The sequence below is a fragment of the Bradyrhizobium sp. AUGA SZCCT0182 genome, from assembly GCF_018130185.1.
GTDB lineage: Bacteria > Pseudomonadota > Alphaproteobacteria > Rhizobiales > Xanthobacteraceae > Bradyrhizobium.
On sequence record NZ_JAFCLY010000008.1, the window covers coordinates 113978 to 166846 of the forward strand.

Annotated in this window: 64 protein-coding genes (2 of these 64 only partly in view); 28 read left to right on the forward strand and 36 right to left on the reverse strand. The window is 62.2% G+C overall.

What is annotated here, in order from left to right:
* Window positions 1–93, forward strand: partial view of a hypothetical protein gene (locus tag JQ611_RS11575; RefSeq protein ID WP_212465497.1) — the final stretch only. Its footprint begins 252 nt before the window's first position; only the last 93 of its 345 coding nucleotides appear in the window; its start codon lies off the left edge, out of view; its stop codon occupies window positions 91–93.
* Window positions 94–639: 546 nt separating this feature from the next.
* Here the strand turns inward: JQ611_RS11575 and JQ611_RS11580 are convergent.
* Both JQ611_RS11580 and JQ611_RS11585 read right to left on the reverse strand, forming a co-directional pair.
* A complete protein-coding gene (locus JQ611_RS11580) occupies window positions 640–1041 on the reverse strand; it encodes a hypothetical protein (RefSeq protein ID WP_212465498.1) in 402 nt (133 codons plus the stop codon).
* Between the two features lie 613 nt (window positions 1042–1654).
* Entirely contained in the window at window positions 1655–1828 is a 174-nt protein-coding gene (locus tag JQ611_RS11585) for a hypothetical protein (RefSeq protein WP_212262841.1), read from the reverse strand.
* Between the two features lie 304 nt (window positions 1829–2132).
* Between JQ611_RS11585 and JQ611_RS11590 the strand changes: the two genes are divergently transcribed.
* Window positions 2133–2450 carry an antibiotic biosynthesis monooxygenase gene (locus JQ611_RS11590; RefSeq protein WP_212465499.1) on the forward strand — a complete coding sequence of 106 codons (318 nt, stop codon included), beginning with the start codon at window positions 2133–2135 and terminating at the stop codon, window positions 2448–2450.
* Between the two features lie 164 nt (window positions 2451–2614).
* Window positions 2615–2812: a hypothetical protein gene (locus tag JQ611_RS11595; RefSeq protein ID WP_212262839.1), complete on the forward strand. Its 198-nt coding sequence runs from the start codon at window positions 2615–2617 to the stop codon at window positions 2810–2812.
* 465 nt (window positions 2813–3277) lie between these two features.
* Here the strand turns inward: JQ611_RS11595 and JQ611_RS11600 are convergent, their stop codons facing one another.
* The 9 genes from JQ611_RS11600 to phnG are packed head-to-tail and all read right to left on the reverse strand — an operon-like array spanning window position 3278 to window position 10205.
* Complete coding sequence (locus JQ611_RS11600) at window positions 3278–3889, reverse strand: pyridoxamine 5'-phosphate oxidase family protein (protein WP_212465500.1); 612 nt, start codon at window positions 3887–3889, stop codon at window positions 3278–3280.
* Window positions 3890–3903: 14 nt separating this feature from the next.
* Window positions 3904–4494 (reverse strand): phosphonate metabolism protein/1,5-bisphosphokinase (PRPP-forming) PhnN, encoded by a 591-nt coding sequence (gene phnN / locus JQ611_RS11605; protein WP_212465501.1) that lies wholly within the window; start codon window positions 4492–4494, stop codon window positions 3904–3906.
* Window positions 4491–5648: an alpha-D-ribose 1-methylphosphonate 5-triphosphate diphosphatase gene (locus tag JQ611_RS11610; RefSeq protein ID WP_212465502.1), complete on the reverse strand. Its 1158-nt coding sequence runs from the start codon at window positions 5646–5648 to the stop codon at window positions 4491–4493. Before JQ611_RS11610 ends, phnN begins: the two co-directional genes overlap by 4 nt.
* Window positions 5649–5662: 14 nt before the next feature.
* Window positions 5663–6361, reverse strand: coding sequence for a phosphonate C-P lyase system protein PhnL (gene phnL, locus JQ611_RS11615; RefSeq protein ID WP_212465503.1), 699 nt, complete (start codon window positions 6359–6361; stop codon window positions 5663–5665).
* A gap of 9 nt (window positions 6362–6370) precedes the next feature.
* Window positions 6371–7162 (reverse strand): phosphonate C-P lyase system protein PhnK, encoded by a 792-nt coding sequence (gene phnK / locus JQ611_RS11620; protein ID WP_212262834.1) that lies wholly within the window; start codon window positions 7160–7162, stop codon window positions 6371–6373.
* On the reverse strand, window positions 7155–8039 hold the full coding sequence (locus tag JQ611_RS11625) for an alpha-D-ribose 1-methylphosphonate 5-phosphate C-P-lyase PhnJ (protein WP_212465504.1): 885 nt from the start codon (window positions 8037–8039) through the stop codon (window positions 7155–7157). Before JQ611_RS11625 ends, phnK begins: the two co-directional genes overlap by 8 nt.
* The gene (locus JQ611_RS11630) at window positions 8036–9139 is read right to left on the reverse strand and encodes a carbon-phosphorus lyase complex subunit PhnI (RefSeq protein WP_212262832.1); all 1104 of its coding nucleotides are present in this window, start codon (window positions 9137–9139) and stop codon (window positions 8036–8038) included. Before JQ611_RS11630 ends, JQ611_RS11625 begins: the two co-directional genes overlap by 4 nt.
* Before the next feature lie 2 nt (window positions 9140–9141).
* A complete protein-coding gene (phnH, locus tag JQ611_RS11635) occupies window positions 9142–9747 on the reverse strand; it encodes a phosphonate C-P lyase system protein PhnH (RefSeq protein ID WP_212465505.1) in 606 nt (201 codons plus the stop codon).
* Window positions 9747–10205, reverse strand: coding sequence for a phosphonate C-P lyase system protein PhnG (gene phnG / locus JQ611_RS11640; RefSeq protein WP_212262830.1), 459 nt, complete (start codon window positions 10203–10205; stop codon window positions 9747–9749). Before phnG ends, phnH begins: the two co-directional genes overlap by 1 nt.
* Window positions 10206–10324: 119 nt before the next feature.
* On the opposite strand from phnG, the gene phnF reads away from it, so the two are divergent.
* Window positions 10325–11053 carry a phosphonate metabolism transcriptional regulator PhnF gene (gene phnF, locus JQ611_RS11645; protein ID WP_212262829.1) on the forward strand — a complete coding sequence of 243 codons (729 nt, stop codon included), beginning with the start codon at window positions 10325–10327 and terminating at the stop codon, window positions 11051–11053.
* 9 nt (window positions 11054–11062) lie between these two features.
* Here the strand turns inward: phnF and phnE (JQ611_RS11650) are convergent, their stop codons facing one another.
* From phnE (JQ611_RS11650) to phnC, 4 genes are all read right to left on the reverse strand, one after another.
* Window positions 11063–11911, reverse strand: coding sequence for a phosphonate ABC transporter, permease protein PhnE (phnE, locus tag JQ611_RS11650; protein ID WP_212262828.1), 849 nt, complete (start codon window positions 11909–11911; stop codon window positions 11063–11065).
* Complete coding sequence (gene phnE, locus JQ611_RS11655; RefSeq protein ID WP_212262827.1) at window positions 11908–12792, reverse strand: phosphonate ABC transporter, permease protein PhnE; 885 nt, start codon at window positions 12790–12792, stop codon at window positions 11908–11910. Before phnE (JQ611_RS11655) ends, phnE (JQ611_RS11650) begins: the two co-directional genes overlap by 4 nt.
* A gap of 82 nt (window positions 12793–12874) precedes the next feature.
* Window positions 12875–13813 carry a phosphonate ABC transporter substrate-binding protein gene (phnD, locus tag JQ611_RS11660; protein ID WP_212262826.1) on the reverse strand — a complete coding sequence of 313 codons (939 nt, stop codon included), beginning with the start codon at window positions 13811–13813 and terminating at the stop codon, window positions 12875–12877.
* A gap of 76 nt (window positions 13814–13889) precedes the next feature.
* Window positions 13890–14705, reverse strand: a complete 816-nt coding sequence (gene phnC, locus JQ611_RS11665) for a phosphonate ABC transporter ATP-binding protein (protein ID WP_192736070.1) — start codon at window positions 14703–14705, stop codon at window positions 13890–13892.
* Window positions 14706–14903: 198 nt separating this feature from the next.
* Between phnC and JQ611_RS11670 the strand changes: the two genes are divergently transcribed.
* Genes JQ611_RS11670 through JQ611_RS11680 form a run of 3 tightly spaced genes read left to right on the forward strand, consistent with a single transcriptional unit; the run spans window position 14904 to window position 17497 of the window.
* Window positions 14904–15572: a chloramphenicol acetyltransferase gene (locus JQ611_RS11670; RefSeq protein ID WP_212465506.1), complete on the forward strand. Its 669-nt coding sequence runs from the start codon at window positions 14904–14906 to the stop codon at window positions 15570–15572.
* A complete protein-coding gene (locus tag JQ611_RS11675; protein ID WP_212465507.1) occupies window positions 15569–16762 on the forward strand; it encodes an alpha-D-ribose 1-methylphosphonate 5-triphosphate diphosphatase in 1194 nt (397 codons plus the stop codon). Before JQ611_RS11670 ends, JQ611_RS11675 begins: the two co-directional genes overlap by 4 nt.
* A 27-nt stretch (window positions 16763–16789) precedes the next feature.
* Window positions 16790–17497: a DUF1045 domain-containing protein gene (locus JQ611_RS11680; protein ID WP_212465508.1), complete on the forward strand. Its 708-nt coding sequence runs from the start codon at window positions 16790–16792 to the stop codon at window positions 17495–17497.
* Between the two features lie 22 nt (window positions 17498–17519).
* Here the strand turns inward: JQ611_RS11680 and JQ611_RS11685 are convergent, their stop codons facing one another.
* A complete protein-coding gene (locus JQ611_RS11685) occupies window positions 17520–19121 on the reverse strand; it encodes an alkaline phosphatase (RefSeq protein ID WP_212465509.1) in 1602 nt (533 codons plus the stop codon).
* Window positions 19122–19547: 426 nt separating this feature from the next.
* Here JQ611_RS11685 and JQ611_RS11690 point away from each other — a divergent pair, with 426 nt between their 5' ends.
* Window positions 19548–19916, forward strand: coding sequence for a hypothetical protein (locus tag JQ611_RS11690; RefSeq protein ID WP_212465510.1), 369 nt, complete (start codon window positions 19548–19550; stop codon window positions 19914–19916).
* Window positions 19917–20300: 384 nt separating this feature from the next.
* Complete coding sequence (locus JQ611_RS11695; protein WP_249133100.1) at window positions 20301–20552, forward strand: hypothetical protein; 252 nt, start codon at window positions 20301–20303, stop codon at window positions 20550–20552.
* A gap of 60 nt (window positions 20553–20612) precedes the next feature.
* Here the strand turns inward: JQ611_RS11695 and JQ611_RS11700 are convergent, their stop codons facing one another.
* Window positions 20613–21017 carry a hypothetical protein gene (locus JQ611_RS11700; protein ID WP_212262819.1) on the reverse strand — a complete coding sequence of 135 codons (405 nt, stop codon included), beginning with the start codon at window positions 21015–21017 and terminating at the stop codon, window positions 20613–20615.
* Window positions 21018–21164: 147 nt separating this feature from the next.
* On the opposite strand from JQ611_RS11700, the gene JQ611_RS11705 reads away from it, so the two are divergent.
* Window positions 21165–21407 (forward strand): hypothetical protein, encoded by a 243-nt coding sequence (locus JQ611_RS11705; RefSeq protein ID WP_212262989.1) that lies wholly within the window; start codon window positions 21165–21167, stop codon window positions 21405–21407.
* 20 nt (window positions 21408–21427) lie between these two features.
* Here the strand turns inward: JQ611_RS11705 and JQ611_RS11710 are convergent, their stop codons facing one another.
* Window positions 21428–21823 carry a DUF5413 family protein gene (locus tag JQ611_RS11710; protein ID WP_212465511.1) on the reverse strand — a complete coding sequence of 132 codons (396 nt, stop codon included), beginning with the start codon at window positions 21821–21823 and terminating at the stop codon, window positions 21428–21430.
* Window positions 21824–21993: 170 nt separating this feature from the next.
* On the opposite strand from JQ611_RS11710, the gene JQ611_RS11715 reads away from it, so the two are divergent.
* From JQ611_RS11715 to JQ611_RS11730, 4 genes are all read left to right on the forward strand, one after another.
* Window positions 21994–22632 (forward strand): hypothetical protein, encoded by a 639-nt coding sequence (locus JQ611_RS11715; protein WP_212262817.1) that lies wholly within the window; start codon window positions 21994–21996, stop codon window positions 22630–22632.
* A 148-nt stretch (window positions 22633–22780) separates the two neighbouring features.
* Window positions 22781–23380 carry a formyltransferase family protein gene (locus JQ611_RS11720; protein ID WP_192736080.1) on the forward strand — a complete coding sequence of 200 codons (600 nt, stop codon included), beginning with the start codon at window positions 22781–22783 and terminating at the stop codon, window positions 23378–23380.
* A 228-nt stretch (window positions 23381–23608) separates the two neighbouring features.
* Window positions 23609–23965: a hypothetical protein gene (locus JQ611_RS11725; RefSeq protein ID WP_212037380.1), complete on the forward strand. Its 357-nt coding sequence runs from the start codon at window positions 23609–23611 to the stop codon at window positions 23963–23965.
* Complete coding sequence (locus JQ611_RS11730; RefSeq protein ID WP_409363326.1) at window positions 23910–24467, forward strand: hypothetical protein; 558 nt, start codon at window positions 23910–23912, stop codon at window positions 24465–24467. The genes JQ611_RS11725 and JQ611_RS11730 overlap by 56 nt, the downstream gene beginning before the upstream one ends.
* 88 nt (window positions 24468–24555) lie before the next feature.
* Here the strand turns inward: JQ611_RS11730 and JQ611_RS11735 are convergent, their stop codons facing one another.
* On the reverse strand, window positions 24556–24774 hold the full coding sequence (locus JQ611_RS11735; protein WP_212262814.1) for a hypothetical protein: 219 nt from the start codon (window positions 24772–24774) through the stop codon (window positions 24556–24558).
* A gap of 43 nt (window positions 24775–24817) precedes the next feature.
* Window positions 24818–25216, reverse strand: coding sequence for a RidA family protein (locus JQ611_RS11740; RefSeq protein ID WP_212262813.1), 399 nt, complete (start codon window positions 25214–25216; stop codon window positions 24818–24820).
* A gap of 171 nt (window positions 25217–25387) precedes the next feature.
* On the opposite strand from JQ611_RS11740, the gene JQ611_RS11745 reads away from it, so the two are divergent.
* Complete coding sequence (locus JQ611_RS11745) at window positions 25388–26266, forward strand: DMT family transporter (protein WP_212465512.1); 879 nt, start codon at window positions 25388–25390, stop codon at window positions 26264–26266.
* A 198-nt stretch (window positions 26267–26464) separates the two neighbouring features.
* Window positions 26465–27871 carry a caspase family protein gene (locus tag JQ611_RS11750; RefSeq protein ID WP_212390587.1) on the forward strand — a complete coding sequence of 469 codons (1407 nt, stop codon included), beginning with the start codon at window positions 26465–26467 and terminating at the stop codon, window positions 27869–27871.
* Between the two features lie 71 nt (window positions 27872–27942).
* Here JQ611_RS11750 and JQ611_RS11755 read toward each other — a convergent pair whose 3' ends face one another.
* Genes JQ611_RS11755 through cysK form a run of 3 tightly spaced genes read right to left on the reverse strand, consistent with a single transcriptional unit; the run spans window position 27943 to window position 29547 of the window.
* Window positions 27943–28305 (reverse strand): hypothetical protein, encoded by a 363-nt coding sequence (locus tag JQ611_RS11755; RefSeq protein WP_249133101.1) that lies wholly within the window; start codon window positions 28303–28305, stop codon window positions 27943–27945.
* 22 nt (window positions 28306–28327) lie between these two features.
* Window positions 28328–28567, reverse strand: coding sequence for a BrnA antitoxin family protein (locus JQ611_RS11760; protein ID WP_192736086.1), 240 nt, complete (start codon window positions 28565–28567; stop codon window positions 28328–28330).
* A gap of 2 nt (window positions 28568–28569) precedes the next feature.
* A complete protein-coding gene (gene cysK / locus JQ611_RS11765) occupies window positions 28570–29547 on the reverse strand; it encodes a cysteine synthase A (protein ID WP_192736087.1) in 978 nt (325 codons plus the stop codon).
* A 231-nt stretch (window positions 29548–29778) separates the two neighbouring features.
* On the opposite strand from cysK, the gene JQ611_RS11770 reads away from it, so the two are divergent.
* The gene (locus JQ611_RS11770) at window positions 29779–29991 is read left to right on the forward strand and encodes a hypothetical protein (protein ID WP_192736088.1); all 213 of its coding nucleotides are present in this window, start codon (window positions 29779–29781) and stop codon (window positions 29989–29991) included.
* 6 nt (window positions 29992–29997) lie between these two features.
* On the opposite strand, the gene tgt is transcribed toward JQ611_RS11770, so the two are convergent.
* Window positions 29998–31131 carry a tRNA guanosine(34) transglycosylase Tgt gene (gene tgt / locus JQ611_RS11775; protein WP_212262810.1) on the reverse strand — a complete coding sequence of 378 codons (1134 nt, stop codon included), beginning with the start codon at window positions 31129–31131 and terminating at the stop codon, window positions 29998–30000.
* A 276-nt stretch (window positions 31132–31407) separates the two neighbouring features.
* Between tgt and JQ611_RS11780 the strand changes: the two genes are divergently transcribed.
* The 4 genes from JQ611_RS11780 (at window position 31408) to JQ611_RS11795 (ending at window position 34320) form a co-directional block, all read left to right on the forward strand.
* Complete coding sequence (locus JQ611_RS11780; protein WP_212465513.1) at window positions 31408–32433, forward strand: aspartate-semialdehyde dehydrogenase; 1026 nt, start codon at window positions 31408–31410, stop codon at window positions 32431–32433.
* Window positions 32434–32537: 104 nt separating this feature from the next.
* Complete coding sequence (locus JQ611_RS11785; protein WP_212465514.1) at window positions 32538–33179, forward strand: glutathione S-transferase family protein; 642 nt, start codon at window positions 32538–32540, stop codon at window positions 33177–33179.
* Between the two features lie 147 nt (window positions 33180–33326).
* Complete coding sequence (locus JQ611_RS11790) at window positions 33327–33488, forward strand: hypothetical protein (protein ID WP_212262807.1); 162 nt, start codon at window positions 33327–33329, stop codon at window positions 33486–33488.
* A 241-nt stretch (window positions 33489–33729) separates the two neighbouring features.
* The gene (locus JQ611_RS11795) at window positions 33730–34320 is read left to right on the forward strand and encodes a DedA family protein (protein ID WP_212465515.1); all 591 of its coding nucleotides are present in this window, start codon (window positions 33730–33732) and stop codon (window positions 34318–34320) included.
* Between the two features lie 12 nt (window positions 34321–34332).
* On the opposite strand, the gene queA is transcribed toward JQ611_RS11795, so the two are convergent.
* The 5 genes from queA to coaD all read right to left on the reverse strand — a co-directional run bounded on the left by queA (window position 34333) and on the right by coaD (window position 37530).
* Complete coding sequence (gene queA / locus JQ611_RS11800) at window positions 34333–35409, reverse strand: tRNA preQ1(34) S-adenosylmethionine ribosyltransferase-isomerase QueA (RefSeq protein ID WP_212465516.1); 1077 nt, start codon at window positions 35407–35409, stop codon at window positions 34333–34335.
* Window positions 35410–35532: 123 nt separating this feature from the next.
* Window positions 35533–35997 (reverse strand): peptidylprolyl isomerase, encoded by a 465-nt coding sequence (locus tag JQ611_RS11805; protein ID WP_212262804.1) that lies wholly within the window; start codon window positions 35995–35997, stop codon window positions 35533–35535.
* Window positions 35973–36413 (reverse strand): hypothetical protein, encoded by a 441-nt coding sequence (locus JQ611_RS11810; protein ID WP_212465517.1) that lies wholly within the window; start codon window positions 36411–36413, stop codon window positions 35973–35975. Before JQ611_RS11810 ends, JQ611_RS11805 begins: the two co-directional genes overlap by 25 nt.
* A 3-nt stretch (window positions 36414–36416) precedes the next feature.
* Window positions 36417–36980: a peptidylprolyl isomerase gene (locus JQ611_RS11815; protein WP_212262802.1), complete on the reverse strand. Its 564-nt coding sequence runs from the start codon at window positions 36978–36980 to the stop codon at window positions 36417–36419.
* A 49-nt stretch (window positions 36981–37029) separates the two neighbouring features.
* Window positions 37030–37530: a pantetheine-phosphate adenylyltransferase gene (coaD, locus tag JQ611_RS11820; RefSeq protein WP_212390581.1), complete on the reverse strand. Its 501-nt coding sequence runs from the start codon at window positions 37528–37530 to the stop codon at window positions 37030–37032.
* A 355-nt stretch (window positions 37531–37885) separates the two neighbouring features.
* On the opposite strand from coaD, the gene JQ611_RS11825 reads away from it, so the two are divergent.
* On the forward strand, window positions 37886–38143 hold the full coding sequence (locus JQ611_RS11825) for a hypothetical protein (protein WP_212262800.1): 258 nt from the start codon (window positions 37886–37888) through the stop codon (window positions 38141–38143).
* A gap of 409 nt (window positions 38144–38552) precedes the next feature.
* Here the strand turns inward: JQ611_RS11825 and JQ611_RS11830 are convergent, their stop codons facing one another.
* Complete coding sequence (locus tag JQ611_RS11830) at window positions 38553–38759, reverse strand: hypothetical protein (RefSeq protein ID WP_212465518.1); 207 nt, start codon at window positions 38757–38759, stop codon at window positions 38553–38555.
* Window positions 38760–38981: 222 nt separating this feature from the next.
* On the opposite strand from JQ611_RS11830, the gene JQ611_RS11835 reads away from it, so the two are divergent.
* The 4 genes from JQ611_RS11835 (at window position 38982) to JQ611_RS11850 (ending at window position 41501) form a co-directional block, all read left to right on the forward strand.
* On the forward strand, window positions 38982–39959 hold the full coding sequence (locus JQ611_RS11835) for a phosphotransferase family protein (RefSeq protein ID WP_212465519.1): 978 nt from the start codon (window positions 38982–38984) through the stop codon (window positions 39957–39959).
* Window positions 39960–40215: 256 nt separating this feature from the next.
* Window positions 40216–40392, forward strand: coding sequence for a hypothetical protein (locus tag JQ611_RS11840; RefSeq protein ID WP_211996742.1), 177 nt, complete (start codon window positions 40216–40218; stop codon window positions 40390–40392).
* Window positions 40389–40745 carry a hypothetical protein gene (locus JQ611_RS11845; RefSeq protein ID WP_249133104.1) on the forward strand — a complete coding sequence of 119 codons (357 nt, stop codon included), beginning with the start codon at window positions 40389–40391 and terminating at the stop codon, window positions 40743–40745. Before JQ611_RS11840 ends, JQ611_RS11845 begins: the two co-directional genes overlap by 4 nt.
* Window positions 40746–40859: 114 nt before the next feature.
* The gene (locus JQ611_RS11850) at window positions 40860–41501 is read left to right on the forward strand and encodes a bifunctional 2-polyprenyl-6-hydroxyphenol methylase/3-demethylubiquinol 3-O-methyltransferase UbiG (RefSeq protein WP_212465520.1); all 642 of its coding nucleotides are present in this window, start codon (window positions 40860–40862) and stop codon (window positions 41499–41501) included.
* A gap of 599 nt (window positions 41502–42100) precedes the next feature.
* Here the strand turns inward: JQ611_RS11850 and JQ611_RS11855 are convergent.
* From JQ611_RS11855 to JQ611_RS11875, 5 genes are all read right to left on the reverse strand, one after another.
* Window positions 42101–42919 carry a DUF2182 domain-containing protein gene (locus tag JQ611_RS11855; protein WP_212465521.1) on the reverse strand — a complete coding sequence of 273 codons (819 nt, stop codon included), beginning with the start codon at window positions 42917–42919 and terminating at the stop codon, window positions 42101–42103.
* A 15-nt stretch (window positions 42920–42934) separates the two neighbouring features.
* Window positions 42935–43603, reverse strand: a complete 669-nt coding sequence (locus JQ611_RS11860; protein ID WP_212465522.1) for a DUF1326 domain-containing protein — start codon at window positions 43601–43603, stop codon at window positions 42935–42937.
* An 827-nt stretch (window positions 43604–44430) separates the two neighbouring features.
* Window positions 44431–47160 (reverse strand): DNA gyrase subunit A, encoded by a 2730-nt coding sequence (gene gyrA / locus JQ611_RS11865; RefSeq protein WP_212262795.1) that lies wholly within the window; start codon window positions 47158–47160, stop codon window positions 44431–44433.
* Window positions 47161–47385: 225 nt separating this feature from the next.
* The gene (locus JQ611_RS11870) at window positions 47386–47784 is read right to left on the reverse strand and encodes a DUF2306 domain-containing protein (protein ID WP_212262794.1); all 399 of its coding nucleotides are present in this window, start codon (window positions 47782–47784) and stop codon (window positions 47386–47388) included.
* 256 nt (window positions 47785–48040) lie between these two features.
* Window positions 48041–48532, reverse strand: coding sequence for a single-stranded DNA-binding protein (locus JQ611_RS11875; RefSeq protein WP_192739871.1), 492 nt, complete (start codon window positions 48530–48532; stop codon window positions 48041–48043).
* A 464-nt stretch (window positions 48533–48996) separates the two neighbouring features.
* Between JQ611_RS11875 and JQ611_RS11880 the strand changes: the two genes are divergently transcribed.
* Window positions 48997–49752: an outer membrane protein gene (locus tag JQ611_RS11880; protein WP_212262793.1), complete on the forward strand. Its 756-nt coding sequence runs from the start codon at window positions 48997–48999 to the stop codon at window positions 49750–49752.
* Here the strand turns inward: JQ611_RS11880 and JQ611_RS11885 are convergent.
* On the reverse strand, window positions 49736–49909 hold the full coding sequence (locus tag JQ611_RS11885) for a hypothetical protein (RefSeq protein WP_212262792.1): 174 nt from the start codon (window positions 49907–49909) through the stop codon (window positions 49736–49738). The genes JQ611_RS11880 and JQ611_RS11885 overlap by 17 nt on opposite strands.
* Before the next feature lie 174 nt (window positions 49910–50083).
* Here JQ611_RS11885 and uvrA point away from each other — a divergent pair, with 174 nt between their 5' ends.
* On the forward strand, window positions 50084–52869 hold the 5' portion of the coding sequence (gene uvrA / locus JQ611_RS11890; protein ID WP_212262791.1) for an excinuclease ABC subunit UvrA. It continues 214 nt past the right edge of the window; the window shows 2786 of its 3000 coding nt (coding positions 1–2786); its start codon is at window positions 50084–50086; its stop codon lies off the right edge, out of view.

Consider the following 52869-nt stretch of genomic DNA (forward strand, 5'->3'; position numbering starts at 1 on the left):
GCGGCTGCTGTTGGCGCTGCGGCGGCAGGGGCCTATTACGGCGGCGGCTGCGGTTACGATACCTACGGCAACTGGGTTTGCCCGCGCTACTAATCCGTGTTGAGGCGGCCGTGCGCCGGTGGCACGGCGCTCGGCTGCCAGCGTCAAGTCAGGCACACATCCCGAGACCCTGCCCATGGCGGCGGCCGTTTGTGCACTGGACGTCAAGAGCGGATGCATCCGGCGATGAGCCGCTATTTTTAAGTCGCCGGCTGCGGCTTTAGCGGCCTGCGAACAATAGGACAGCAACCAGCCCGACGTTCATCAGGCCAAGGGCGATGATGCCTGCGCGATAGAGGAATTCGATTGCCATGGCACGGTGCTCTCACGGGGCATTGTTCGCGAATTCAACACGATATACCCGCTTGCATCCCTTGGCATGTGCAGTTTGTGCCATTCGCGGTTGAGGCAAAGCAACAAAAAGTCGGCGCACGTTAACAAGCGAGTTTCGCGTAATTTTGCTCATATCTGCGCGCGCTTCGAGCGCGCAATGATAGCCGTGCGGGCGTGGATATGGGACGATGTCTTCCGTGATCTGATAGCAATCGCGATTGATTGGCTCGATGCCTATCGCGCGGGCGACCTTTTAATTGTTGATTGTTATGCCGATGATGCTTCCCTGCACTGCGACTGTGGGGCAAGAAAGAATTGCGCTGCACGCACGCTATCGCTGCGTACTGGCATCAACGGTTCGTTGAAACGCGTGCCGGCGATCTCATCGATTTGCAATGGGACGGCAGCGATGTTGTCCTGCACTTCCGCGCGTCGGATGAGATTTTGCAAGCGGTTCTTACGTTCAATCCCGACGGGTCGCTTCGGCGTAGTCGGTGCGCTCTGTTCAACAACCAGGTCGCCGCTACCGGGACTGAAAACCCGTGAAGGATTATCAAGCCTCGCTCGAAACACTTCGTAGGGACGCAGCCGAAGCGGCATTGATCCGCGATCTTGCCACCCAAGAAACGAAGCGCGATACGTTTGACCGGCTGCATCGGTAATTGCCAAGCTCATTCCGATGATGACCCACTCTATCACTTAAAGTCCGGTTCCCGACAGAGCAAATTAGGGCGACTTTGAAGCAGCCGGCGGCGGCGGTTGCCGGCCGTCTGACGGCAAAAGGCGTTGCGGCGGCGCGATTGCTTTTTCCTTCGGCACGAAGGTTGACGACCCGAGCGTGGCGGCGCGGCGGTGGATTGCTGTGGACAACCGGCCTTCGCCTTTAACTTTGTCGCCCGGGGCAAGACTTGTTGCCCAATTACGCCTCACGAAACCGGCGCTCCGTACCCTACCCTTTGTGGAAAGGGGGCGTCATGGAGTTATTTCGAGCTGAGAAGATCGCCACTGCTCGGGATCAATCAAACCATGACTGCCGCTTCTGCGCAGGAAGACTCACTCTTCTCAAGACGATCATGGAATCTGAAAGCGGAGTTGTCACTCATATGTTTGAATGCAAGCAGTGCGGAGAGCGCATTTGGACCGAATAGGCCGGCAGGAACGGCCACATAGCTAATAGCCCGGCAACCCACAGGCGCCCCTCGGAAACGATAACATCCACATTTTGCGCCGATGACAACTTTTAGACGCTTAGCAGCGCAGGCGTATGGCTGATCAATCGGAATTAACCGAAGTTGCGAAATCCCCACATCAGGATTCCCAATGTCACCACGAGAATGCACAGGCTGCCGACGGCGACCATGAGGACGACCTCCCAGCCAGAGAGGCCTGCCTTTTTGGCTTTGACAGCCCCGACGCCCAGCAAGACAAACAACAGTGGGGCGACCAGCAGTGTCATTTGCGCTTCTTCGGCGCCTGAACCGGCAGATCGAGCACGCCAAACAATGCGAGCAGCAGGGCAACTTCTTCCTTTGAACCAACTTTAATCATCGTCATCATCTCCTGTTCGAGGGTTAGTCGAACCGAGATTTCGAGGGGTTCATGGCGATTTCGTTTCGCGATTGTTTCAAGCTTGTTTCGTCCGGCAGAATTCTTAACAACCGGTTCAGGTGCCCAGATGCCAGGCCCCCAACAGGGACGAATCCCGTTTGGGTTGTTGGAACGGTTTTTCCGGAAGCGGGTTTTCCGACCGGAGGCGCAACATGACCAAACCCCAGATCGCCCGCATTTGGCGCGGCAGGACCAATCCAGACGTGGCAGACGCGTACGAGGCCTATAATTACGAGGTCGGCATCAAGCCGCTGATCGAGAAGGCCCTTGCCGTCCAGACGTTCAGGGAGGACAGACAAAACGAGACCGAGTTTGTCACCATCTCGTATTGGGAAGGCCTGGAATCGATGAGCAGGTTCACGGGCGGAGACCCATTCAAGATCCATCATCTGGAGCGCGACAAGGATTTTCTGATCGAGCTTCCGAAGTCCGTTCAGATTCTGAAGATACGGCATAGCCACGGAATCTAGCGCCCGTCCGGCCGACCCATTCAGAACACTCAACCGGGCAAGAACCCGTGAAAGAAGCCACCGCTCCGGCGGCCTCTTTCGTTTCGTGATTTACGTCACATCTCCGTTGATTGTGGTCCGCCATGATCGGAGCCTGCGAGACATTGCAAAAATGGTGCGAGACAATGGACAGCGAAAATCGCGAACTGAGCGTTGAGGAACTTGGGTCCGTTGCGGGTGGCGGGCTTGTGGACAATGTCTTGCCCGAAGCCGAGGCGAGCACGGCCGAGTTTCTGAAGAGATTTGCCGAGGCCTCGCTGCGGTTCAACGCTTTCATCAACAGCCCCACAAGTCAGGGCCCCGCGGTAACGAATCAAGGGTAGTACGGGCTACGAAAATGGGCTCACCGGCAGGGCCGGCGAGCCCAGAACAACCACGCTACGCGCTGGCTGGTCGAATCAGATTAGCATTTTTGACCGTTTGAAAGCCGGCACTGGCCGCTACCGGGCTGGCTCTTTGGGTCTGAGGCCTTCTGGGCCTGCGCAAGCGATCCCCCGACGAAAACAGCGAGCGCGAACGCAATTGCAACGATAGCTGAAAAACGGATCATCAAAACCTCCCTATTGGAAATGCCATCCCCGCCCCTTCGGAGACTGGCGACCCGAAGTGTCACGATAATCGTGAGGCCGGTCAAGCCGGGCGGCATCCCCCAAATAGATGAGGATAGCGGCCCATGCCCCCGTGCAACGCAGCAACGCATGTGCGGAAATCAGCGAAGAGAAACCGACCTGCCGGAGTAGAGGCGCAGCTGTTAAACCGGAAAGCGAACGGCGCTTCCGAACCGGCCTTCACCACATCGTCTGACGCGCGCGCTCCGGCCATTCGCGGTCGTATTTCTCGCCGCCCACGGTGTTGTCGCTCATCTCGGCCAGAATATCGCCTGGTGTCGGCAAGGTCTTCGGATCGACGCGCTTGTCGGGATTCCAGAGATCGGCGCGGACGATGGCGCGAGCGCACTGGAAATAGATCTCGTCCACCGTCATGACGATCACGGTGCGCGGCGCCTTGCCGTCCATCTTGAACGACGCCAGCAGCTCGGGCTCGGCGGAAACATGCGCGCGGCCGTTGACGCGCAGCGTGCTGCCCGAGCCCGGGATCAGGAACAGCAGCGCCACCCGTGGGTCTCGCACGATATTGCGCAGGGAATCGCAGCGGTTGTTGCCGCGGCGATCCGGCATCATCAGTGTCTTTTCATCATGGAAGCGCACGAAGCCGGGCAGATCGCCGCGGGGCGAACAATCCAGCCCCTCCGGTCCGCAGGTCGCCAGCGCCACGAAGGGCGACTGATCCATCAGCGCCCGATAGGACGCCGTCACGCGGTCCGCGACCTTGACCGTCGAGGCCTCACCGGGAAACCCATAGATCGCTTCGAGTTGCTCGATCGTCGTGATGACAGACATTTGCGTCCCCCCGTTTACTCGTCCCACTTCTCGCCTTTGATCGCCCGCACCAGCTGACGCGCGTGAAACTCGGCGCTGCCGGTGTTGACGATGGTGACGTCAGGCGCGGCCTCGTCCACCGTCCGACTAAGCCGGTGCTCGATCTTGCCGTCACTGCCGCGGGCGCGCATCGCCAGGCGTTCCGCAAGAACGTTCGGCGGCGCGGTGATCGAGATCACCGTGACGTCGGCATAGGCCTGGCGCATCGCTGGAATGATGGTGCGCGAAACATTGGCGACAACAGTGTGCCCGGCGCGGATTTCGTCGTCGATGGCGCGCGATATCGCATAGCGGTGGCCGTGCGCTTCCCAGTGCATGGCGTACTCGTCACGCGCCAGCGCCGCTTCAAAAGTGCCGGCGCTGACCTCTTCATTGTCCTCGGAGGCCGAGGCCTGCCGCGTGATCACGCGCCGCGGGAATACGATGGCGCCATCATCGGCGCAGGCCACCTTGGCAAGCCCAAGCAGCGTATCCTTGCCGGCGCCGCTCGGCCCGACCACCAGAATGAGCCGGCCCGGACCGATCGCGTCCGAATGGCCTGTTGATGTGGTGAGAGTGTCGGTCATGCCACACGCTGCCCTTCCCGCCAGACGCTGCGCACCACCGGGATGTCGCGCGCCACATGCACCCGGATCAGATCGGCGCGTTTGCCGATCGCGATTTCGCCGCGGTCCGAAAGCCCCACGGCCTCGGCCGGCGTCTTGGTGACGGTGCGGACGGCAGAAGCAAGATCAATGGCGGGAACATGCCGCGGCAATTGCAGGGCTGCCATCAGCAAGCTCGAAGGAATGTAGTCGGACGACAGGATGTCCAGCAGCCCCTCGCGGGCGAGATCGACGGCGGCGATGTTGCCGGAGTGCGAGCCGCCGCGCACCACGTTCGGCGCGCCCATCAGGATGCCGATGCCGGCCTGGTGCAGGCCGCGCGCGGCTTCCATCGTGGTCGGAAACTCGGCCACCGCGACGCGGTCGCGCACGGCGTCGATGACATTTTCCTCTGTCGTGTCGTCATGGCTGGCGAGCGGTATCGCGTATTGATGCGCCAAGGCCACGATTTCGCGCATATTGGCCGCGGCATAGGTCTTCTGGTAGGCAAAGCGCCGCTCGAACAGCACGTCGAGCTCGGCGTCGGTCATGCCGCCGCCCTTGCCGCGGTAATAGTCGCGCAGCTTCACTTCGTCGCGGAACTGGCGCTGTCCCGGCGTGTGGTCCATCAACGACATCAGCCGGATGTCCGGCCGGTCGATCAGCTCCTTGGCTTCCTCGACGACGCTCGGCATCGGGATTTCGCAGCGCAGATGCAGGAAGTGATCGGCACGCAGCAGATTTTCCTCACGCGCCGATGTGATCGCCTTAGCGAGTATGCCTGCCCTGCCATCGACCTCCTCGGCGCCGTCCTCGCGCCAGACCCGCAGCGAGTCCAAAACTGTCGTGATGCCCGAGGTGGCTAGCTGTCCGTCATAGGAGACGACTGCGGCGATCGGATCCCAGAACACTTTTGGCCGCGGCACGTAGTGCGCTTCGAGATGGTCGGTGTGCAGCTCAATCAGGCCGGGCATGATGAGGTCGCCGGCGGCGTCCACAGCTCGCCCGGGGGCATCGCCCTCGCCGAATTCGGCGATGCGGCCATCTGATATGGCGACCCAGCCGCGCGCGATCACGCGATCGGCGAGGATGATGCCGGCATTGCCCAAAATGGTTTCGTGCTTCGTTGCGCTCATCTCACTTCTCTTCCCTATGCCGCCGAGGCAAACGACGTCACATCGACGATCCGGTCCGCGATCAGATGGCGTATCTCGTCGTCATGGACGATCGCGACCATCGCCACCCCCTGATGTTTCTTCTGATCGATCAATTCAACCACGACGGCGCGATTGGCGGCGTCGAGTGACGCAGTCGGCTCGTCCAGGAGCAGGATCGGCAGATCGGAAATGAAGCCGCGCGCGATATTGACGCGCTGCTGCTCGCCGCCCGAGAACGTCGAAGGCGGCAACGCCCACAGCCGCTCAGGAATGTTGAGGCGGCGCAACAGCGTGCCGGCCTGCGCGCGCGCCTCTGCGCGGGCGATCCCGTTCACGATCAGGGGCTCGGCCACCACGTCGATGGTCGCGACCCGCGGCACCGCCCGCAAGAACTGGCTGACATAGCCGATGGTGGAACGGCGCACGCTGAGCACCTGACGCGGTTCGGCGGTGGCGAGATCGATCACGGTGCCCTGGTGGCAGATGCCGATCCGCCCGCCGTCGCAGCGATAATTCCCGAAGATCATCTTCAGGATCGAGGATTTGCCGGCGCCCGACGGTCCCGACAGCACCACGCATTCGCCTGATACAACGTGGAACGAGACCCCGCGCACGACGGGTAGTTCGACCCCGCCCTGCAGATGCATGGTGAAGGTTTTTTCGGCGTTAGTGATGTCGATCATCGCGGTCATTGGCCCAACTCATGCCGGCAAAATCGAGGAAACGAGTAACTGGGTGTAGGGTTCGCGGGGATCGTCGAGCACCTGATCGGTCAATCCGGTTTCGATGACCCGACCGCCCTTCATCACCATGACGCGGTGCGAGAGCAGCCGCGCCACCGCAAGATCGTGGGTGACGACGATGGCCGCGAGGCCCAATTCGCTGACGAGGTTGCGCATCAGATCAAGCAGCCGCGCCTGCACCGACACGTCGAGGCCGCCGGTCGGCTCGTCCATGAACACCAGCCGCGGCTCGGTGACGAGATTGCGGGCGATCTGCAACCGCTGCCGCATGCCGCCGGAGTAGGTCCGCGGCGCATCGTCGATACGGTCGGTATCGATCTCCACCCGCTCCAGCCAGGACGACGCCGTGTCGCGGATGCGGCCGTAGTGATTCCAGCCCACCGCCATCAGCCGCTCGCCAACATTGGCCCCGGCCGAGACCGCCATCCGCAGGCCCTGCGCGGGATCCTGATGCACAAAACCCCAATCGGTGCGAAACAAGAAACGCCGTTCGGCCTCGCCCAACGCGGAGAGATCGCGCAGCACGCCATCGCGCATCCGGTACGAGACGCTGCCCGCCGTCGGCGCCAGTTGCGCCGACAGCAATTGCAGCAGCGTCGACTTGCCCGACCCGGACTCGCCGACCACGGCCAGCACCTCGCCGGGATAGAGCGCAAAGGACACGTCGCGGCAGGCAATCAGCCGGCCATAGGTCTTGCCGAGATTTTCGGCGACCAGAAGCGGTTGATCGTCGAGGGTTTGCTCAGCCATGCGCCCTCTCCTTGTGCGGCGCCGCGCTTTCGCTGCCGCGATGCCCGGCCGTTTGGCGGCTCTCGCAATAATCGGTATCGGAACAGACGAACATCCGGCCGCCCTTGTCGTCGGTGACGATCTCATCGAGGTAGGAATCCCCGGCCCCGCACAGCGCGCAGGGCGCGTCGAACCGGTAGCGCGTGAAGGGATGGTCCTCGAAATCGAGCGAGACCACTGACGTATGCGGCGGGATCGCGTAGATCCGCTTCTCGCGGCCGGCGCCGAACAATTGCAGCGCCGGGCAGTTGTCCATCTTGGGATTGTCGAATTTCGGCGTCGGCGACGGGTCCATTACGTAACGCGCGTTCACCTTCACCGGATAGGCGTAGGAAGTCGCAATATGACCGAAGCGCGCGATGTCCTCGTAGAGCTTGACGTGCATCAGGCCGTATTCGCCGAGCGCATGCATGCGCCGGGTTTCGGTCTCGCGCGGCTCGAGGAAGCGCAGCGGCTCGGGGATCGGCACCTGATAGACCAACACCTGCCCGCCATGCAGCGGCGCTTCGGGAATCCGGTGCCTTGTCTGGATCACAGTGGCGTCAGCCGTAGCGGTCGTGGTCGCAACGCCTGTGGTCTTGCCGAAGAACTTTCGGATCGAGATCGCGTTGGTGGTGTCGTCGGATCCCTGGTCGATCACCTTCAGCACGTCGTCGGGCCCGAGAATCGCCGCGGTCACCTGCACGCCGCCGGTACCCCAGCCATAGGGCATCGGCATCTCGCGGCTGGCAAACGGCACCTGATAGCCGGGGATCGCGATCGCTTTCAGGATCGCGCGGCGGATCATCCGTTTGGTCTGTTCGTCGAGATAGGCGAAATTATACCTCGGCGCGTTCATTCCGCAGCCTCCTGCATCGGCGGCGCTTCCGTGGCCTCGGCGAACTCCTTGCGCAATTTGCGCAGCAGGCCGAGTTCGGACTGGAAGTCCACGTAGTGCGGCAGCTTGAGATGTTCGACAAAACCGGTCGCCTGGACATTATCCGAATGCGACATCACGAACTCTTCGTCCTGGGCCGGCGCGATCACTTCCTCGCCGAGTTCGCGGGCGCGCAGCGTGCGGTCGACAAGCGCCATCGACATGGTCTTGCGCTCGCTCTGCCCGAACGCCAGCCCATAGCCGCGCGTGAAACACGGCGCTTCGGTGGCCGAGCCCTTGAACTGATTGACCATCTGGCATTCGGTCATCGCGATCGCGCCGAGCGGCACGGCGAAGCCTACGTCCTCGGCCATGAATTCGATCTCGACTTCGCCGAAGCGGATTTCGCCGGCAAACGGATGGTTGCGGCCGTAACCGCGCTGCGAGGAATAGCCAAGCGCCAGCAGAAAGCCTTCGTCGGCGCGCGCCAGGTTCTGCAGGCGCAGGTCGCGGTCCGCCGGGAAGCTGAGCGGCTCGCGCGTGAGGTCGCCGACCGGCGTCTCCGCATCTGCCTTAGGCGACGGCTCGATCAGGCCGTCCCGGCCGAGAATGTCGGTCACGCGAGGCGTCGCCGCGAGCGACGCTTCGCTCGTCTCCGGCGTTTCCGGAGAAAACCCCTCGGCAAGCTGAGGATCCAGCAAACGATGGGTATAATCGAAAGTCGGCCCGAGGATTTGCCCGCCGGGAATGTCCTTGAAGGTCGAGGAAATCCGCCGCCGCACCTGCATCGCGCCGGTATCGACCGGCTCGGTAGCGCCGAAGCGCGGCAGGGTGGCGCGGAACGCGCGGACCAGGAAGATCGCCTCGATCATGTCGCCGCGCGCCTGCTTGATCGCGAGCGACGCGAGTTCGCGGTCGTACAACGAGCCCTCGGTCATGACCCGGTCGACGCCGAGCGACAACTGCTCGGATATCTGGGACAGCGAAACCTCGGGAACGTCACGGTCGCCGCGCCGCTCATGCGCCAGCAGGCGATGGGCGTTCTCGATGGCGCGTTCGCCTCCCTTGACGGCAACGTACATGTCTAGCCTCCCCTCGCGAACCGCGTGGTGCGCGGTATCGCGACAATTGCATCGTCATGGACCAGCACGACATCGATGCCGCGCGGAAACAGAGGCACATTGACGGCAAGCCGTTCGAACAAATCATGGGGCTGGATCGCGGCCTGCAGGATCGCTGTGCCGTCGATGCCGGGGCCGCGCAGTTCGAGGGCGGGCCCCTGCGACAGGCTGTCGACCTGCAGGATCAACGTCGTCGAACGATCCGGGTATTCATTGCTGCCGAACGCAAAACGATCGAGCGCCGGAAGCTCGCGGGGACTACCGATCAGGGCAAAGCTGCTGATCGAGGAATCCGCGATCACAGGCGCGCTGGTGTGGAACTTGAGCCATTTGGCAACGTCCGTCGTTGCCGACATCCGGCCGTCGAGCCAGATCGGCGTATCATGGTCGAACAGGGTCAGCGCAATAGCCGCGGTGCCGCGCATCATCGCGGCGGGCGTGCCGGCGACGGCCGCAATGCGCTGCACGCTGCCGGGACGCGCCATCGCATCCATCACCGAGCGGAAGGTCGATTGCGCTGACAGCACCTTGTCGGCAAATCCTGCGGGCAGTTCGGCAACCGTCGTCATCAACCCTCTCCCCGCACCAAGGTGTAGAAATCGACCCGCGTCGCCGCAGCCTCGGTCGCCTTGCGGTTCCGCGTGGCGGTCATTGCCGCGCACAGTGGCGCGATCACCTTTGTCTCGATGAGGCCGGCGAATTCATCCGATTGCACCATGGCGTCGCACAGCGCGATCATCCGCGCTTTCTCGCGGTCGCGGCCGAGCGTGTAGCCGAATCCGACCTGGCCGGTCGAAAGCCGCACCGCCGCACGCGATACCGTGGCTTCGCCGAGGTTGAAGGCAGAGCCGTCGCCGCCGATACGGCCGCGCACCATCACGAGGCCGTTTTCCGGCTCGCGCAGATTCTCGTGATCAGGCAGCGTGATCGCCGCCAGACGGCCGGATATCTCTGATGGATCGGAATGCGCCAGCACCGCCATGACGGCCTTGCGCTGCGCCTGCTTGTCGTTCTCGGTTGCCGTCATATCCACCTTGCCGGAATCAAGTTGTCTATGCTAATAGACAACTTCATAACCAAACGCCATGACTGTTTGGTGACAACAGGGTTGTTTTTTCGGATGACCGTCCCGGATATATTCACACCATGAGCATGCAGGATGCGGCCACCGGTGTGGCGTTGTGGCGGCAGGTCGCCGACGGGATCGAACGCGCCATTGCGGAGGGCCGCTTCGCCGCGGGCGAAAAGCTGCCGGGTGAAATGGAGATCGCCGAAACCTATCGCGTCAACCGCCATACCGTGCGCCGGGCGCTGGCGACGCTCGCCGAACGCGGGCTGGTGCGCGCCGAGCGCGGCAGCGGCACTTATGTCGAGACCCAGCGCCTCGCCTATCCCTTGCGCTCGCGGACGCGGTTTTCCGAGATCGTAGGCGCCGGCGGCCATGAACCGCGCGGCCAGTTGATCGAAGCGTCCGACGATGTCGCGACACGTGAACTGGCGCGGGAACTCGGGCTGAAGACGGGCGCACCCTTGGTCCGGATCGAGGCGCTGCGGCTGGCCGACCGGACACCGATCTGCGTCAGCACCTCATGGCTTTCCGCCGAGCGCTTCCCTGACGCGGGACAGGTCTTCGCCAGCGTGCGCTCGATGACCAAGCTGGTCGCACATTACGGCATCCGCGATTACCGCAGGTGGTCCACCCGGATCACCGCCGCCATAGCCGACGCCAGCGACGCCGCACGGCTCGATCTCGCGCTCGGCCGCCCGGTGCTGGTGGTCGACAGCACCGACGTCGATCCCGACGGCCAGCCGATCGTAACCAAGCGCTCGCGCTTCGCCGCCGAGCGCGTCGAGTTCATCGTCGAAAGCGATTAGATCGCTGGATCAGACCACCGCGCGCTGGCCGATGATCGCAAACCGCAGCTTGCCTGAAATCCAGTCGATCGCCGCCACCGCGACCAGGATCATCAGGATCAGGAATGAGACTTTCTGCCATTCCAGCACCCGGATCTGCTCGGCCAGCTGCAATCCAATGCCGCCGGCGCCGACGATCCCGATGATCGTAGCCGAGCGGGTGTTCGATTCGATGAAATAGAGCACCTGCCCTGCGATGACGGGCAGCACCTGCGGCATCAGCCCAAACCGTATTTCGTGCAGCGCATTGCCGCCGGAGGCCCGGATGCCCTCGACCTGCTTCCGGTCGGCGGCCTCGATCGCTTCGGAGAACAATTTGCCGAACGCGCCGAAATCCGCCACCGCAATGGCCAGCACGCCCGCGAACGGCCCAAGGCCGACGACGTTGATCCAGACCAGCGCCCAGATCAGCGTGTCGACGCCGCGGATCGAATCGAGAAAGCGGCGAACCGGGAACCGGAAGATACCCGACGGAACGATGTTCTTTGCCGCCAGCAGACTGACCGGCAGCGCGAGCAACGCGGCAAGGGTCGTGCCGAGCAGCGCGATCGACAGGGTTTCACCGAGCGCAACGAGATAGACCGGGAGCGAACTGCCGGGATCGGGCGGGATCATCATCATCGTGATCCAGCCGAGCTGGCTCAGCCCCGCCAGCATCCGCGCCGGCGAAAACTCCAGCTCGACCAGCCCGAACACGAAGATCCCGAACGCAGCCAGCAGCATCGCGGGGATCGCGAGACGGGAGGAAACCGGCCGGTCAAAGACCTCGGGATAGCGGCCGCGCAAATCCCCGGAGTCAGGCGCAGGCAACCGTGTCATGCCCGCGCCTCCCTGCCAAACAGCCGCCCGCGCGCCCATCCGGTACCGATATCGATCAGGAACACGGTGACAATGATCATCAGCAGGATCGCGCTGACGTCGGAATAAAAGAATTTCCTGACGGCAACGACGAGTTCCTGGCCGATGCCGCCGGCGCCGACGAAACCCATCACCGAAGCGCCGCGCACGTTGATCTCAAAGCGCAGCAACGTGTAGCTGGCAAAACCCGCCGCGACCTGCGGCACGACGGCGAAGCGTATGCACGATATCCAGCTCGCGCCGGTCGATCGGACCCCCTCGACCGGCTTCATGTCGATGTTCTCGACGATTTCGGAATACAATTTGCCGAGCGCACCGACCGAATGGATCATGATGGCGAGAACCCCGGCCATCGGCCCGAGACCGAACGCGATCACGAAGATCAGCGCAAACACGATGTCCGGAACGGTACGGCAGAACTCCATCAGGCGGCGAACCGTAAATCGCAGCCATGGCGCCGGCGAGGTATTTTCAGCGGCCAGAAAATTGAGCGCAAAAGCGAGGATCGCCCCGGCCAGGGTACCGACGTAGCTGATCAGGACGGTCTCGCCGAGCAGCGCCAGCCATTTTTTCCAGCCCCAGAACCACTCGCCGATATCGGCCCAGACCCGCGCGCCGCTCTCCAGCGTGCCGATGCGGTCGAAGTAGCTGACGAAATTTCCGATCTTGTTGACGAAAATTACCGGATTAACCTCGGCCCCGATCCCGGCGATGACGAGAACCGCGAAGAATACCGCCGTTGCCAGCGTCATCCGCAGCCGCTTGCGCGCCACCGCCGCACGATAAGCGTCGTTGAGCACCGCGAGTTGCTGGGCTGGAAGGATGGATACGGCTGATGTCATGGAAGGCTGCTGTGCCGGTTATGTCCTGAACGGAAAAAGGCCGGGTCGCATGGACCCGGCCTGGTCTCGCTCCGCCAATCGATCAGGACGCCTTCTTCTTGCGAAGATTGTCCACGAACTTGATCAGGTCGATCATGCCGTCCCAATCCTTTGTCGTGGCGGGATTGAATGCCTTTTTCTGGCCGTCGGAAAGACGGTCGAAGGCGGCCTTGTCCTTGGCCGGTGCATCCGCAAACGCCTTGGCGATGGCGGCCTTCAGGCCGTCCGGAAGGTCCGAATTATAAGCATAAGGCCCATTGAGAATGGGCGCAGACTTATGGACGATCCGGAAATCATCCTTCTTCATCACTGTGCCGTCGGCGTTCTTTAGCATGCCCTTGGTCAGCATCTGGGCCAGCGTGGAGTCGTTGTCGGTGGTCCATTGATTGGCGGCGACTTCGACGGTGCCCTGCGTGAGCGCCAGTATGGCGTTCTCATGACTGCCGCTGAACACGACTTTGCCAAAATACGTGTCGGCATCGGAGATGCCCAGCTTGTCGAGCTCGAAGCGCGGCACGTTGTTGCCCGACGTCGAATTCGGATCGACCAAAGCGAGATTCTTGCCCTTCAGCTGGTCGAGGTTCTTGTACGGGCTCGACGCCTTGACGAAGAACACCGAGTAATAACCCGTAGAGCCATCGGCATTGATGTCGTTAGCGAACGCGTCGGTCTTGACGCCGGTCATCCGCGCGCGCGCGAACGACGCCGAGCCGTAGCTGGCGATATGGATGTTGCCGGAGCGCTGGCCTTCGATGACGGCGGCGTAGTCGTTGGCAATGCGCAGCGTGACCTTCACGCCGAGCTCTTTGGATAGATAGGCGACGAACGGTGCCCAGCGTTCGGTCACGCCCGAGGCGTTTTCCGCCGGCACGACGGCGAAGGTCAGTTCCGGATATTTGCCCTTCCAGTCCTGCGCAGAGGCGGCGGAGGCCGAAAACGCCAGCGCGGCTGCGCCGGCCAGAACGATACGACGATTGATCATGGTGTGCCCTCTTGTTGTGTTGATTTTTTCGGCCGTTTGCAGGTTTGCAATCGGCCGCCCTGTTACAGAAGAACGCTCAGGCCGCCGCCGCAGTGCCCAGCTCAGGGACGGCAGCACCACCAGGCGCATGTGCGGGTGCAGCGCCCATGACGTCGTTGGCTTCGAGATCGTAAAGCTCGCGCGCGATGAGATCCGTCAGCGTCGCCGGCGCCCCATCGAACACGATGCGGCCCGCGGACATGCCGATCAGGCGGTCGCAATAGGTCCGCGCCAGGTCGAGCGAATGCAGATTGCAGATCACGGTGATGCCGAAATGCTTGTTGATGCGCAGCAGCGCATCCATCACGATCCGCGTGTTGCGTGGATCGAGCGAAGCGATCGGCTCATCGGCGAGAATGATATCCGGCTCCTGCACCAGCGCACGCGCGATCGCGACCCGCTGCTGTTGACCTCCGGAAAGCTGGTCGGCGCGCTGGGCTGCAAGCGAAGCCATGTCGAACTGCTCGAGCGCCGACATCGCTAGCGCCTTGTCCCGTTCGGGCCAGGTTTGCGTCAGCGAACGCCAGGACGGGATTTCGGCGAGCCGCCCCATCAGCACATTGGTCAGCACGTCGAGCCGGCCGACCAGATTGAACTGCTGAAAGATCATCGCCGAGCGGGCGCGCCATTGCCGCAAATCCTTGCCGCGCAGCGCGGTGACGTCGACGCCTTCGAACAGGATGCGGCCTTCGGAAGGCTCAGCGAGGCGATTGATCATCCGCAGCAGCGTCGACTTGCCGGCACCGGAGCGGCCAATCACGCCGACAAAGCTACCGGGCGCGATCGAGAATGACGCATCATCCACTGCGGCTTTTGTGCCGAAACGGCACGTCAAACCTTCCACCACCAGCATGCAATGCTCCAGAATCCCGACCGTGGACCATCGCTAACGATTGGATTTTACAGTTGTGTGACAACCGCGACACGGTGCAGCGACCGTCCACACCCGCGAACACCCGCGACATCAGTCATGCAACCGTCACGAAGATGTCATCATGCCCGTTGATGAGGTGCCATCGTGACACCATCTTTGTCGCGGAGAGACGCCCGTATGGCCGGCAAAATGCTTTCAGTCGACCCGACCGTCGATCCCACGGCGAAATTGCACGACGCCCAGCTTGGTGCCTATTGCGAAGTCGGCGCGCGCACGATCCTGCATGAAGTGTCGATGGACGACTATTCCTACGTCGTCAACGACGCCCAGATCACCTACACTTCCATCGGCAAATTCTGCTCGATCGCGGCGATGACCCGGATCAACCCCGGCAACCACCCGATGCACCGCGCGACGCAGGCGCACTTCACGTACCGGGCCAGCGCCTATTTTCCCGGCGAGAGCGCCGACGCCGGGTTCTTCGAATGGCGGCGCGCGCACCACATCCATATCGGCCATGACGTCTGGATCGGGCATGGCGCGATCATCCTGCCCGGCCGCAACGTCGGCACCGGCGCGGTGATCGCCGCCGGCGCGATCGTGACCAAGGACGTCCCGGCCTACACCATCGTCGGCGGAAATCCGGCGCGGCCGATCAAACGGCGGTTCTCGGAAGATGTCGCCGGTCGGCTCGCCGAGCTTGCCTGGTGGAATTGGGACCATGAGACGCTGCGCCGCGCCCTACCCGATTTCCGCAAGCTCACGGTCGAGGATTTTCTGGCAAAATACGAAGCAGGCGCGGGCTCCGTCCGCGCGCAGATCAGGCATCAGGGTGCAGCATCGTGACTGACATTTTCATCGAAGGCGGCCGGGCCCTGCTCGGCCACGAAATCCACGAGACCTCGCTGCGGATCGCAGGCCGTGACATCAGCGCCATCGGCGCCGACCAGGGCCGCGCTTCGCCGGGCATCGACGCCGGCGGCTTGCTGGTGCTGCCTGGGATCGTCGATCTTCATGGCGATGCGTTTGAACGGCAGATGATGCCGCGCCCGGGCGTCGATTTCCCCATCGACGTCGCCCTTGGTGACAGCGACCGGCAGGCGATCAGCAACGGGATCACCACGGTCTACCACGGCACGACCTGGTCGTGGGAGCCGGGCCTGCGCTCGGGCGACAACGCAAGGCGGTTGCTGGAAGCGATCGAGTCGATGCGGCCGCAGCTTTCGGCCGACACCCGCTTCCATCTGCGCCACGAGACCTACAATCTCGACGCCGAATCCGAGATCAGCGAATGGTTGTCGGACGGGCGCATCGACCTGTTCGCATTCAACGACCACATGGATGGGACGGTCGCCAACCTCGACAAGCCGCAAAAGCGCAGCCGCATGGTCGAACGCACCGGGCTTTCGAACGAGGCGTTCGATTTGCTGGTGACGCGCGTCGTTGTCCGCGCGCACGAGGTGCCGGCCTCGATCGCCCGGCTGGCGAAAGCGGCGCGTGACGCCAATGTACGCATGCTGTCGCATGACGACGAAAGCCCCGAGATGCGGAAGGCGTTTCGGGCGCAGGGCGTCGGCATTGCCGAGTTTCCGGTCAATGAGGAAACCGCGCGCGAGGCGGCAGAGGCCGGCGACTTCATCGTGTTCGGCGCGCCCAATGTTGTCCGCGGCGGCAGCCACACCGGCTGGACCAAGGCGTCCGACATGATCGCCAAGGGCTTATGCTCGGTGCTGGCGTCGGACTATTATTATCCGGCGCAGCTATTGGCAGCGTTCCGTCTCGCTGCCGATGGCGTGCTGCCGCTGGACGAGGCCTGGCAGCTGATATCGTCAGCCCCCGCCCGGGCCGCCGGCCTCACCGATCGCGGCGTTCTTGCCACCGGCCAGCGTGCCGACATCATCTTCGTTGATGACAAGGTGCCGTTGCGGCCGCGTGTCGTCGCCGTCATGGCCGCGGGACGGCTGGTGCATCTGACGGAAGCTGGCCGCCTGCGCAACTCGACCCTCGCTCCGCGCAAGGCGATTGCAGCCGCCTGACACGCCTCTATCCTGTATCCTGTGCCAATGTCGAATTATCCGCGTTACGCGATCTACTACGCCCCGGTGCAGGCCAGCGACCTCAATCGCTTCGGCGCGCAAATGCTTGGCTATGACGCCTTTGGCGGCGAAGACCTGCCGTTTCCGGAAGACGTCGTCAGCGCTGCGCCGGATTGGCGCAACCTGACGGCCGATCCCCGCAAATACGGCTTTCACGCCACGCTGAAGGCGCCCTTCTCGCTGGCACAAGGAAGGACTGAAGCCGAACTCCTCGCGGCGTGTGCCGCCTTCGCCGCAACGCCCCGGGCGATTCCGGTCATCAGGCCGGTGGTCGGCTCCATCAGTGGCTTCATTGCGGTAATCCCGGCTGATCCGCCGGCGGAATTGATCCGCCTTGCGGCCGATTGCGTCAGCGAATTCGATGCGTTCCGCACGCCGCTCACCGAAGCGGACCGTGCGCGCCGCAATCCTTCCCGCCTGACATCGGCGCAGCGCGCCCATCTCGACAGCTGGGGCTATCCCTACGTGATGGAAGAGTTTCGTTTCCACATGACGCTGACCGGCCGGCTCGACGCAAGCCGCCTGGAGACCGTTCTGGCGATGCTGAGAAACAGTTTTTCCACGCTCGGCCTCGAGACCCTCGCGATCGACAGGCTTGCGCTATTCCGTCAGGACAGTGCGGATTCCCGCTTCCGGATCGCCAGGCAGTACGACCTCCTGCCAGGCCAGAGTTAGACGCATCCACATTGCTGCTGCGTCAGATGTGTTGAGACAGCACTTGCTTCTGCCGTCCATCCGGCCGCGGGTCGATATCCACCGACCATAGATCCCGATTGTCGACATCCTTCAAGGTTACCGTCATGACCTCCGATCGGCCATCGATATCGACCCGGCCGAAGAACTGCAGTCCGAAACATGGCGCGAGGTTTTCGCCCTGCTCCGCGCTGCAGCCTTTCTGGAACGCCACAGCCGGTCCGAACGTATTGTCCAGCTGGGCGGGCGCCCAGGTCCCCGCATGCAGTGGCCCGGAGACGAACTCCCAGAACGGCTCGAAATCCTGGAATACCGCACGGTTCGGATCGTAGCGATGCGCGGCCGTATAGTGCATGTCGGCCGTCAGCCACACTGTGTTGCTGACACCCATGCGCTTCATGAAGGACAGCAGATCGGCAATCTCGCATTCGCGCCGCTCCGGCGGCCCATCGCCAAGCGCAATCGCATCCTCGCTGATCAATCCGATCGGCATGTCGGCGGCGATGACCTTCCAGGTCGCATCGGAGGCCGTGAGTTCACGCTTCAGCCAGGCCAGTTGCGCCGGGCCGAGAATGCAGGTGTCGCTGCGGTCGTCGCGATTATTCCCGGTCGAATCGCGATAGCTGCGCATGTCGATCAGAAAGACGTCGAGCAGCGGCCCATAGGCGACCTTGCGATAGATCCGCCCCGCCTGCCCAGCCAGGTTGCGGATAGGCATGAATTCATGAAACGCGCGGGCCGCCCGCGCCACCAGGTGGGAGCTGCCGTCTTCGGCGTAGCCGGTCTCGTCAGCGGTGCCGATCGGCGCCCAGTCATTGGTGACTTCATGATCGTCCCACTGCGCGAGCATCGGCACTTGCGCGTTGAAGGCGCGCAGATTTTCGTCGAGCAAATTGTATTTGTAGTTGGCGCGATATTGCGCGAGGCTGTGGGCAACGACGGATTTGTCTTCGGTGACGATGTTCCGCCACAAGCCTCCGCCCGGCAGCTTCAATTCGGCTTCGATCGGACAGTCGGCGTAGATGTGATCGCCGGAATGGATGAAAAAGTCCGGGCGATTTTCGAGCATGGTTTTGTAAGTCCGCATGCCGCCGCGGGCGGGATCGATGCCCCAGCCCTGGCCGGCAGTATCGCCCGACCAGACAAACGATACCGCGTGTCGTGCCACCGGCGCGGTGCGGAAATGGCCGACCTGCGCCTCACCCGAAATCCTGGACTCGCCGATATCAGCGAAACGCACCCGATAGAAAATATCATGCCCGGGCGGAAGGCCCTCGAGCAAAAGCTTCGAGGTGAAGTCATGCTCGGGCAGCGCTTCCGACGATGCGACGCGAAGGATGGACTTGAAGCTCTCGTCGATCGAGCACTCCACCTGCATGCGCGCGGCCCGATCGGCCCTTGCCCATATCACCGCGGAATCGGCCGAGACGTCGCCCGACGCGATCCCGCTGGCGATGTGCGGACGATCCGCGGCGCGGCTGAGATAAGGTTTGGCAACGCTTCCCAATGCTGCGACCGCAGCGGTGGATGCAGTCCGAACCAGCAATTGACGTCTGGTCAAGCCCTGTCCAGTCAGGTCTTGCTTCGCGCGTATTCCAATCGGCATTGAAGGCGCCCTCGTCGAATCGCGACGAAGGGTGCCCGTCCAAATTGACCGCAGCCCGAAGGTTTTGCGACAGTCGGATGAACCCGCGCGGAAGCTGCAGAATGAAAGTGTTCGCAATCTCAGCGGTGAAAAGATCGCCGTCGGTTGCTGAGCGGATATGCGGATGTGTGGGTGAGGTAGACGAGGCCCGGAGTGCCTAGGAGTCCGGGCCTCGTGAGCCTCCAGTGGAAAGGCGTTCACTGTGATGAGTGAATGCCCTGCCCCCCGCTGTTAGCGACGCCGTTATAGATTGCGAAGCCGTGTGCCGCTAACCCGGACGAATACGGATGTCCAGATTACGATCATCGTGCGCTGCGTGAGAGGACCGCGAACGCAAAGGTTGCTAAACGCGTCGCCGCACGCCTTGTGCCGCCAGGAGCATTTCAAATGAAAACGATTTTATCCGCGTTGATTGTGCTTGGACTATCGCTCGCCGCCGCGCCCGCCTTAGGGGCTGACAACCGCAACGTCTCGGTCATCAACGAGACCGGCTATGCGATCAAGTTTTTGGGTTTCAATTCGCCCGATGACGGCCTCGACGAATGGGAGAACGAACTCGACAAGACCCTGAAGAACCAGGACACCGCTTACGTTGAATTCGATGAGGACGAGGACGGCTGCGTCTGGAACATCAAGGTGGATTGGGCGAATTACGATGAATCGGTGCTCTGGAAGAACGTCAACCTGTGCAAATTCAACGTGCTCAGGCTGCGCTACGATTCCGGGACCAAGACGACGTCATTCATCGCGGAGTGATCGATTGGTCGAGTGATGCCGCCAAGATCGCGCGCAAAGATCGCGCGTTGGCGCAGCGTGCACGAAACGCAGGCAGCACTGCTTACAAAATCGTCTTGCCCGGAACTGTTCGATAGGGCTGATTTCACGCGGGTCCTTGGCGCGACACCTGGGCAACCCCCAGCCTCGCACCATCTTTCCCATTCGCCCCCGCCGATCCTCACAGGCCGGCGGGGGTTTCATTCTTGGAATCGCTGGAATCCGCACCGGTCGGCAACAAATACCGAACCCGCCTGGGCCAGCCCCTACGATCCGCAATCAAGCCTGCGAATCGGATATTTTGGAAGAGAATCGGCCATAACGCGTTGAACGTTCCTCCCGCTCTCAATCGGAGCAGCGCACGCCATGAACCGAAACATGCATTGCTCGCATTTTCTTTGGAATAATGGGCCCCGCGCGGTGTTCCGGGCTCCGATGCTGCAATTTGTCATCTTCAAGCGCCGCCGGAACTTTTGCTGGCAAGTGCGCGATCAGAGCGGGAAAATGATTGCAGGCGGACGGGAGAAAACCCGGCCCGCCGCGCGCTACCACGCGTATCGCGCCTTGTTCCTTGTGCTTTCCACCGGCTGGAAGGCGAGCGATCTGCAACCGCATTAGGCAGGGCTCCGGCGCGACGCATGGCCTTGTCCCAAGGCCGCGTCCCGTGGCAACGCGCCGCTAGCAGCCCCGACAGATCCCGGTGAACGTGCTGGTCTCAACCCGGCCGCGCGGGCGCACGGGTGGCCTTTTTGACCTTCCCTGGCGTGGAACGGTGATCCGTTGTGACGCGCCCGCATAGGGTGGCACGACCACGCGCGAACCCGAGGGCGACGCGTTGACCGAACCGTAGCTGGGGGACGGCGCAGGACTGTTGGTGCCGGGTGGCGGGATCCGGGAGGCATTTCCGATGCCGCTGGGGTCGCCGACCACGCTGGGATTGGCCGGACCGTAAGGTATGCCGCTGATCGCAGAATTGCCTGCTCCGGCCGAGCCGGCGGGCGGCGGGAACTGCGCGAACGCGCTGCCGGGCACGATCAGGCTGACCAGCATTGCGAAGCCAACAAGCGCCGAATGGCCGGACATTGAATCTCCAGGGGAAAGCTGCGGACCCAACGTTTATGTGGGGCGCTCGTTCCGGGGGTAAAGGTCGCGCCCGTCATTTACCGGAGTAGGCATCTGTAAACGAATCAGACCTAACTTGGCGGCGATCACATCCGGAGATTCGGCGGCATGAACCAGCCCGTAATCCTTGATAATGATATCCGCGCACTGCAGGAATGGCTGCGCTCGGCCTGGCAGCAACTGGCCGATCCCTCCCTCACCGCCTTTACGCGCCGCGAACTGCGCAATCAGATGAAGCAATGCAGCGCCGACCTGCGAACCCAGCTTCAATTGGTGGCGACGCGTCAGTCACAGCCGGTCAAGGGCCAGCCCCGCACCCCCGGTAGGCCGGAGCTTCGTATCCTGACTTGACCTTGGAGATTCCTTGGGGATCACGCGCCAACCGGCTGTCTGCGCTCCATCGCCAGCCACGAACACACCGCAGCCGGCACCGCGCCGACAACACCGAGCAGCACCACGGATGGTTCGTGGATGAATCCCATCTGGAATGCGCCAACCAGCGGCACGTAACTGACGAAGTACGCAAACAAGGCCGTCAGCGCGATCCGGTACGGCATCTCGCGTTTAACCAGCACATGGTCGAACCACGCGGTCAGCAGCGCTGGAATCAGACCGACCAAATAGACCGTCGGCAGCATCATAACTTGTGCAAGGTCGAACGTGCTCGGACCGCCGGCAACCCAGTTGGCGATCTGGAGCATCACCCAGAACGCGACGATGAACCCGAGCGGCGGCGCAACCGCGGCAAAAATCACAAAGCGTTTCATGTGTCACGTTCCTTATGAGATCTCGTGCAGCCTGATGGCCTGCTTCGATTTGCGAACGTATCGCCGCGTCGTTTCTCCCGATGTGACCGCTCTCACGCTGGTCGGTGCGCCGTCGCGCGCCTATGATCGGACGCGCGGATTGCAAGGCGAAGTCGGCCAGGAAGCTGCCAATGACGAGAGTGACGATTTTCTCGGCGGCCTTGTGCGCGCTGCTCGCGACGTCGGCATCGGCCCAAAATCCGGCCCCCACCGCGTTCAAGGTGATCTCGCCGATCTTCGGTCAACTCGTCACCTTTTCGTTGCCGACCAGTTTCGCCACGGTGTTCGAGAACACCAAAGGGACGAACTATGTCCGCGAGGCCGTGCTGAAGGGCGAGACGGTCAAGAGCTGGACCCAGATGATCACGGTGACCGGCGCCAAGGGGGCCGCCGGCAACGCCGGGGTTTCGCCGGAGCGCTTTGCGGGCTCGATGGTCGGTGGCTTCAAGTCGGCCTGTCCCGACACCTTCGCAGCGCAAGGATTTGGCGCGACCAAATTCGGCGATCAAGATGCGTATGTCGCAGTGGCAAGCTGCGGCCGGGTCGAAACCAGCGCCGACAAACACAGCGAAACCACGCTCATCGTCACCGTCAAAGGCAGCGCCGATTACTACACGGTGCAATGGGCCGAACGCGCGCCGGCGACTGGGCGAAGCGCAATTGACGAGACCAAATGGCTGGCGCGGTTGCGCCAATTGCAGCCGATTCGTGTCTGTCCGATCGTGCCCGGCGAGCCCGCGCCCTACCCGAGCTGCGCCGGCAGGAACTAACTGCGGCGTCGGCACGCCGACTTGCCCGGCGCGCCCTTTCATTGATAACCCTGACTGTTGATAACCCGGACTCGCCGACCCCGGCGGCGAGTCTGACGGCTTTGGTGTGCTATCCGCATATCGGCCTGACTAACGACGGACGGAACATATGCGGATCACCCTCGTCGGCTCCCGCCATTTCGGCGTGACGACCTTCACCATGCTGCGCGAACACGGCGTCGAAATCGCGAGGATAGTCGTCCACGATAACGAAGACCGGCTGGCGGCCGCAGCAAGGGCCGCTGGCGTCGAGGTCGTCGTGCAGGCCGACGCCAGATTCGTCACCGCGGCGGAAATCGCCCCCGACAGCGACCTGATCGTGACCGCCCACAGCCACGCCCGCATCACCCGCGAGGCACTGGCCGTCGCCAAGCTCGGCGGTATCGGCTATCACCCCTCGCTGCTGCCCCGGCATCGCGGCATCGCCGCGGTCGAATGGACCATCAAGGAAGGCGATCCGATCGCCGGCGGCACCATCTATCACCTCGCCGACCGGATGGACGCCGGCGCGATCGCGGCCCAGGAGTGGGTTTTCGTCAAGAAAGGCGAGACCGCACGCGAGCTCTGGGAGCGCGCGCTCGCTCCGCTCGGCCAAAAGCTGCTCGGCGAAGTCATCGATTACGCCAGGATCCACAAGACCCTGCCCGCTCGGCCCCAGGACGAGCAATTCGCCACCCTCGCGCCAAAGCTTTCCGACGCCAAGCACTGACCGAACGAGGAAAACCCATCCGTTTCAGCCAGTTAAGCATCCCGGACCCGAATCATGACCCGAATCGAAGCCCATTTCGCGCATTTATTCGTTCCGAGGCCGGAACGGGATTCACCTTGATGTGTTTGAATTGTTAGGAACTTTCTCCGTTATTGCGGCGCAACAAAGTTTGAACACATTGTGACCGGATAACGCGCTCATCACACACACCTTTCGGGGATTTGATCCATGCGTTCCAACCGCATCAGCAAGCTGTTTTTGACTTCGTTTCTTGCCACCGCTGCCTTCGCGGCCGCTCCCGCCGCCGCCCAGCAGCCCTATGACGGGCTTTGGCAGGTTACCGTCGTCACCAAAACCGGCAGTTGCGATGCGCGCACCGCCTCAACCGTCACTGTCAGCGACGGCAAGGTAACGGGCTCCGGCGCTCCGGTTTCCGGCACCGTCAGTTCCGGGGGACTTGTGCGAGTCTCGATCAATGGTGCATATGCGAACGGTCAACTCAGTGGCAACTCCGGATCGGGGAAATGGAATGGGGCATCAGCTGGTGTACCGTGTAGCGGTCGATGGGAAGCGTCCCGTCAGTAAGACAAGCCGAACATCAGAATTCTTCGCCTATCCGCGGCGGCTGACAATTGCAGCCGTCGCGTTTTTCATGACTTCGCTTGCAGTACCAGCAAGTTACGCCCAGTCCTCCGGGCCTTACGCCGGCATGGCTGGCAAGTGGGCGGGCGGCGGCACCGTCACGCTGGACGACGGATCCAACGAACGCATCCGTTGCCGCGCGGTCTATGACGTTGCGGGCGTCAAGATGGACATGAGCCTCACCTGCGCGAGCGACGCCTATAGGTTCAATCTGACGGCCAACGTGGTCGACCAGGGCGGCGCGATTGTCGGGCAGTGGAGCGAAACCAGCCGCGGCATTACCGGCAGCCTGCAGGGCCGCGGCGGCGGCGGCAACTTCCAGGTCACGGCCGTCACCGTCGGTTTCAACGCCAACATCGCGCTCAAGACAGCCGGCAACAAGCAGTCCGTCAGCATTCGGGCCGACAGCCAGTTCCGCGCCGCCAACATTTCGCTTTCGAAGTAAAGCCGCAGCGGTCCGCCCGTCCTGTCGCAAATACCAAATCGCCCGCTGAAGAGCGGGCGATTTTCGTTAGGAGCGGTATTTGCGGTTACTAGCCGGTTTTGGGCTTCTCCAGCCTCGCAGCAGTCTCCTTGATGGTCTTTGCGATCAGCAGGGCCTGTTCCTTGTTGAAGGCAAAATCCTGCACCCCGTTATGGGTCGTAAGCGACAGCACCATGATGTCGGGTTGGGCTTCAGGCCAGCCGGTTGCGAAGGCCGTCACGAAACTTGCTGAAGTCGATCGGGCTTCTGAAGTCGAGCGGTTGGTCATGGTCTATGTTTCCTGTGTTGTTCGAGCGCGCCTTAAGTCCGATTCAAGACTTGGGCACGTAAGCGGTGACTTCGAGTTCGACCTTGGCCCTGACATCGACCAGTCCGTCGATGTAGAGCAGCGTCGATGGCGGGAAGTTGCGACCAAGCGTTTCCTTCCAGGCCGCACCGATCCCGGCGCCCGCCGCCTCATATTCGCTGCGGCTGGTCAGATACCAGGTCAGGCGAACGATGTGTTCGGGACCAGCCCCTGCCTCGCCAAGCAGTTTGATGATCCGCTTCAGCGCCGTGCCGACCTGGGCGGCCATGTCGGGCTGATAGTCGCCCTTCTCGTCGCCGCCGGTCTGGCCGGCCAGCACGATCCATTTGCCGGGACCATCGACCTCGACACCATGTGAAAAGCCGCGGGGTTTCGACCATTCGGCCGGTTGTAGGATACGCATGGATAAGTCCTCCTGAGACGGGCCGATCCTTAGCACCGATCCCGCACTGCCTCCCACAGCGAAATTGGCGCCCGCGCATCGCTGCGTCCGCAGATTTGCACGTTGCAAATCGCCGAGCGCTCGCCGATACCCGCCTGCCCCTCTAAGTCAGCCCAACTCAGCCGCTAGCGCATGGACCGCACACCTTCCAAATCACTGGCTGCACTGTGGATGTCGGGCTGGCTCGCCTTGATGCTGATCGTGGTGGTCGCCGGCCGCGAAGGCATGCGCGAGCTGAACGTGTTCCAGCTGATGGAGATGCGCACGATCATCGGCTTCTTCCTGCTGTATCCGATGATCCGCGCCAATGGCGGATTTGCCATCCTGAAAACCGCGCGGCTGCACGTGCACATCTCGCGCAACCTCATTCACTACGGCGCGCAGCTCGGCTGGTTTTTCGCGCTGACGCTGATTCCGATCGGTCAGGTGGTGGCGATCGAATTCACGATGCCGATCTGGACCGCGATCCTGGCCGCGATGTTTCTCGGCGAGCGGATGACGGTCTGGAAGGTCGCGGCCATCGTGCTCGGCATCGTCGGCGTCATTGTCATCGTTCGCCCGGCGACCGGCGAGGTCAATCCCGGACAATTGATTGCGCTGGCGGCCGCGGTCGGCTTCGGCATCTCGATCGCGATGGTCAAATCGCTGACCCGGACCGAACATTCGGTCGCGATCATTTTCTGGATGCTGGCGATACAATCTGTGGCCGGGTTTTTTCCCGCGCTCTACGTCTGGACGTGGCCGCCGGCTAACGCCTGGGGCTGGGTCGTCGTGATCGCTTTCTGCGGCACGTTCTCCCACTACTGCATGGCACGCGCGTTACTGCATGCCGATGCGACGGTGGTGATCCCGATGGATTTCCTGCGGGTTCCCTTAACCGCCACCGCGGGCTGGCTGATCTATGCGGAGCGGCTCGACCTGTTCACCGTGCTCGGCGCCATCCTGATCCTGGCCGGCAATCTGCTGAACTTGCGCGCGACCAATCCGGTTCCCGCGCGGGCAGCAACCTGAATTCGGATTTTACCCACCAAATTGTGATCTGGATCGCACGAGGTCTCGGGTAGATTCAATAGCTTAACGGCGAATCGCACGGCTTCAGGGACTTGGGCAAGCTCCCCATTTTTCTGGCGCGGTGTGATTTTTTTCGTGTAACCTGCGGCCAATGTTGCCGCCGAAATCTTTTTCGATTCTGCCAGGGGGATTTTTCTGATGCGCTTCCCAACCCTCGTCCTTTCCCTGATTTGCATGGTCTTCACCGCCGGCGCCGCCAGCGCCGAAAGGCGGGTCGCCTTCGTGGTCGGGAACGGCACCTACAAGAACGTCGCCGCGTTGCCCAATCCGTCGATCGACGCGAAGGCGATGGCAGCCGCCTTGCGCAACGTCGGTTTTGAAGTGGTGGAAGGCTCCAACCTGACCCGCGACAAGATGACGGAAAAGCTGCTCGATTTCGGCAAGAAGGCGCAGGGCGCCGACGTGGCAGTGTTCTTCTACGCCGGCCACGGCATCGCCATCGGCGGCACCAATTATCTGCTGCCGATCGACGCCGACATCAAATCGGAAATGGACGTCAAGCTCGGCGCAGCCATCAATATCGACCTCACGCTCGACCAGACCATGAGCGACGCCAAGGTCAAGCTGGTGCTGCTCGATGCCTGCCGCGACAATCCGTTCGCCGCCAAGATCAAGTCCAACGCGCCGTCCACCCGCAGCGTGTCGGTGCAGACTGGCCTTGCCGAAATGAAATCCGGCGAAGGCACGCTGATCGCGTTTGCGACCGGCCCCGGCCAGACCGCGCTTGACGGCAAGGAAGGCGGCAATAGCCCGTTCACCCGCGCGCTGCTCGCCAACCTCACCCAGCCCGGCGTCGAGCTTCAGCAGGCGATGACCAAGGTCCGCGCGCAGGTCCAGGAGGAAACCAACAAGGGTCAATTGCCCTGGGGCAACACCAATCTGACCGGTGCGGTTTACCTCAACGGTGCGCCCGCGCCTGCCGCGCCCGGAACCACGCCGGCGGTGGTCGCCGCCGCACCGGGCAGCGACGTCGAACTCGAGTTCTGGCGCTCGATCAAGGACTCCAACAAGGCGGAAGAGCTCAACGCCTACGTGTCGAGCTATCCCAACGGTCAGTTCAAATCGCTGGCGCTGGCACGGATCGCCTCCCTGGAGAGCAAACCGGACAACGCCACGCGCAACCTGACCACCGGCATCGATCCGGCGACGTTCAAGGACGAAGCGAACCAGACCACCGAGGATCAGATTGGCCTCGACAAGGGCCAGCGCCGCGACGTCCAGCGCCGCCTGAACGGTCTCGGCTTCGACACCAAAATGTCCGGCACCTTCGATGCACCGACCCGGGCCGTGATCACGCGCTGGCAGGCCGCCCGCGGCTACCCCAAGAGCGGCTACCTCAACAGGCTGCAGCACAAGGCCCTGTTGACCGAGATCGTGGCGGCGCCGCCGACCGCAAGTTCCAGCGACGAGGAAAAGCCGCGCCGCCGCGCCAATAGTGGCGGTGGTCAACCGCAGCCGCAGCGTCAACACAGCGGTGGCGGCGGCCCCGATCCGGCGGGTGCCGGCCGTTTCATCGGCGGCGTCATGGGCGGCATGCTTCGCTAGGGAATAGCGTTTTCGAGCGAAAGCCCTACGCACAATCGACAGCAAAAAGCCCGGGATCATCCCGGGCTTTTTCATTCGGAACTGGGGTTGGACAGCCCCAAGCAGTCCGCGTTGCCTCCGGTCAGTTTGACGAATTTGTCGCCGCCCGACGTCAGCCGGCACATCTCCACTTCCTTGCCCGAGGGCACCGACTTGGCACAGGTGATCTGCGGATTGTTGTCGTATTTGGTGGTCGAGAATCTACACGTGACGATGCAGGAAGCGTCGCTGGCGAGCGGGTTCGTCATCGCGATGCTGGCGATCTCGTCGCCCGGCAGGATCGTGCAGGTGAACGGCGCCTGATCCGCCCTCGCCGGATCGGCGAGGCAGCCGCCGATCGCCACTCCGAAGCAGCTCAGGACAACCAGCCGGAAGCGGGCGAGGACAGGACGCATTCGCGCGTATCTGTTTCGAGGGCTATTTGCCGGCGGCCTTGCGCAACGCCGCGTTGATCCGGTCCTGCCAGCCGGCGCCGCCTTCCTGGAAATATTCGAGCACATCCTGGTCGATGCGCAGCGACACCAGTTCCTTCACGCCGGGAAGCGCCGTCGGCTTCGGTGGCGCCTCCACCACCTTGGTGGTGGTGCGCTTGAACGCCGCCTCGGCCTCGCTGCGGGCGTCGTTCAGGGTCCTCGGCCGTCTCGGCTGGTCCGCCATCGCTAAATTCCTTCAAACAATACGGTCGACAGATAACGTTCGGAGAATGACGGCACAATGGCGAGGATGGTCTTGCCGGCGGCCTCCGGACGCTTGCCGATCTCAAGTGCCGCGGCGATCGCCGCCCCCGAGGAGATGCCGCCCGGAATGCCTTCGTTGCGGGCCAGCGCGCGCGACATTTCGATCGCGGTCGCCGAGTTGATCTTGACGATCTCGTCGATCACGGAACGATCCAGAATGTCCGGAATGAAGCCGGCGCCGATGCCCTGGATCTTGTGCGGCGTATGCTGTCCGCCCGACAACACCGGGCTTTCCTCGGGCTCGACGGCGATCACTCGCAGCGAAGGCTTGCGCGGCTTCAGCACCTGGCCGACGCCGGTAATGGTGCCGCCGGTGCCGACGCCAGCGACAAAGAAATCGATATTGCCGCCGGTGTCGTTCCAGATTTCCTCCGCGGTGGTGCGGCGGTGAATTTCGGGATTGGCGAGGTTCTTGAACTGCTGTGGCATCACGGCGTTCGGCGTCGTGCGCACCAGCTCTTCGGCGGTCGCGATCGAGCCTTTCATGCCCTGCGCCGCCGGCGTCAGCACGATCTCGGCGCCGAGGAAGGCCAGCATCTTGCGCCGCTCGATCGACATCGATTCCGGCATTACGAGTTTCAACCGGTAGCCGCGTGAGGCCGCTACGAAGGCCAGCGCAATGCCGGTATTGCCCGAGGTCGGCTCGATCAGCACGGTGTCGGCGTTGATCACGCCGGCCTTCTCCATCGCGATCACCATCGCCGCGCCGATGCGGTCTTTGACGCTTGCCGCCGGGTTGAAATATTCGAGTTTAGCTAAAATGGTAGCGCTGACACCGTGGGCTTGCGGCAGTTTGCGCAAGCGGACGATCGGCGTGTCGCCGACGGCATCGACGATGCTGTCGAACACCCTGCCCCGTCCGGGACGGTGCACTGCACCCGTGGCTGACGATGCCTCCATCACAACGCTCCTATAGTGATAATATGCCCGGAATTCGGGGCTCTCTTACTTAGGAGGTGGCCGAGCTGATGCGCAAGTCCGAAACGTCAGAGTCAAAATTCGCTGCATCGCAAAATCGAAAGTTCGCCGATAACGTCGTTCCAACGCATTTGTGTTGCGACAACGTCAAATAAATCGGTTTATACTTTCGTCGTGAGTTGAGCTTCCGCTTCAGATCGCAAGGAGGTCACGATGCCAGCAGTTGCTGAAGTCCTGTCCGTCGCATCTAGGCCCGACCCGCGTGGCTGTGATTTACCGACCTGCCCGGTATGTGCGGACTCCATGGTGGCCGCGGAAGCTTCCGCCTACATGTATGACAACGTCATCGGTTATCTCTGGACCTGCGATACCTGCGGTTACGGCTTCGTGACCAAGCATTCGATCCGGAGGTTCGCCTGTAACTGAGGTCCTTTACCTCGGAGCAATGTCACCGCGCGCCCATTCGGCGCGCGTTTGTTTTTTGAACGCTTCAAAGCTGCCGTTGCCGATCGCGTCCCGCATGCCCTGCATCAGACTCTGATAGTACGCGATATTGATTTCCGACAGCAGCATCGCGCCCAGCGTCTCGCCTGATCGCACCAGATGATGCAGGTAGGCGCGCGAGTATTCGCGCGTCGCCGGCCACGTGCTCTCCTCGTCCAGCGGCCTCGGATCGTCGGCGTGACGGGCATTGCGCAGATTGATCTGGCCGAAGCGGGTAAATGCCATGCCGTGCCGGCCGTTGCGGGTCGGCATCACGCAGTCGAACATGTCGATGCCGCGCGCTACCGCCTCCAGCAGATCTTCGGGCGTGCCGACGCCCATCAGATAGCGCGGACGATCCTGCGGCAGCCGGGGCGCGGTCTCCTCGATCATGGCGAGCATCACCGCCTGGGGTTCGCCGACCGCAAGGCCGCCGATCGCATAACCGTGGAACCCGATCTCGACCAGCCCGCGCGCGCTCACATGGCGCAGTTCGGGCACGTCGCCGCCCTGCACGATGCCGAACAGCATGTAGCCGGGAGGCGCACTCTCGAAGGCGCGTTTTGAGCGCTCGGCCCAGCGCAACGAGAGCTGCATCGCGCGTTCGATGTCGGCGCGTTCGGCCGGTAGCCGCACGCATTCGTCCATCTGCATGGCGATATCCGAGCCGAGCAGCCGCTGCACCTCGATCGATCGTTCTGGCGACAGCTCGACCTTGGCGCCGTCGATATGCGAGCGAAAGGTCACGGCGTGCTCTGTCACCTTGCGCAGCTCTGAAAGTGACATCACCTGGAAGCCGCCGGAATCGGTCAGCATCGGCCCCTGCCAGCCCGTGAATTTCTGCAAGCCGCCAAGGGCGGCGATCCGCTCGGCCCCCGGCCGCAGCATCAGATGATAGGTATTGCCGAGCACGATATCGGCGCCGGCATCGCGCACCTCGCGCCAGTGCATGCCCTTCATCGCGCCCGCGGTGCCGACCGGCATGAAGGCCGGCGTCCGCACCACGCCGTGTGGGGTGGAGAGCCGGCCGAGCCGGGCCTGGCCGCAGGTGGTGAGCAGCTCGAAATGATTGGGAACGTCCATGGGTGAGCTTATGGCGTAACAGATGCGCCCTGTTCAACAGGCCATTCAGCCTCTTTTTCCCTCCAAAACCCGTTGACGGCGGCACAAGTCTCCCGCATAAGTCCGCCCCATGAACGCGACCACCAAACGTACCGCGAAAACCAAAGCACCCTTGGGGGGCTCGGGAGCCGTGCGCGCGTAGTCGAACGATCGCATCATCTGAACCGAAGCCCCGCCTGAAAAGGACCGGGGCTTTTTTTATTGCCTGCAGCCTACTCAAACCAAAGGAAGACGAACGTGAGCAACGATCCAGTAGTGGCCATTGTCGGCGTGACCGGCGCCGTCGGGGCCGAATTCATCGCCACCATGGACAATCGCAATTTCCGCGTCGGCAAGCTGAAGGCGCTGGCGAGCGCACGCTCGGCCGGCCAGACCGTCAACTTCCGCGGCGAGCAGGTTGTGATCGAAGAGCTCACCCCGCACTCCTTCCACGGCGTCGACATCGCCCTGTTCTCGGCCGGCGGCAGCATTTCGAAGAAGTATGCGCCGATCGCGGTGAAGTCGGGCGCCGTCGTGGTCGACAATTCGTCCGCCTTCCGGATGGACCCGGACGTGCCGCTGGTCATTCCCGAGATCAACGCGGGCCGCATCCGCGACCACAAGGGCATCATCGCCAATCCGAATTGCTCGGCGATCACGGCGCTAGTGCCGCTGTGGCCGATCCACAGGCAAAACCGCATCAAGCGCATGATCATCTCGACCTATCAGGCCGCCAGCGGCGCCGGTGCGGCGGCGATGGAGGAACTCAGGGAATCGACCCGCGCCAACCTCGAGGGGCGGCCGTTTACGCCCAAGGTGATCCCGCTTCCCTACGCCTTCAACGTGTTCAGCCACAACACCGCGATTGATCCGGCGACGGGCTATAACGACGAAGAGACCAAGGTCATCAAGGAGACGCGGAAGATTTTCGAGGACGAGAAGATCGCGATCGGCGTCACCTGCGTGCGGGTGCCGGTGCTTCGCGCGCATTGCGAGGCCATCACCTTCGAATGCGAGCGCCCGATCTCGGAAGACGAGGTGCGCGCGATCCTGTCGAAGGCGTCGGGTGTCAGAATCGTCGATGATCGGGCGAAGAATTACTTCCCGATGCCGATCGACGCTTCAGGCCAGGACGACGTGCTGGTCGGCCGCATCCGCAAGGATCTCAGCGATCCCACAGGCCATTCGATCGCGATGTTCGTCTCGGCAGACCAGCTGTTGAAGGGCGCCGCCCTGAACGCCGTCCAGATTGCGGAGCTGCTGCCACAACGCGCGATGGCGTGAGGTGAACGCGTGGAGTAGGTTAGACGTCGCTAACCAACTCCACGCTTCGCGCATCATTTTCATGCGACGAAGCATGCTCGCTTTTGCTCGCGAGGAGATCGCTGATGATACGGCTTTACTACTATCCCGGATTCATCAGCCTCTTTTCGCATATATTGCTCGAAGAAATTGGCGCTCCCTATCAGCTCATTTTTGTCAATCTGAGCGGCGGCGCGCACAAGGGACCCGATCATCTCCGACTGAATCCAAACGGTCTAGTCCCGGTTCTCGTGCAGGATGACCTGGTCTTGTACGAATCCGCAGCCATCTGCCTGCATTTGGTCGATACCTATCCGGGTTGTGAGCTGGCTCCGGCTATGGGGACTGGCGAACGCGCGCACTTTTATAAGTGGCTGATGTGGTCCTCGAGTACGTTACAGCCTGCATTATCGATGTATCTGCATCCCCATAAATGGGCCAACGATCCAGCCATGTTTCCCGAGTTGCGAGCGTGTGCTGAACAGAAGGTGTATGGCTTGTTCGATATGCTCGACGGTGCGCTCGAATCTCACGGTGGCCCGTGGTTGTTGGGTGATACTTACTCGGCAGTTGACGCTTGTGCGCTTACTCTGTGTCGATGGTCACGTGGAATGCCGCGTCCGGGAGCAAGCTGGCCCCATGTCGGTCCGTACATGAATCGCATTCTGGCAAGACCTGCGGTTCAACGCGCGCTGCAACAGGAGCATTTGCAAGAACCCTGGATTTGACCGATCGCGTGCCGTCGAGCTGACGCGCCCTTTGCGTCGCCGGAAATGAGAAATTCCTGACATCGATGAGGGGCGCGCAGCGCCTGGCTGGCTTCACGGCGAATCGTTGGTTAAGTTCGCGATCGCTACCGAACCTGAAGGCTGACGATGCCGAAGCGAAGCTGGGTCTATCTCCTCGCGCTGGTCTTGATCTGCGCCATAGCCGGATCGTGGTACTATTATTACAAGAGCAAGTGCCACGGCATGGATGAATGCGCCGCTCAAGCCGCCGAAGGTCGGGAGCGGGACAAGCCGAGCGAGCCGCGTTGATCGACATATGAAAGACCGACAGACCGCCGTTGTAGCGCGTTTCCTGCGCCCCTAGGCACGCGACAGCGTACATGTGTTGGTGGGTTCGCTGCGTTCTGGCCACCCTGCGCCCTGCGCGAATATGCCCATAAACCCAGCCTGCCTTTTGCTTTCAAATGCTCCCGCAGCGTAGTAGCGTTTGGGCTGGTCCCCCGGGCGACAGGACGTGTCACCGGGGGATAGTCGTCAAAGCGGGGCTGATTTGCTGTTTCCGACCGATCTAGCGTCGTTTCTCGATCTCATACGCCAGCACGGCGATGCGGCCTACAGCCTGATGTTTGCTTATGCGGCCTCGCACAGCCTGCTGCTAACGCTGTTCGCAGGCTACGCCGCGCATGCAGGCGCACTGAATTTCGGCACGCTGATCACGGTTTGCTGGCTCGGCACCTTCACCGGTGATGTCATCCGGTTCTGGATCGGGCGGCGTTATGGCACACGCTGGCTTGGATCCTTTCCGAGGCTGGAACGTGCCGTCCAGATCGCAGCCCGGCTGGCCGACCGTCACTATGCCTGGATGATCCTGTTTCATCGTTTTCCGCACGGCATTCGTGGCGTCGCCGGCTTTGCGTATGGAATATCGCAACTGCCCTGGTCCACTTTCCTGGCGTTCAATTTCGTCGCGGCGGGCCTGTGGTCCTGCACGGTCGTCTCGGCCGGCTACGCTTTTGGTCAGGTCTCGGAGAAAATGATGAGCGATGCTTCCTCCGGCGTGGCCTTCGCGCTGCTGGTCGTGTTCCTCGGCCTGTCCTGGTTCTTGAGCAAGAAGCTCGAGCGCGCCGTCGAACGAAGCTAAAGCGTCGATCACTCACTCCCGCGCGCGAAACAACAGGCAGGCGTCGCCATAGGAATAGAAGCGATAGCCGCTGGCGATCGCGTGCGCATAGGCCTGCTTCATCGTCTCCAAGCCGCTGAACGCCGACACCAGCATGAACAGCGTCGAGCGCGGCAAATGGAAGTTGGTCAGCAAAATATCGACCGCGCGAAAGCGATAGCCCGGCGTGATGAAGATCGCGGTCTCCGCGCCAAACGGCTGGATGGCGCCGTCCTCGGCGGCCGCGCTTTCCAACAGCCGCAACGATGTGGTCCCGACCGCGACGATGCGGCCACCTTTGGCACGGGCCGTGTTCAAGGCGGCGGCGGTCTCGGCCGAGATCGAGCCCCATTCGGCATGCATCCGGTGTTCTGACGTTTCCTCGACCTTGACCGGCAGGAAGGTCCCTGCCCCGACATGCAAAGTCAGCCGGTGCAGTCCGACGCCGCGGTCGCGCAACGCCGCCTCCAGCGCCGGCGTGAAATGCAGCCCCGCGGTGGGTGCCGCGACCGCCCCCTCATTGGCCGCGAACATGGTCTGGTAATCGGCGGCATCGCGATCGTCAGGCGTACGCTTGGAGGCGATGTAGGGCGGCAATGGCGGCGTGCCGAGGTCGGCGATGGCCTGGTCGAGCGTTGGTCCCTGAAACGAGAACGACAGCGTGATCTCGCCCTCTTCGCCCTTGGCCTCGACCTCGGCATCGAGATGACCGAGCAGGCAGACCTTGCCTTCATTGCCGAAGCGCACCACGTCGCCCGGCGCCAGCTTCTTGGCCGGCTTGACCAGCGCCCGCCATCGCGAGCCGTCGAGCCGCTTGATCAGTGTTGCCTCGATCTTCGGTTCGGTCTCGCGGCCGATGCGGCGTCCCCTGAGCTGGGCTGAAATCACCTTGGTATCGTTGACGACGAGCTGGTCGCCAGGCTGCAGCCATTGCGGCAGCTCGGCGACGCTGCGATCCTGCAACGCGCCACCCGGCTGCACCACCAGCATCCGCGCAGCGTCACGCGGGCTCGCGGGCCGCAACGCGATGCTGGCGGGGGGCAGTTCAAAGTCAAAGAGATCGGTGCGCATGGCGCAATGCGCTCCAGCGTTGCCTCTCAGCGTCATTCCGGAGGCCGCGTGAAACGCGGCAATCCGGAATCTCGAGATTCCGGGCTCGCATCTTCGATGCGCCCCGGACTGACGGCGGCGGCGTTACGCGGCGTCTTCAGCCATATGCGCCTTGACGATCTTGTCCGGGTTCTGCACCGGCTCGCCGCGCTTGATCTTGTCGACGTTCTCCATACCGTCAGTGACCTTGCCCCAGACCGTGTACTGGCCGTTGAGGAAGGACGCGTCGTCGAAGCAGATGAAGAACTGGCTGTCGCCGGAATCCGGGCTTGCGGCGCGCGCCATCGAGGTGGTGCCGCGCACATGCGGCTCCTTGTTGAATTCGGCCTTCAGCTTCTTGCCGGAGCCGCCGGTGCCGGTGCCCTGCGGGCAACCGGTCTGCGCCATGAAGCCCTCGATCACGCGATGGAACACGATGCCGTCATAAAACCCTTCGCGCACCAGTTCCTTGATGCGGGCGACGTGGCCCGGCGCCAGATCCGGGCGCATCTCGATGGTGACGGGACCCTGCGTGGTCTCAAGGATCAAAGTATTTTCTGTGGCTGCCATGCTCTTCTCTCATCAGGTTTGGGTGGACGTTTACGGGTTCGAAAAGGGACCGCTAAAGGCCGGCCGGCAACGGCACCGCCCAGTCCCTCGGTAAATGGCAACGGCGTACAGCGTTGCAATGTTTCCATCACCGCGATGCGGTATTTGAGCCGGTCGTTATCGCTGGCGTGTTCCGATTCATAGGTAATCCTGGGCTGGCCGAGAATGACGCCCGCGCGGTTGAAGCTGACGACCACGGTGATGTCGATCGGGTTGGCTTGCGACAGCGGCGGCGGCTTCCAGCACGACTGCAGCCGCACAAAGATGTCCTTGAGTGTGTCGAGTTGCAGCGGTTGTGCCGAGGCCTGCACCGTCGATACCAGGTACAACAGCAGCGCGGCAAACCCGAGGAGCGGCTTGCTGCGCGACGTTGTCATGGCTCACTTGATATCGGATGCGACTTGTACCTTCACCATCTTGTCAGGGTCGGTGACCTGTCCACCGGACGATCCCGGCGGCGCCTTTTTCAGCTTGTCGACCACATCCATGCCGGACACGACCTCGCCGATCACGGTGTACTGGTTGTTCAGGCTCGAGCCTTCCGCGAACATGATGAAGAACTGCGAGTTCGCGGTATCGACGCTGTCGCCGCGCCGCGCCATGCCGACGATGCCGCGGGTGAACGGCACCTTGGAGAACTCCTGCTTCAGGTTCGGATATTTCGAGCCGCCGGTGCCGTTGAAGTTCTGGCCGTCGCCGGTCTGCGCCATGAAGCCGTCCATCACGCGATGGAACGGCACGTTGTTGTAATAGCCCTCGCGCGCCAGCTGCTTGATGCGCTCGGCATGCTGGGGCGCGAGGTCGGCCCGCAGCTTGATCACGATGCGACCTTTCGTCGTGTCGATCACGACCGCATTGGCCTTGTCGAGATTGGCCGGCAGCGGCTGGGCGATCGCGGGAGCCGCGCAAAGGAGCGCGGCGACAAAAGCGAGAATGCGGATCATGAAAACTCCGGGATCGAGAGAGTAAGGCTTTGCGAGCGCAGGACGGGCGCTAGCTGGCGAATTTGGCCTTGAGTTTGGCTGCGATCGAGGGCGGCACGAATGCGGAAAAGTCGCCGCCCATGCCCGCGATTTGGCGTACCAGTGTGGCGGTGATCGGGCGGACCGCCGGCGACGCCGGGACGAACACCGTATGCACCTCAGGCGCCATGGTCTGGTTCATGCCGGCAAGCTGCATCTCGTAGTCCAGATCGGTGCCGTCGCGCAGGCCCCGAATCATGATGGTGGCGCCGGCCGCCCGGGCTGCCGCGACTGTCAGATTGTCGTAGGTGGAGGCCTCAAAGGCGCAACCGGCGCTCTTCGCGATGGGCGCGCATACCTCCTCGAGCATTTCCAGGCGTTCTTCGGTCGAAAACAGCGATGACTTTTTGCCGGGATGGACGGCAACGGCGACGATCAGGCGGTCGCACAGGGTCACAGCGTGCTGGACCACGTCCAGATGGCCGTTGGTGACGGGGTCAAAAGAGCCGGGATAGAGCGCGATACGGGGCATAGAACCCTCCTAACCCGCCCCGGGCGGCCCGGCAAGCGGGCCAGTCTCTTGTTTTGACGCGTTTTCTTCACGCGAACCGGTACCTCCCCGGATCAAGCCCGGGGCAGGCTTCGCTCGAAACCGCTCCGGTTCCCCGCAAACCCGCCTTTTTATTTGGGATCGGCCAATGAACCACTTTTGGGGTCGGCGCGTCTGCTTAAGGAGCCGGCAATGTTTCGTCCCATCGGGGCGACGAAACAAAACTCGGCCCGGACGAAACCATTTTTGGGCTTGGCGAAGACACCCGGAAACGCCGCCTAGGTACACATCCATCCAACGAAACGACGGGCCGAACGGCCCATGACAGGGGACCGTCATGATCAAGGCACTTTCCGCAATCACCTTTGCAGCGCTCATCGCCACAGCACTGACCATTTTGCCCGGCTTTGCCCCCTCGGTTGAAGCCAGCGTGCCGCAGGCGCTTGCCAAGGGTGACCGCCTCGACATCCGCACCGTTGGCAAGGATTGCTCGCAGCAGGCTTGGCCGAATTTCGAGGCTTCCTGCCTCCGCGCTGCCGGTTCCAAGTCGTTGATCCGGGAAGCGCGCCTGGTTACCGCCGACCGCACCCCATAAGGGTCGCTGCCCCCACTAATTAGCCGTCAGATTGCTCTGATTTGAAGTCCTCGGGATGCCCCCCGGGGACTTCGGCGTTTCAGGAAGCAGTCAGCAACCACTTCCAGAAGGATCATTGCTGCGATCGACGCGCTCGGGCCCTGTCATCCCAGCGGCCCAGCATTTGAGCGAGATCGCCATGCGCCTGTTTGGCGGGAGCCTGGTTGGTATTCGCGGGAAGCGGCCGTCCCGCATCTACGTAGTTCTTCCATCTGCGGGCGCTCTCACGCCGTTTTCGGGACATACGGTCACGCGTGTAATATCCAGCAGCGTAGGCCACCCCGAGCAAAACCAGAATAGCAAGGACGTCCAGCATCTCATGTGCTCCGCGCGCAGGGCCTGAGGGGGCCGGACAGAGAACCGTGCATGATCAAGCAATCATCCAGATCATGACCTTCCAGAACGACAGGCCGAGCAAGTACAACCACCCCGTCATCAAGGGAACGACGAGCGCAGCATAAAGTGCGGCGACGAAGACGCCGCCGAGATCGGATCGGCCCGCCGTCTCTACACAAGTTTCCTCGACGCCTGGATGACGCAGCTCTCTATCGATTGTGACGCTCGGGTATGCCGACATGATTGAGTTCCACAACTTTATCGCGACCGCCAGCCGGCGGTCGAGGTAGCGGCGACGTTTGGCAAAAGTTTGGTGCGGTGGAACCAGCGGAACGAATGCCGTCGTGTTCCCGGGGCGCTGCGTTCTTCCGCGCCGGCCACGACGCGGCGATGGTTTTCCCAGGTTGTGCTTCGTTTCACCCGTGCTATTCGCTTGGCAAAGCAGTCGCTGGAATCGACGTCCATGCCGGATAACGCGCCAACGCCGCTAAAGCCTCGGCTGGCAATCTCGATCGACCAGGCGCGGGCGATCACGGGTCGCCTCGCTCCCCGTTCTTCCGTAGTAGGCGCCACCGAGCTGCGCGGCGGAGAGATCAGCGCGATATTCGAGATCACGCTGGCAGATGCCTCTTCCTACATTCTCAAAATCTATCCGGCGTCGATGGCGTGGAAGATGGCGAAAGAGGTCCACGTGCTGGACCTCCTGCGCGGTATCAGCACGCCTGTTCCCCGCATTCTCGTCGCCGACGATACGCGGTCGGTCATCGACCTCCATTTCGTCCTGATGAACAAGCTCGACGGCTTAGTATTGGGTAGGCACGAGGCGGAACTGCCGGACGCCGAGCTGTTTGCGATCTACGCCGAGATGGGCGCGAGCCTGCGCGAGATCAACGACATCACGCTCGACAGCTTCGGCTATATCGGCCCGAACGGCGTCTGGACGCCTCACGCCACCAACCGCAACTACATGTCTTCCCAGTTCGAGCGGAAGCTGACGGAGTTCGGCGAGCGCGCCGGCGATCCCGCGCTAGCCGAGCGGCTCAGGGTCGGCATTGCCGCGCGCCGGCATCTGCTCGACGGAGCGGTCGTCCCTCGCCTTTGTCACTACGATCTTCACGCCGGAAACGTGCTGGTGACGTCAAGCCGCGCACCGCTTCTGTCCGGCATCGTCGATTTCGAAAACGCCACAGCCGGCGATCCACTGATGGATATTGCCAAGGCGCTCTACTACTTCAAACCGCAGGAAAAGTCGCAGGACGCACTGAAGCGGTCGGGATTGCTTGCCGGATATGGCGTCATCGAGCGCCCGAACTGGCAGGACACAATCGACCTCTACCGGCTCTGCTGCACGCTGGAGCTATGGTGCTGGAAGGTACAGTTCGGCATGCACGACGGGCTTGCCGAACTTACCCGGGAGTTGGAAAGCGTCGATTGGCGCTAACCGCCCGTTGGCGTCGTGAGCATCGAAGAACGCTGCCAGGGGCCTGTGGCCATTGAGCGAAGGAACGTGCGCCACGTATTGGTCCGGTCGCACAACCTCCAGATAGTGCAAGCCGCGCCACGGTCGCACACGACCGCCTCCACATTGAAACAAAAATTGATCGAATAAGGCAGAATAACGGGGATAATTCCCAAAACGGTCTTGATTTCCCGCTCCGCTTTCGGCGGGGCGTGTTTTGTTTGATGGGTAAGAAGACATGACCGATCAACAATTGACTGTTCAGGCGATTAGCGAAGCGCAACGCATACTGGAAGATTACCTTCGGCCCTGGCCGCAGAACAATGAAACTATCCTCGACAGCTTGGTGGAAGTTCTCGGCCGCCCCGATTTGGTAGTCGCTGTAAGCCGCTTGCAGCAACAAGCGCGCAAATGAGAAAACTCCCACCAATCGCCTTGGCCGTTTGGATTGCTACGCTCTTGCCAGTTGGGATGCCAAACGCGCAGGCCAAACAACAATGCAGCGCCGCGACGCCGTCAAATACGCACGGGCGTTGGTGGTCCTATCGTCTGATCGATGGACGAAAGTGCTGGTACGAAGGCAAGCCCATGCTGTCGAAATCGTTGCTGGAATGGCCCAAGGAAGCATCCCCGCAACCCGTTTCCGCCGGAAAAGTTACAACCGCGGCCACAGAGAAGTCCGGCAATCCATTGGACTCCCAAGCCTGGGCACTGAAGGACTATGATACTTTCGAAGCGCGATGGCGCGAAAGGGTGAGCATGCAATAGGCGTTGCCGCCAAAGGCAAGGCTTGAAGCACCGGGATCTCGCCAACGCGCCACAGACATTTCGTTCTTGGCGAGTGGGAAGATTGCTTATCTTTCAACCAAGCGGAAACCAGCCATGCGAACGGCTGCAGATTTCAATCTCTATTACGCGACCCCTGACCCCTGGCATATTTCCCACGCCCAATTCAGGGACAAGGTGTTGCGCCGATGCCTGAAGCCATTCATCCGGGACAAATCCGTTCTTGAGCTCGGCTGCGGCGAAGGCCACTTGACGCAAGCTATCTTTGACAAAGCACGATCGGTGGTTGGCATCGACATCAGCGATGTAGCAATTGCTCGCGCCAAATCGCTAAGCCTGCCAAACGCCAGATTTGAAAGCGTTGATTTTTTGCAAGCCTCATTCGAGGGGTACGACGTCATCGCAGCCCTCGAATGCGTCTACTATCTGTCCCTGCCGGAGCGGGAAGCGTTCCTGGAGAGGGTCGCCAGAGAGCACTCTGGCAAGATGCTTTTGCTTTCGGGTCCAATCGTCGACTACAGAAGACACTTCGGTCATAAACGATTGATGCACGAGTTCACGACTCTGGGGTTCGTTCCCCTTGAATTTCATAACCTGTCCGTTTACTGGCATCCGCCTTCATCTCGAATTATCGCCGGCCTGATCAAGCTGCCACTTGGATACACCTTGCTTGATTGGATACCGGAGCCGATGATCTATCAAAGGCTATACGCGCTTCGAGCACCGAAGCAGCACTGACTGGGTTATCCGATAAACCGACAACGCGACTTCGTGTGGTCTCTGCCGGAACAAGCATCAGAGCTACTCGGGCAACCCCGCTTTCCGAAGGCCCTCGATAAACAGCTTCGCGTTTGACCGTCCGCCGCGAGCGATGTACGTGGTTATTGTTAAATTGGGATCGTGCTCAAGCACACTCGCCGCCGCCGCGTGCGCCTCGGCGTCACGTCCAAGATGGGCGAATGCGGACGCGAGACAGCGGTAAGCTGACGAATAAGGGGCCCGCAAAATGCCACTTGAGGCAATTTGGGCTCTCCGGCAATTACCGCTCACACGAAAATCCTGACCTGCCCGCTCCACGTCCGCCGTTGCATTGACATCGGTGGGCCCAGCCGTCATGTCGGCTATGGGTCATTTTCTGGACTTAGGCGCGCGCAGAACTGCGAGGTCCGTTGTATCCAAAAGAGCGGACGTCGCTAGGCCGCCCCGGCAGATCTGCTTCGTGCTGCCAAGAACGGAAGTCCAGCCCTACCCCTTCATGAGCCCGGCCTATCCCTGAAACCAGACGTCGTAGCACTGCAACGCGACTAGATGGAGTGCTCATGCGAGAGCACTCGGAATCAAAGAAGGTCAAACACGTGCTTGCTGGCGCTCGCCACCAGGCATACGCCCCAAACGACCAGCGCGCCCCCGACGGCGTAGGCCAGCCAGTGGCCGATCGGCAAAGTCTTTTCGAGCAGGACGAGCGCTGCGAGCCCCCCGACCCACCAAAGATTCATAACACCGCCAAAAAACAGCAGCGCCATTAGGAACGAGCAGCATCCTAGGCAATAGGCACCGTGTGTCAGGCCCATGCGGAATGCACCACCGCGTCCGACACGCCAGTGGGCGGCTAGGAAGCTGACGGGCGAACGGCACTGGCGCAAGCAGGCATGCTTGATCGGCGAAAACTGCCAAAGCCCGGCGGCGATCAGGATCGCGGCGCCGAGCCAGGCCGTGGTGGTAACCATCATTGCCGACAGCAGTCCGCTTTTTTCCAGCCCCCACTGCATCGCGACCGCCCCCGCACTGAAGCAGGCCCAAGCTGCGAGATAGCCTGAGGCAAAGATGCCGGTCGACACCCACGGCCGTTCAGCCGCTCGTTCACGCTGGCTGACGCGCGCGAAAATTAACAGCATCGGCGTGGCGCTCGGCAGCATCATTGCTACCATCATCACAAACCACATCAACAACATCAGCGCAGCATAGCCTGCCGTCCAGATCGCCGGCGTCATCACCATGTCTCGAGGCATGCGCGTTACCTCGACCGCGCTCATGTCCATGCCGGCGCCGAGCGCAACCCAAAACCACGACAGCGCGATGACCGAGAGCAACCCCACCCCCACGATCACCCGGTCTCGGTGCAGTACCTTTTCGAGCATCGACGGCAGCAGCTTCATCGCCAGTGAGGTCGTCTATGGCCGTCCGAATTTCTGCTTGTATTCGTCGTAGGAGTGGACGAGTCCGTTCGGATCCCAAGCGACATTAGCAAGCGAACTGTGCCGGCGGTTAAGATCGAACTTGATCGCGCCGATCCCCTTGGCGAATCCGGCGGCGCTTTCGGCTTCATGGAACACCCAGCCGTTGGGCAGCACCGTCAGCATGCGGTGCTCCTCGTCGGTCACCGGATTGCGGATCGGCTCGCTGTTGGCCCTGACAAAGCCCGGCACCTCAATGCGTGCGGTGCGCTTTGCCAAGTCCCATTCAAAAGTGATTTTCGAGAACTGCGGGTCCTTGATGGTCTCGATAATGGTTGAAAAAATTTGGAACATCGTGCCGGCCTTTTGGTCCTCGCCGGACAGGACATAGAACAGCGCGTCCCGCTGCGCGTCGTTGGCACGCTCGTCGATGATCGGCTGTAAGACGCCGTGGCCGTGGTGGATGGCTCTGGGAAAGTAAAAAGTGGCCACCACCGCGAGACCGTCGAGACTGAGTTTCTCGCAGTGGCCCTTGTCGATCTTGAAGGCTACTAAGCCGGTGCAGATCCCGTATGTCGGATCGGCCATCGACTCGCATGGACAGCCAAGGTCGCAACTGCAGTATTCAACGTACTTAGCTTCGATGCGCCAATCACGTCCAGCCATGAAATCCTCCTCTTCGCTCCCGAAAACTCAGCTCCCATGTCTCGCAGGACCCCGCCTGCTAAGGTCAACCGCGAGGTCATCTCTCAAGCCAAACATCGTCGGCAGCCTAATCTTCAATGCAGACTTCCCAATGCCATTCGATGTTCCGACCTTCTCGGATCTGGCAGCATTAGGAGTGCGTCAGAGAAGCCGACACAACCTAAGTACCCGATGCGGTAATCTTCACCCGCCGGCTACTGCACCCGCGCTGCCAGCGGCCAAATTGCCAATGCACCGCCAATCAATGTGATGAACTAGCGCCGTCGCATGCCTTCCCCGAAGAACACGCTGGCGTTGGGTTTAGCCTAGCACTTTGCTACCGCACGGTTGAGCGACAAATCGCCCCAACCGGCCTGTGACTGACTAGGCTCGATGTCAGCTAAGGGTCAGTCGCGTCGGTTGGCCGCGTGCCGGTCACTTCCGGTCGTCCCCGAACAACGGACATACGCAGGCTCGGTCCGGTTGCAGGCATCCGGTCCCAATCAAATTGCACGCCGCATTCAGCTCCGTCGCGTCATGAAGCCGTCGAAGAACGCCGCCAGCGGCCCATCGCTATTGAGCGGCAGCACGTGCGCCACCTACTTGTCCAGCCACACGATCACCATGCACCCTGGTTCGCGATCGATGCCGCGCGCTGTCCCGGGCGCTCCGGCGGATGCCGCAACGAAGAAATAGCGGCGCGTGGCGCGCCCGACACGATTAACGAACGCCCAGCAATCTGGCTTCCGTCAAGCTCGCGTCAAACCGAATTTGGCTCCGCTGAAATGAGACCGCGCCCTGACAGGGCGCTAGCCGCCATTGCCGTTCTCGCCATTCTCGCCGTCGTCGCCGATATGCTCGACGGAGACCACGTGCTCGTCCTCGGCGGTGTCGAACACGATCACGCCTTGCGTCGAGCGGCCGGCGATGCGGATGCCCTCGACCGGGCAGCGGATCAACTGGCCCTTGTCGGTCACCAGCATGATCTGGTCGCTGTCCTCGACCGGGAACGAAGCCACCAGCTTGCCGTTGCGGTTGTTGACCGACATCGCGACGATGCCTTTGCCGCCACGGCCCGTGGTGCGGTATTCGTAGGACGAGGTGCGCTTGCCGTAGCCGTTGACGGACACGGTCAGCACCACCTGCTCCTGTGCCGACATTTCGGCATAGCGTTCCTGGGAGAGCTGGAGCGTACCTGAAATCTCCTCGGCCTCGACATCGGCGGGCTCTTCGGCGCCGGTCTCGCCGGCCACCGCGCGGCGCATCTTCTGATACGCCGACCGCTCGTCCGAGGTGGTCTCGACATGGCGCAGGATCGACAGCGAGATCAGCCTGTCGTTTTCGGCAAGCGCAATACCGCGCACGCCCATCGAGGTGCGGCCGGTAAAGACGCGCACATCGGTGACGGGGAAGCGGATGCACTGGCCGCCGGCGGCGGTCAGCAGCACGTCGTCGCGCTCGGTGCAGATCTGCACGTCGACGATCGCCTCGCCCTCGTCGAGCTTCATGGCGATGATGCCGGAACGGCGGACATCGACGAAATCGGAGAGTTTGTTGCGGCGGACGTTGCCGCCGGTCGTGGCGAACATCACGTCGAGATTGCCCCAGGAGGACTCATCCTCCGGCAGCGGCATGATGGTGGTGATGCGTTCGCCCTGCTCCAGCGGCAGGATGTTGATCAGCGCCTTGCCGCGCGCGTTGGGAGCAGCCATCGGCAGCCGCCAGACCTTTTCCTTGTAGACCTGGCCGCGCGAGGAGAAGAACAGCACCGGCGTATGGGTCGAGGCCACGAACAGCCTGGAGACAAAATCCTCGTCGCGGGTCTGCATGCCCGCGCGGCCCTTGCCGCCACGGCGCTGCGCCCGGTAGGCCGAAAGCGGCACGCGCTTGACGTAGCCGGCATGCGAGACCGTGACCACCATGTCTTCGCGCTGGATCAGGTCCTCGTCCTCGACCTCGTCTTCCTGCTCCATGATGACGGTCTTGCGCGGGGTGGCGAAATCGGCCTTCACCTCGGCGAGTTCGGCCTTGACGATGGCCTGCACCCGCGCACGCGAGCGCAGAATCTCGAGATAGTCGGCGATCTCCACCGCGAGCTTGTCGAGCTCTTCGGAAATCTCCTCGCGGCCCAGCGCAGTCAGGCGCTGCAGGCGGAGGTCGAGAATGGCCTTGGCCTGTTCGAACGACAGCCGCGCAGTCCCGTCAGGCGCCATCCGGTGCCGGGGATCGTCGATCAGCGTGATCATCGCCTCGACATCCCGCGCCGGCCAGTCGCGCGCCATCAGGCTGTCGCGGGCGGTGGTGGGATCGGGCGAGGCGCGGATCACGCGGATGATCTCGTCGATATTGGCGACGGCAATGGCCAGACCGACCAGGATGTGGGCGCGGTCGCGGGCCTTGTTGAGCAGGAACTTGGTCCGGCGCGTGATGACCTGCTCGCGGAACGCGATGAACAGCGTCAGCAGGTCCTTCAGGTTCATGGTCTGCGGGCGGCCGGAATCCAGCGCCAGCATGTTGGCCGGGAAATTCGATTGCAGCGGCGTGAAACGATAGAGCTGGTTCAGAACGACATCCGGCACCGCTTCGCGCTTCAGTTCGACGACAACGCGGAGGCCCTCGCGGGACGATTCATCGCGCAGGTCCGAGACGCCCTCGATCTTCTTCTCGCGCACCAGTTCGGCGATGCGCTCCACCATGGTGGCCTTGTTCACCTGGTAGGGAATTTCGGTGATGATGATCGCTTCGCGGTCCTTGCGGATGGTGTCGATCGCGACCTTGCCGCGCATCACGATCGAGCCGCGGCCGAGGTGATAGGCCGAACGGATACCCTGGCGGCCGAGGATGATGCCGCCGGTCGGAAAATCGGGGCCGGGTACGATGTTGATGAGGTCGTCGATCCCGAGCGCGGGGTTGTCGATCAGCGCCGTGCAGGCGTCGATGACTTCGCCGAGATTGTGCGGGGGGATGTTGGTCGCCATGCCGACGGCGATGCCGCCGGCACCGTTGACCAGGAGGTTTGGGAACTTGGCCGGCAGAACCGACGGCTCTCTCTCCGAATTGTCGTAGTTGGCCTGGAAATCGACGGTGTCCTTGTCGATATCGCCGAGCACGGCGAGCGCCGATTTCGTCAGGCGCGCTTCGGTATACCGGTAGGCCGCCGGGGGATCGCCGTCGACCGAGCCGAAGTTCCCCTGCCCGTCGATCAGCGGCACGCGCATGGAGAATTCCTGCGCCATCCGGACCATCGCGTCGTAAATCGACTGGTCGCCGTGCGGATGATACTTACCAATCACGTCACCGACGACGCGCGCGGACTTGACGTACTTCTTGTCCGGCGTGTGCCCCTGCTCGTACATCGAGTACAGAATGCGGCGATGCACGGGCTTGAGGCCGTCGCGGGCATCCGGCAGCGCACGCGCCACGATCACGCTCATGGCGTAATCGAGGTAGGAGCGCTTCATCTCGTCCAGAATGGAAACGGGACGAATATCGGAAGGCGCCGGCGGCTCGCCGGGCTTGTTCTCATCGTTATCAGACAAAGGGGGAATCCGGTCAGTTCTAGGCTGGGAATCATATAGCGTATCGGGGTGCTTTTAACCACCCCAAGGCGCTCCCGGCCAGCTGTTTTTCCCTTCGTTTTTTCATGGACTTACAGGACCCGCGGCGCCCTTCCGGCAAGTCATCGCGCCAGCCATTTCCGGGCTCCCGATACGGCCGCTTCGCGGCCAAATCCAGCTCGTCAAAACCGGTGTTCTCAGCGTCGCCTATTGGCCGAAAACCACCGCGTGCATGATCCGCCCGGGAACGAAGGTGAACAGCCCCGCAACAACCAGCGCGCCGGCAAAGATCGAGATCATCGTGATCTTGTGGCCGCGGACCTTGTGCCGGCGCGCGTACCAGACGCCGAGCACCAGCATGATGGGCGTGAAGATCGACAGCAGATGGATCGGGCTCCAGGGACCCAGCAGCCTGATCTCGTGGATCCAGAACGAGGAGATCGCGACCACGGCCATCAGGCCAACCCAGATCCAGCCAAGCGTCCGGTGCGGCAGCGTTCCCTTCGGGGCCGCGAACTGGACCACGCCAAGCGCAAAGGCCGCCATCGCCGCAAAGGCATGAAACGGGATCGCGGGGGCGGCATCCAGCAGCGGCGCGAAGCTCATGACGGACGCTCCCCAGGGTTCCATCCGGCGACGGCCCGCGCGATCGCCGAACGCAAGACGAAAAACGTTAAATCAATATCCTAATGTAAATATCATTCACATAGACGCGAGTCAGAATGCTGCATCGCACAAGCGCATGCCCATGGAATCAACCCGTTGGATCAGATTTTTAAGAATACACACGAGCCAACCGAGCTTGTGCGAACCCGCTGTCTTTTGGACAGCACGCAAACCCGGTTGGTCTGACAGGCCCCGATCAGAACGGGATATCGTCGTCCATGTCGTTGTTGCGGCCGGCGCCGGCGGCTACCGCGCGGCGCGGCGCGGAAGTGGCCTGGCCGCCGCCAAAATCGCCGCTGGAATCGTCGGAGCCAAAACTGCCGCCGCCGCCGCCGGAGCGGCCGTCGAGCATGGTCAGGGTCGAATTGAAGCCCTGCAGCACCACTTCGGTCGAGTATTTCTCGACCCCACTCTGGTCGGTCCATTTGCGGGTCTGCAGCGCGCCCTCGATGTAAACCTTGGCGCCCTTCTTCAGGTACTGCTCGGCGACCTTGCAGAGCCCTTCATTGAAGATCACCACGCGGTGCCACTCGGTCTTTTCCTTGCGCTCGCCGGTGCCCTTGTCGCGCCAGGTTTCCGAAGTCGCGATGCTCAGATTGGCGATCGGCCGCCCGTCCTGTGTCCGCCGGATTTCCGGATCCTTGCCGAGGTTTCCGACCAGGATCACCTTGTTCACGCTTCCCGCCATCGTCGCTCTCCACTCAAAATCGGGACCAAAAAACTGCTGCCCGACCGCTGCAATCGGCCGGCACGGGCCGCCGGATTGGCCGCCTCATCCTGTCAGGACATTTGAGACGACCCTATACGCCCGATGGCCGCCCCGACTTAGCGATCCCTCGGCAAAGCAGCGGTTATCCACATATAGCATTGCCCGCGGCATTGTTCCAGTTTTGTTCTACGCAACCTCAGGTCATCCACGCCCGGCCGGTATTTCGGTATTCGCATCGTGCCGTGGCCGGCGCTGCGCGACGGATATTCTAAACAAATCATTACCTTGAAGGGTCCGCACTTCACCCGCGAGTGTTGCATTTCGGAGACGGCATTTCCGGTTGAATCGGCGTATGGATTTATCCAACGGCGCGGCGCTCGCGTCTTGGACGAAAACGCTTCGGGACCAACGGGAAGCGGACAACGGACTGGGGACTATTTGAAATGAAGAAGTTTTTGCTGGGTACGGTTGCTCTCGTTGCCTTTGCGGCTCCCGCCGCTGCGGCTGATCTCGCTGCGCGTCCTTACACCAAGGCGCCCCCGATGATCGCGGCCATTTACGACTGGAGCGGCTTCTACGTCGGCGCCAACGGTGGTTGGGGTACGAGCCGCAAGTGCTGGGACGCCTTGAATGGCGCTGGCGTGTTCGTTGCCAGCGAAGGTTGCCACGATGCAAGCGGCGGCACCGCCGGTGGCCAGATCGGTTATCGCTGGCAGGCTGGCACGTGGGTGTTCGGCGTCGAAGGACAGGGCAACTGGGCCGACTTCAGCGGCAGCAGCGTGAGCCTTGGACCCGTGGGCTTTGGCGCGGGAACGACCATTCGCTCGAAGGTCGACGCGTTCGGCCTGCTCACCGGTCAGGTCGGTTACGCCGCCAACAACGTCCTGTTTTACGTCAAGGGCGGTGCGGCTGTGACCGCCGATCGCTATCGCGTCAATGCCACTGTCGGCAACGCTCTGATCGCCTCGTCCAACGATGACAACCGCTGGGGTGGCGTGGTCGGTGTCGGCCTCGAATACGGCTTCGCCCCGAACTGGTCGGCCGCCGTCGAATACGATCATCTGTTCATGGGGAACCGAACCGCCACCTTTACGAATGTGGCTGGCGGCACCTTCAGCGAACGCATCCGCCAGGACGTCGATCTCGTGACCGTGCGCGTCAACTATCGCTGGGGCGGCCCGGTCATCGCGAAGTACTGAGCTTCGCTGCACCAAACGATTTGATGAAAAGGCCGGCCTCGCGCCGGCCTTTTTGTTTTGAGGTGGCCATTTTTGTTTTGAGGTGGCCTTTTTGTTTGAGCGCATTTTGCTTGAGCGCATTGGTTCCGCCCACGGCTCCGCTGCCATCTGCTGCCATTGCGATCCCTTGGCAACTCATTGCAAAACAAACCGTTGATGGCTCGCTGCGAGCACTGGAAATCCCGCCCCGTTCTTCCTACGTTCCAGCTTTCTGCCATCGGCGCCCGGCTTAGGTCTTCCCTGGCCATGCGCGCCCAACGTGGCGCGCCTCCACGCGCCTGGAAATGCCGATATGGATGAAGTGCTGAGGGCGAAGCGCCAAACCAACGCCGGCTCGGGAACGCGCGCGATAACGATCCGCGGCGCGCGCGAGCACAATCTGAAAAACATCGACGTCGAGATTCCCCGCGACAAGCTCGCGGTGTTCACCGGTCTCTCCGGCTCCGGCAAATCCTCGCTCGCCTTCGACACCATCTATGCCGAGGGCCAGCGCCGCTACGTCGAGTCGCTCTCCGCCTATGCGCGCCAGTTCCTCGAGATGATGCAGAAGCCCGACGTCGACCAGATCGACGGCCTGTCGCCGGCGATCTCGATCGAGCAGAAGACCACGTCGAAAAACCCGCGCTCGACCGTCGGCACCGTCACCGAGATCTACGACTACATGCGCCTGCTATGGGCGCGCGTCGGCGTGCCCTACTCGCCCGCGACGGGCCTGCCGATCGAAAGCCAGCTGGTGTCGCAGATGGTCGACCGCGTGCTGGCGCTGCCGGAAGGCACGCGGCTCTATCTGCTGGCGCCGGTCGCGCGCGGCCGCAAGGGCGAATACAAGAAGGAGCTCGCCGAATACCTCAAGAAGGGCTTTCAGCGCGTCAAGATCGACGGCAGCTTCTATGAGCTCGCCGAAGCGCCTGTTCTCGACAAGAAATTCCCGCACGACATCGACGTCGTCGTCGATCGCATCGTGGTCCGCCCCGATATCGGCCAGCGCCTCGCCGAAAGCTTTGAGACCGCGCTGAAGCTCGCCGAAGGGCTGGCGGTGATCGAATACGCCGACGCGCCCGCGGGCAGCACCGACGACGAAAAGAAGTCCGAAAAGAAGTCCGACAAGAAGACCGCAAAGATCCACGACAAGAGCGGCCCGGAACGGATTCTGTTTTCGGAGAAATTCGCCTGCCCGGTATCCGGCTTCACCATTCCCGAGATCGAGCCCCGGCTCTTCTCCTTCAACAACCCCTATGGCGCCTGCCCGGCCTGCGGCGGCCTCGGCGTCGAGCAGCATATCGACGAGGACCTCGTCATCCCCGACAAGGAGCTGACATTGCGCAAGGGCGCGATCGCGCCCTGGTCCAAATCGTCCTCGCCCTACTACATCCAGACGCTGACCGCGCTCGGCAAGTTCTACAAGTTCACGCTCGACACCAAATGGAAGGACCTGCCGAAGAAGACGCAGGCCGCGATCCTGCACGGCTCCGGCGACGACGAGATCAAGTTCTCCTATGAGGACGGGGTGCGCTCCTACGACACCAAGAAACCGTTCGAGGGCGTCATCACCAACCTCAACCGCCGTTTTCGCGAGACCGAAAGCGAATGGGCGCGCGAGGAGCTGGCAAAGTATTTTTCGGACATCCCCTGCGAGGGCTGCCACGGCTACCGGCTGAAGCCGGAGGCGCTGTGCGTCAAGATCGGCGGCAAGCATATCGGCGAGATCAGCGAACTCTCGGTGCGCCGCGCCGGCGAATGGTTCGAGAGCGTGCCCAAGGCGCTCAACGCCCAGCAGAACGAGATCGCCATCCGCGTGCTGAAAGAGATCCGCGAGCGGCTGTCGTTCCTGCTCGACGTCGGCCTCAATTATCTGACGCTGTCGCGTTCGTCGGGCACGCTAAGCGGCGGCGAAAGCCAGCGCATCCGCCTCGCCTCCCAGATCGGCTCGGGGCTGACAGGCGTGCTCTATGTGCTGGATGAACCTTCTATTGGCCTGCACCAGCGCGACAATGCGCGGCTATTGGAAACGCTGAAGCGGCTGCGCGACCTCGGCAATACCGTGATCGTGGTCGAGCATGACGAGGACGCCATTCGCCTCGCCGACTTCGTGCTCGACATCGGCCCCGGCGCCGGCATGCATGGCGGCCACATCGTCGCGCAAGGCACGCCCGCCGAGGTGATGGCCAATCCGAAGTCGCTGACCGGCAAATACCTCACCGGCGAATTGTCGGTGGCGATCCCCGAGCGCAAGCCACCGAACCATCGCCGCACGATCAAGGTGATCAACGCGCGCGGCAACAATCTGAAAAACGTCTCGGCGGAAATTCCGCTCGGCCTGTTCACCTGCGTGACCGGCGTCTCCGGCGGCGGCAAGTCGACGCTCCTGATCGACACGCTCTACAAGGCCATCGCGCGAAAACTCAACAACGCCAGCGAGGGCGCCGCGCCCCACGACCGCATCGAGGGGCTGGAGCATATCGACAAGATCATCGACATCGACCAGTCGCCGATCGGCCGCACCCCGCGCTCCAACCCCGCGACCTATACCGGCGCCTTCACGCCGATCCGCGAGTGGTTCGCCGGCCTGCCCGAAGCCAAGGCGCGCGGCTACGAGCCCGGGCGCTTCTCCTTCAACGTCAAGGGCGGCCGCTGCGAGGCCTGCCAGGGCGACGGCGTCATCAAGATCGAGATGCACTTCCTGCCCGACGTCTACGTCACCTGCGACGCCTGCAAGGGCAAGCGCTACAACCGCGAGACGCTGGAAGTCCTGTTCAAGGGCAAGAGCATCGCCGACGTGCTCGACATGACCGTGGAAGAAGCCGCCGAGTTCTTCAAGGCGGTCCCGCGCGTCCGCGAAACTTTCAAAACGCTGCACCGCGTCGGCCTCGACTACATCCATGTCGGCCAGCAGGCCACGACGCTGTCCGGCGGCGAAGCCCAGCGCGTCAAGCTGGCAAAGGAGTTGTCAAAGCGCGCCACCGGCCGCACGCTCTACATCCTGGACGAACCCACCACGGGCCTGCACTTCCACGACGTCGCCAAGCTCCTTGAAGTGCTGCACGAGCTGGTGTCGCAGGGCAACACGGTGGTCGTGAT

Bases quoted from the DNA above. Each gene is read 5' to 3' on its own strand.
- JQ611_RS11850 (WP_212465520.1), top strand. From the start codon at position 40,860: ATGCGAACGGCTGCAGATTTCAATCTCTATTACGCGACCCCTGACCCC.
- JQ611_RS11855 (WP_212465521.1), bottom strand. From the start codon at position 42,919: ATGAAGCTGCTGCCGTCGATGCTCGAAAAGGTACTGCACCGAGACCGG.
- phnE (WP_212262828.1), bottom strand. From the start codon at position 11,911: ATGACACGGTTGCCTGCGCCTGACTCCGGGGATTTGCGCGGCCGCTAT.
- JQ611_RS11885 (WP_212262792.1), bottom strand. From the start codon at position 49,909: ATGGCAGCAGATGGCAGCGGAGCCGTGGGCGGAACCAATGCGCTCAAG.
- JQ611_RS11810 (WP_212465517.1), bottom strand. From the start codon at position 36,413: ATGACAACGTCGCGCAGCAAGCCGCTCCTCGGGTTTGCCGCGCTGCTG.
- phnD (WP_212262826.1), bottom strand. From the start codon at position 13,813: ATGATCAATCGTCGTATCGTTCTGGCCGGCGCAGCCGCGCTGGCGTTT.
- JQ611_RS11685 (WP_212465509.1), bottom strand. From the start codon at position 19,121: ATGCCGATTGGAATACGCGCGAAGCAAGACCTGACTGGACAGGGCTTG.
- JQ611_RS11785 (WP_212465514.1), top strand. From the start codon at position 32,538: ATGATACGGCTTTACTACTATCCCGGATTCATCAGCCTCTTTTCGCAT.
- JQ611_RS11840 (WP_211996742.1), top strand. From the start codon at position 40,216: ATGACCGATCAACAATTGACTGTTCAGGCGATTAGCGAAGCGCAACGC.
- JQ611_RS11625 (WP_212465504.1), bottom strand. From the start codon at position 8,039: ATGAACGCGCCGAGGTATAATTTCGCCTATCTCGACGAACAGACCAAA.
- phnG (WP_212262830.1), bottom strand. From the start codon at position 10,205: ATGACGGCAACCGAGAACGACAAGCAGGCGCAGCGCAAGGCCGTCATG.
- phnH (WP_212465505.1), bottom strand. From the start codon at position 9,747: ATGACGACGGTTGCCGAACTGCCCGCAGGATTTGCCGACAAGGTGCTG.
- JQ611_RS11825 (WP_212262800.1), top strand. From the start codon at position 37,886: ATGATCAAGGCACTTTCCGCAATCACCTTTGCAGCGCTCATCGCCACA.
- JQ611_RS11770 (WP_192736088.1), top strand. From the start codon at position 29,779: ATGCCAGCAGTTGCTGAAGTCCTGTCCGTCGCATCTAGGCCCGACCCG.
- JQ611_RS11720 (WP_192736080.1), top strand. From the start codon at position 22,781: ATGCGGATCACCCTCGTCGGCTCCCGCCATTTCGGCGTGACGACCTTC.
- phnC (WP_192736070.1), bottom strand. From the start codon at position 14,705: ATGCTGGTGGTGGAAGGTTTGACGTGCCGTTTCGGCACAAAAGCCGCA.
- cysK (WP_192736087.1), bottom strand. From the start codon at position 29,547: ATGGAGGCATCGTCAGCCACGGGTGCAGTGCACCGTCCCGGACGGGGC.
- JQ611_RS11760 (WP_192736086.1), bottom strand. From the start codon at position 28,567: ATGGCGGACCAGCCGAGACGGCCGAGGACCCTGAACGACGCCCGCAGC.
- JQ611_RS11700 (WP_212262819.1), bottom strand. From the start codon at position 21,017: ATGTCCGGCCATTCGGCGCTTGTTGGCTTCGCAATGCTGGTCAGCCTG.
- JQ611_RS11740 (WP_212262813.1), bottom strand. From the start codon at position 25,216: ATGCGTATCCTACAACCGGCCGAATGGTCGAAACCCCGCGGCTTTTCA.
- coaD (WP_212390581.1), bottom strand. From the start codon at position 37,530: ATGCCCCGTATCGCGCTCTATCCCGGCTCTTTTGACCCCGTCACCAAC.
- JQ611_RS11690 (WP_212465510.1), top strand. From the start codon at position 19,548: ATGAAAACGATTTTATCCGCGTTGATTGTGCTTGGACTATCGCTCGCC.
- phnN (WP_212465501.1), bottom strand. From the start codon at position 4,494: ATGACCGACACTCTCACCACATCAACAGGCCATTCGGACGCGATCGGT.
- JQ611_RS11715 (WP_212262817.1), top strand. From the start codon at position 21,994: ATGACGAGAGTGACGATTTTCTCGGCGGCCTTGTGCGCGCTGCTCGCG.
- phnF (WP_212262829.1), top strand. From the start codon at position 10,325: ATGAGCATGCAGGATGCGGCCACCGGTGTGGCGTTGTGGCGGCAGGTC.
- JQ611_RS11585 (WP_212262841.1), bottom strand. From the start codon at position 1,828: ATGACACTGCTGGTCGCCCCACTGTTGTTTGTCTTGCTGGGCGTCGGG.
- JQ611_RS11880 (WP_212262793.1), top strand. From the start codon at position 48,997: ATGAAGAAGTTTTTGCTGGGTACGGTTGCTCTCGTTGCCTTTGCGGCT.
- phnE (WP_212262827.1), bottom strand. From the start codon at position 12,792: ATGACATCAGCCGTATCCATCCTTCCAGCCCAGCAACTCGCGGTGCTC.
- JQ611_RS11705 (WP_212262989.1), top strand. From the start codon at position 21,165: ATGAACCAGCCCGTAATCCTTGATAATGATATCCGCGCACTGCAGGAA.
- JQ611_RS11725 (WP_212037380.1), top strand. From the start codon at position 23,609: ATGCGTTCCAACCGCATCAGCAAGCTGTTTTTGACTTCGTTTCTTGCC.
- JQ611_RS11730 (WP_409363326.1), top strand. From the start codon at position 23,910: ATGGGGCATCAGCTGGTGTACCGTGTAGCGGTCGATGGGAAGCGTCCC.
- JQ611_RS11750 (WP_212390587.1), top strand. From the start codon at position 26,465: ATGCGCTTCCCAACCCTCGTCCTTTCCCTGATTTGCATGGTCTTCACC.
- JQ611_RS11710 (WP_212465511.1), bottom strand. From the start codon at position 21,823: ATGAAACGCTTTGTGATTTTTGCCGCGGTTGCGCCGCCGCTCGGGTTC.
- JQ611_RS11845 (WP_249133104.1), top strand. From the start codon at position 40,389: ATGAGAAAACTCCCACCAATCGCCTTGGCCGTTTGGATTGCTACGCTC.
- JQ611_RS11680 (WP_212465508.1), top strand. From the start codon at position 16,790: ATGTCGAATTATCCGCGTTACGCGATCTACTACGCCCCGGTGCAGGCC.
- JQ611_RS11870 (WP_212262794.1), bottom strand. From the start codon at position 47,784: ATGAGCTTCGCGCCGCTGCTGGATGCCGCCCCCGCGATCCCGTTTCAT.
- JQ611_RS11735 (WP_212262814.1), bottom strand. From the start codon at position 24,774: ATGACCAACCGCTCGACTTCAGAAGCCCGATCGACTTCAGCAAGTTTC.
- JQ611_RS11745 (WP_212465512.1), top strand. From the start codon at position 25,388: ATGGACCGCACACCTTCCAAATCACTGGCTGCACTGTGGATGTCGGGC.
- JQ611_RS11590 (WP_212465499.1), top strand. From the start codon at position 2,133: ATGACCAAACCCCAGATCGCCCGCATTTGGCGCGGCAGGACCAATCCA.
- JQ611_RS11805 (WP_212262804.1), bottom strand. From the start codon at position 35,997: ATGGCAGCCACAGAAAATACTTTGATCCTTGAGACCACGCAGGGTCCC.
- JQ611_RS11830 (WP_212465518.1), bottom strand. From the start codon at position 38,759: ATGTCGGCATACCCGAGCGTCACAATCGATAGAGAGCTGCGTCATCCA.
- queA (WP_212465516.1), bottom strand. From the start codon at position 35,409: ATGCGCACCGATCTCTTTGACTTTGAACTGCCCCCCGCCAGCATCGCG.
- JQ611_RS11860 (WP_212465522.1), bottom strand. From the start codon at position 43,603: ATGGCTGGACGTGATTGGCGCATCGAAGCTAAGTACGTTGAATACTGC.
- phnL (WP_212465503.1), bottom strand. From the start codon at position 6,361: ATGACCGCGATGATCGACATCACTAACGCCGAAAAAACCTTCACCATG.
- JQ611_RS11595 (WP_212262839.1), top strand. From the start codon at position 2,615: ATGGACAGCGAAAATCGCGAACTGAGCGTTGAGGAACTTGGGTCCGTT.
- JQ611_RS11815 (WP_212262802.1), bottom strand. From the start codon at position 36,980: ATGATCCGCATTCTCGCTTTTGTCGCCGCGCTCCTTTGCGCGGCTCCC.
- JQ611_RS11875 (WP_192739871.1), bottom strand. From the start codon at position 48,532: ATGGCGGGAAGCGTGAACAAGGTGATCCTGGTCGGAAACCTCGGCAAG.
- JQ611_RS11610 (WP_212465502.1), bottom strand. From the start codon at position 5,648: ATGAGCGCAACGAAGCACGAAACCATTTTGGGCAATGCCGGCATCATC.
- phnK (WP_212262834.1), bottom strand. From the start codon at position 7,162: ATGGCTGAGCAAACCCTCGACGATCAACCGCTTCTGGTCGCCGAAAAT.
- JQ611_RS11790 (WP_212262807.1), top strand. From the start codon at position 33,327: ATGCCGAAGCGAAGCTGGGTCTATCTCCTCGCGCTGGTCTTGATCTGC.
- JQ611_RS11835 (WP_212465519.1), top strand. From the start codon at position 38,982: ATGCCGGATAACGCGCCAACGCCGCTAAAGCCTCGGCTGGCAATCTCG.
- JQ611_RS11630 (WP_212262832.1), bottom strand. From the start codon at position 9,139: ATGTACGTTGCCGTCAAGGGAGGCGAACGCGCCATCGAGAACGCCCAT.
- JQ611_RS11600 (WP_212465500.1), bottom strand. From the start codon at position 3,889: ATGTCTGTCATCACGACGATCGAGCAACTCGAAGCGATCTATGGGTTT.
- tgt (WP_212262810.1), bottom strand. From the start codon at position 31,131: ATGGACGTTCCCAATCATTTCGAGCTGCTCACCACCTGCGGCCAGGCC.
- JQ611_RS11695 (WP_249133100.1), top strand. From the start codon at position 20,301: ATGAACCGAAACATGCATTGCTCGCATTTTCTTTGGAATAATGGGCCC.
- JQ611_RS11755 (WP_249133101.1), bottom strand. From the start codon at position 28,305: ATGCGTCCTGTCCTCGCCCGCTTCCGGCTGGTTGTCCTGAGCTGCTTC.
- JQ611_RS11670 (WP_212465506.1), top strand. From the start codon at position 14,904: ATGGCCGGCAAAATGCTTTCAGTCGACCCGACCGTCGATCCCACGGCG.